This is a genomic window from Adonisia turfae CCMR0081, from assembly GCF_011009555.1.
Taxonomy (GTDB): Bacteria; Cyanobacteriota; Cyanobacteriia; order Phormidesmidales; family Phormidesmidaceae; genus Leptothoe; species Leptothoe turfae.
In genome coordinates, this window is record NZ_QXHD01000004.1 from 221,862 (window position 1) to 264,790 (window position 42,929).

General features: G+C 48.2%; 41 protein-coding genes, 1 tRNA gene and 1 pseudogene. 15 read left to right on the top strand and 28 right to left on the bottom strand.

The window, feature by feature from the left end; translation table 11 throughout:
- Positions 1-184: 184 nt before the first annotated feature.
- Entirely contained in the window at positions 185-1,018 is an 834-nt protein-coding gene (locus DXZ20_RS05190; RefSeq protein ID WP_163696848.1) for a cyanophycinase, read from the bottom strand.
- Positions 1,019-1,245: 227 nt separating this feature from the next.
- Between DXZ20_RS05190 and DXZ20_RS05195 the strand changes: the two genes are divergently transcribed.
- A complete protein-coding gene (locus tag DXZ20_RS05195) occupies positions 1,246-2,316 on the top strand; it encodes a DUF3616 domain-containing protein (protein ID WP_163696851.1) in 1,071 nt (356 codons plus the stop codon).
- 213 nt (positions 2,317-2,529) lie between these two features.
- Positions 2,530-2,883 carry a hypothetical protein gene (locus tag DXZ20_RS05200; protein ID WP_163662195.1) on the top strand — a complete coding sequence of 118 codons (354 nt, stop codon included), beginning with the start codon at positions 2,530-2,532 and terminating at the stop codon, positions 2,881-2,883.
- Between the two features lie 41 nt (positions 2,884-2,924).
- Here DXZ20_RS05200 and DXZ20_RS05205 read toward each other — a convergent pair whose 3' ends face one another.
- The 3 genes from DXZ20_RS05205 to clpS are packed head-to-tail and all read right to left on the bottom strand — an operon-like array spanning position 2,925 to position 4,773.
- A complete protein-coding gene (locus DXZ20_RS05205) occupies positions 2,925-4,085 on the bottom strand; it encodes a class I SAM-dependent methyltransferase (protein ID WP_163703409.1) in 1,161 nt (386 codons plus the stop codon).
- A gap of 59 nt (positions 4,086-4,144) precedes the next feature.
- Positions 4,145-4,441, bottom strand: a complete 297-nt coding sequence (locus tag DXZ20_RS05210) for a DUF2103 domain-containing protein (protein WP_163662197.1) — start codon at positions 4,439-4,441, stop codon at positions 4,145-4,147.
- A 2-nt stretch (positions 4,442-4,443) separates the two neighbouring features.
- Complete coding sequence (gene clpS / locus DXZ20_RS05215) at positions 4,444-4,773, bottom strand: ATP-dependent Clp protease adapter ClpS (protein WP_006516073.1); 330 nt, start codon at positions 4,771-4,773, stop codon at positions 4,444-4,446.
- 337 nt (positions 4,774-5,110) lie between these two features.
- Between clpS and DXZ20_RS05220 the strand changes: the two genes are divergently transcribed.
- The 3 genes from DXZ20_RS05220 (at position 5,111) to DXZ20_RS05230 (ending at position 9,434) form a co-directional block, all read left to right on the top strand.
- Positions 5,111-6,061 (top strand): 2-keto-4-pentenoate hydratase, encoded by a 951-nt coding sequence (locus DXZ20_RS05220; protein WP_163696853.1) that lies wholly within the window; start codon positions 5,111-5,113, stop codon positions 6,059-6,061.
- A gap of 320 nt (positions 6,062-6,381) precedes the next feature.
- Positions 6,382-7,194 carry a DUF928 domain-containing protein gene (locus DXZ20_RS05225; protein ID WP_163696854.1) on the top strand — a complete coding sequence of 271 codons (813 nt, stop codon included), beginning with the start codon at positions 6,382-6,384 and terminating at the stop codon, positions 7,192-7,194.
- Entirely contained in the window at positions 7,194-9,434 is a 2,241-nt protein-coding gene (locus DXZ20_RS05230; RefSeq protein ID WP_163696857.1) for a CHASE2 domain-containing protein, read from the top strand. The genes DXZ20_RS05225 and DXZ20_RS05230 overlap by 1 nt, the downstream gene beginning before the upstream one ends.
- 23 nt (positions 9,435-9,457) lie before the next feature.
- Here DXZ20_RS05230 and DXZ20_RS05235 read toward each other — a convergent pair whose 3' ends face one another.
- From DXZ20_RS05235 to DXZ20_RS05260, 6 genes are all read right to left on the bottom strand, one after another.
- Positions 9,458-9,913, bottom strand: a complete 456-nt coding sequence (locus tag DXZ20_RS05235; protein ID WP_163662201.1) for a peroxiredoxin — start codon at positions 9,911-9,913, stop codon at positions 9,458-9,460.
- A gap of 140 nt (positions 9,914-10,053) precedes the next feature.
- A complete protein-coding gene (locus DXZ20_RS05240; protein WP_250565637.1) occupies positions 10,054-11,250 on the bottom strand; it encodes an NAD(P)/FAD-dependent oxidoreductase in 1,197 nt (398 codons plus the stop codon).
- On the bottom strand, positions 11,205-11,951 hold the full coding sequence (locus DXZ20_RS05245; RefSeq protein ID WP_163662202.1) for a methyltransferase domain-containing protein: 747 nt from the start codon (positions 11,949-11,951) through the stop codon (positions 11,205-11,207). The genes DXZ20_RS05240 and DXZ20_RS05245 overlap by 46 nt, the downstream gene beginning before the upstream one ends.
- Entirely contained in the window at positions 11,948-13,051 is a 1,104-nt protein-coding gene (locus tag DXZ20_RS05250; protein ID WP_163696860.1) for a type III polyketide synthase, read from the bottom strand. Before DXZ20_RS05250 ends, DXZ20_RS05245 begins: the two co-directional genes overlap by 4 nt.
- Before the next feature lie 120 nt (positions 13,052-13,171).
- Positions 13,172-13,912 (bottom strand): class I SAM-dependent methyltransferase, encoded by a 741-nt coding sequence (locus tag DXZ20_RS05255; protein WP_163696862.1) that lies wholly within the window; start codon positions 13,910-13,912, stop codon positions 13,172-13,174.
- A gap of 381 nt (positions 13,913-14,293) precedes the next feature.
- A complete protein-coding gene (locus DXZ20_RS05260) occupies positions 14,294-16,426 on the bottom strand; it encodes a serine hydrolase domain-containing protein (protein ID WP_163696864.1) in 2,133 nt (710 codons plus the stop codon).
- 529 nt (positions 16,427-16,955) lie between these two features.
- Between DXZ20_RS05260 and DXZ20_RS05265 the strand changes: the two genes are divergently transcribed.
- Entirely contained in the window at positions 16,956-20,549 is a 3,594-nt protein-coding gene (locus tag DXZ20_RS05265) for an NB-ARC domain-containing protein (RefSeq protein ID WP_163696866.1), read from the top strand.
- 21 nt (positions 20,550-20,570) lie between these two features.
- Here the strand turns inward: DXZ20_RS05265 and DXZ20_RS38440 are convergent, their stop codons facing one another.
- Positions 20,571-21,455 (bottom strand): SRPBCC domain-containing protein, encoded by an 885-nt coding sequence (locus DXZ20_RS38440; protein ID WP_348918543.1) that lies wholly within the window; start codon positions 21,453-21,455, stop codon positions 20,571-20,573.
- Between the two features lie 227 nt (positions 21,456-21,682).
- Here DXZ20_RS38440 and DXZ20_RS05275 point away from each other — a divergent pair, with 227 nt between their 5' ends.
- Both DXZ20_RS05275 and DXZ20_RS05280 read left to right on the top strand, forming a co-directional pair.
- Positions 21,683-23,080: an NAD-dependent malic enzyme gene (locus DXZ20_RS05275; protein ID WP_163662209.1), complete on the top strand. Its 1,398-nt coding sequence runs from the start codon at positions 21,683-21,685 to the stop codon at positions 23,078-23,080.
- 236 nt (positions 23,081-23,316) lie between these two features.
- Positions 23,317-23,610 carry a YiaA/YiaB family inner membrane protein gene (locus tag DXZ20_RS05280; RefSeq protein ID WP_163662211.1) on the top strand — a complete coding sequence of 98 codons (294 nt, stop codon included), beginning with the start codon at positions 23,317-23,319 and terminating at the stop codon, positions 23,608-23,610.
- Positions 23,611-23,615: 5 nt separating this feature from the next.
- On the opposite strand, the gene DXZ20_RS05285 is transcribed toward DXZ20_RS05280, so the two are convergent.
- The 3 genes from DXZ20_RS05285 to petN are packed head-to-tail and all read right to left on the bottom strand — an operon-like array spanning position 23,616 to position 25,302.
- Entirely contained in the window at positions 23,616-24,956 is a 1,341-nt protein-coding gene (locus DXZ20_RS05285) for a 16S rRNA (cytosine(967)-C(5))-methyltransferase (protein WP_163696867.1), read from the bottom strand.
- Position 24,957: 1 nt separating this feature from the next.
- Entirely contained in the window at positions 24,958-25,194 is a 237-nt protein-coding gene (locus tag DXZ20_RS05290) for a hypothetical protein (RefSeq protein ID WP_163661770.1), read from the bottom strand.
- Positions 25,195-25,212: 18 nt separating this feature from the next.
- Positions 25,213-25,302 (bottom strand): cytochrome b6-f complex subunit PetN, encoded by a 90-nt coding sequence (petN, locus tag DXZ20_RS38685; RefSeq protein WP_006516091.1) that lies wholly within the window; start codon positions 25,300-25,302, stop codon positions 25,213-25,215.
- 125 nt (positions 25,303-25,427) lie between these two features.
- Between petN and DXZ20_RS05300 the strand changes: the two genes are divergently transcribed.
- The gene (locus DXZ20_RS05300; protein WP_163662215.1) at positions 25,428-25,844 is read left to right on the top strand and encodes a hypothetical protein; all 417 of its coding nucleotides are present in this window, start codon (positions 25,428-25,430) and stop codon (positions 25,842-25,844) included.
- Between the two features lie 66 nt (positions 25,845-25,910).
- Here DXZ20_RS05300 and DXZ20_RS05305 read toward each other — a convergent pair whose 3' ends face one another.
- The 6 genes from DXZ20_RS05305 to DXZ20_RS05330 all read right to left on the bottom strand — a co-directional run bounded on the left by DXZ20_RS05305 (position 25,911) and on the right by DXZ20_RS05330 (position 31,607).
- Positions 25,911-28,805: a carboxypeptidase-like regulatory domain-containing protein gene (locus tag DXZ20_RS05305; protein ID WP_163696869.1), complete on the bottom strand. Its 2,895-nt coding sequence runs from the start codon at positions 28,803-28,805 to the stop codon at positions 25,911-25,913.
- Between the two features lie 6 nt (positions 28,806-28,811).
- Positions 28,812-29,237: a hypothetical protein gene (locus tag DXZ20_RS05310; protein ID WP_163662219.1), complete on the bottom strand. Its 426-nt coding sequence runs from the start codon at positions 29,235-29,237 to the stop codon at positions 28,812-28,814.
- Positions 29,238-29,425: 188 nt separating this feature from the next.
- Positions 29,426-30,214 (bottom strand): fimbrial biogenesis chaperone, encoded by a 789-nt coding sequence (locus DXZ20_RS05315; protein WP_163662221.1) that lies wholly within the window; start codon positions 30,212-30,214, stop codon positions 29,426-29,428.
- Between the two features lie 236 nt (positions 30,215-30,450).
- Positions 30,451-30,924 (bottom strand): hypothetical protein, encoded by a 474-nt coding sequence (locus tag DXZ20_RS05320; RefSeq protein ID WP_163662222.1) that lies wholly within the window; start codon positions 30,922-30,924, stop codon positions 30,451-30,453.
- A 3-nt stretch (positions 30,925-30,927) separates the two neighbouring features.
- Positions 30,928-31,080, bottom strand: coding sequence for a hypothetical protein (locus tag DXZ20_RS05325; RefSeq protein WP_163662224.1), 153 nt, complete (start codon positions 31,078-31,080; stop codon positions 30,928-30,930).
- Between the two features lie 77 nt (positions 31,081-31,157).
- Complete coding sequence (locus DXZ20_RS05330; protein ID WP_163662226.1) at positions 31,158-31,607, bottom strand: hypothetical protein; 450 nt, start codon at positions 31,605-31,607, stop codon at positions 31,158-31,160.
- Positions 31,608-31,852: 245 nt separating this feature from the next.
- On the opposite strand from DXZ20_RS05330, the gene DXZ20_RS38165 reads away from it, so the two are divergent.
- Both DXZ20_RS38165 and clpP read left to right on the top strand, forming a co-directional pair.
- Positions 31,853-31,975, top strand: coding sequence for a hypothetical protein (locus DXZ20_RS38165; protein ID WP_284681663.1), 123 nt, complete (start codon positions 31,853-31,855; stop codon positions 31,973-31,975).
- 113 nt (positions 31,976-32,088) lie between these two features.
- Positions 32,089-32,694, top strand: a complete 606-nt coding sequence (clpP, locus tag DXZ20_RS05335) for an ATP-dependent Clp endopeptidase proteolytic subunit ClpP (RefSeq protein ID WP_006516099.1) — start codon at positions 32,089-32,091, stop codon at positions 32,692-32,694.
- A 9-nt stretch (positions 32,695-32,703) separates the two neighbouring features.
- Here the strand turns inward: clpP and DXZ20_RS05340 are convergent, their stop codons facing one another.
- Positions 32,704-33,402 (bottom strand): hypothetical protein, encoded by a 699-nt coding sequence (locus DXZ20_RS05340; RefSeq protein ID WP_163662230.1) that lies wholly within the window; start codon positions 33,400-33,402, stop codon positions 32,704-32,706.
- Positions 33,403-33,525: 123 nt separating this feature from the next.
- On the opposite strand from DXZ20_RS05340, the gene DXZ20_RS05345 reads away from it, so the two are divergent.
- A complete protein-coding gene (locus tag DXZ20_RS05345) occupies positions 33,526-34,290 on the top strand; it encodes a TerC family protein (RefSeq protein WP_006516101.1) in 765 nt (254 codons plus the stop codon).
- Positions 34,291-34,296: 6 nt separating this feature from the next.
- On the opposite strand, the gene DXZ20_RS05350 is transcribed toward DXZ20_RS05345, so the two are convergent.
- The 4 genes from DXZ20_RS05350 to DXZ20_RS05365 all read right to left on the bottom strand — a co-directional run bounded on the left by DXZ20_RS05350 (position 34,297) and on the right by DXZ20_RS05365 (position 38,605).
- Complete coding sequence (locus DXZ20_RS05350) at positions 34,297-34,686, bottom strand: hypothetical protein (RefSeq protein WP_163662232.1); 390 nt, start codon at positions 34,684-34,686, stop codon at positions 34,297-34,299.
- Positions 34,687-35,236: 550 nt separating this feature from the next.
- Positions 35,237-36,106 (bottom strand): carbohydrate ABC transporter permease, encoded by an 870-nt coding sequence (locus tag DXZ20_RS05355; protein WP_163696871.1) that lies wholly within the window; start codon positions 36,104-36,106, stop codon positions 35,237-35,239.
- Positions 36,103-37,191: a carbohydrate ABC transporter permease gene (locus tag DXZ20_RS05360; RefSeq protein WP_163662240.1), complete on the bottom strand. Its 1,089-nt coding sequence runs from the start codon at positions 37,189-37,191 to the stop codon at positions 36,103-36,105. The genes DXZ20_RS05355 and DXZ20_RS05360 overlap by 4 nt, the downstream gene beginning before the upstream one ends.
- A gap of 133 nt (positions 37,192-37,324) precedes the next feature.
- Positions 37,325-38,605 (bottom strand): ABC transporter substrate-binding protein, encoded by a 1,281-nt coding sequence (locus tag DXZ20_RS05365; protein ID WP_163696873.1) that lies wholly within the window; start codon positions 38,603-38,605, stop codon positions 37,325-37,327.
- 168 nt (positions 38,606-38,773) lie between these two features.
- Here DXZ20_RS05365 and DXZ20_RS05370 point away from each other — a divergent pair, with 168 nt between their 5' ends.
- On the top strand, positions 38,774-39,565 hold the full coding sequence (locus DXZ20_RS05370) for a M48 family metallopeptidase (protein ID WP_163696875.1): 792 nt from the start codon (positions 38,774-38,776) through the stop codon (positions 39,563-39,565).
- A gap of 84 nt (positions 39,566-39,649) precedes the next feature.
- A tRNA-Arg gene (locus DXZ20_RS05375) sits at positions 39,650-39,723 on the top strand.
- A gap of 379 nt (positions 39,724-40,102) precedes the next feature.
- On the opposite strand, the gene DXZ20_RS05380 is transcribed toward DXZ20_RS05375, so the two are convergent.
- The 3 genes from DXZ20_RS05380 to DXZ20_RS05390 form a co-directional block, all read right to left on the bottom strand.
- Positions 40,103-40,420, bottom strand: a complete 318-nt coding sequence (locus DXZ20_RS05380; RefSeq protein ID WP_163696877.1) for a DUF1830 domain-containing protein — start codon at positions 40,418-40,420, stop codon at positions 40,103-40,105.
- Between the two features lie 443 nt (positions 40,421-40,863).
- A complete protein-coding gene (locus DXZ20_RS05385) occupies positions 40,864-41,079 on the bottom strand; it encodes a hypothetical protein (protein WP_163662254.1) in 216 nt (71 codons plus the stop codon).
- A gap of 202 nt (positions 41,080-41,281) precedes the next feature.
- Positions 41,282-41,905 carry a TetR/AcrR family transcriptional regulator gene (locus DXZ20_RS05390; RefSeq protein ID WP_163696879.1) on the bottom strand — a complete coding sequence of 208 codons (624 nt, stop codon included), beginning with the start codon at positions 41,903-41,905 and terminating at the stop codon, positions 41,282-41,284.
- A 434-nt stretch (positions 41,906-42,339) separates the two neighbouring features.
- Between DXZ20_RS05390 and DXZ20_RS05395 the strand changes: the two are divergent.
- A pseudogene (locus DXZ20_RS05395) lies at positions 42,340-42,929 on the top strand (efflux RND transporter periplasmic adaptor subunit); the annotation flags it as partial.

A 42,929-nucleotide genomic window follows, 5' to 3' on the forward strand; every position in this document is an offset into this window, starting at 1 on the left:
AAGACATGCATTTTGTTATAAGTCCATGACATACTAAAAAACAAATAATGCAATTTATGCATTTCTCACATGCAATTTTCGGAAATAATAGATGAGATCGGAGATTATCTATTGATCTTTAAAGCTATTAAACGGGTTGCTAACACTCCATTTTGGCGTTAAGCAAACATGCTTCAGATAATCGCTAGAGCTTGGATACCATTTCAAGATTAGGTGTACAAACTGATCGGCACCTACAGTCGTATTGGTCGCCCTCACTTAAGATATGGACTCTTAAGTCATGGAGGCTCAACGGGGAATTGTCACCAGAGTCACGATAGTTTGTATGGGTTAGTTCCCTTGGATCAATGATGGTGACAGAGCCTTTGCCGATTACTTGAAAGGTGCCATCGCCTTTGAAAGCAGCACAGGTGTCTTCGTCAATGCCAATACCTAGTCGGTCAGGATTAGCTGCGATCGCACTCAACAACCGAGCCATGCGATTACGGTTATGAAAGTGCTGATCCACCAAAAGCTCAGGGATAATGCCCAAACCATCCATCAAATCCACCAGTGAGCGGTTGGGTGATTCCCCACTACTGCCCCCCGAGATCATCTTTTCACCCATCACTGCAGCACCCGCACTGGTTCCAGCCACGACTAACGTGCCAGTTTTAAGGCGCTTCTTAAGTGTCGTTATAAACTTACTACCCTGAATAAAGTTGAATAGGCGCACCTGATCACCACCGGACAAAAAGATACCGGCACAGCGATCTAGCAGCTCAAGCCAACGGTCTTCATCACACTCGCGGGGACGTCGAATATCAAGGACATGAACGTCTTTGACTCCTAGCTGAGTGAAAATGCGGCGGTAGCGATCGCCAACGACACTGGGCTCCTGAGAGGCACAGGGAACAATGCCAATTACGGCCTGAGTCCCGCCGGCACTATTAAAGAAGTTCGTCAATATCTTGCGTTCACCGACCTTATCTTCTGCCCCTCCAATTACCATGACGGGGTACTGGGTCGGAATTACCATAGCTTAACGAACAAGAAGAGATTTTTACTAACGCATAAATGCATTCCTAGATAGTAAATCATATTGTTGTAGAGTTAACACAATCAGATTTTTACTCCTCCACAAGATAGATTTAGCCCCTCTATTTAATGCCTTAGCGCTTGGCCTCAGAGGTGCAGTTGCAAATCTTCAAAAACTTAAGTTGACCACAGTATACTCAAACAGATCTTGAAGGAGCACAACCCTCTATGGCTGACAGCTTTTTGCTAAGTCGAGTTTTACTACAGTTTGGCGAGCAGGCGGAGAATGTCATTGCTGATTTATCAGCCGTCGCCATGACTCCCGATGGCAGCCTCTGGGTAGGGTCAGATGAATGTGTAGCCGTTGAACGACTACAGCGTTTAGAAAGCTGTGTCTATGGCGATCATCAAGTCTTTCAGATCGGGGACTTTGTAGAGTTATTTGATAACGAATCAGAAATTGATATTGAAGCGCTAGGTTATTCAGAAGGCTATCTTTGGGTGATCGGCTCCCACAGTAGCAAACGTAAAAATGCCAAGGGGAAAGACCCCCAAAAAGATATTCAGCGTCTGGCAAAAATCAAGCACGATATCAATCGATACCTGTTGGCCCGTATCCCTGTTATCAAAGGGAAGCTAGTTAAATCGTGTGAGCTATCTGACGGCACTGAACTCACTGCTGCAGCCTTACAAAAAACAAAAGAAAACAATATTTTAATTCAGGCCTTAAAAGAGGATGAACACATCGGTCCTTTCTTAGACATCGATTTACCCTCCAAAGACAACGGCTTAGACATTGAAGGCATGGCAGTTGCTGGCCATAGGGTATTTTTAGGTTTAAGAGGTCCTGTTTTAAGGGGCTGGGCAATCATTTTAGAGTTAGAACTACAGGAGAAGAAACCAGGTGTGCTTTCTTTCAAAAGTCTAGGGACAGACAAGCTCTATCACAAACACTTTTTAGATCTAGATGGCCTGGGGGTTCGGGATCTATATTTTCACGATGGTGATTTATTAATCTTGGCTGGCCCCACCATGACACTCTCTGGAGAACAACAAATCTTTCGCCTCAAAGATGTGTTAAACCATGGTGATGACTGCATCTGGCATAAAGATTCTGACAAATTAGAAGTTCTATTTGATATTCCCCTCACGATGGGTAGTGATTTTGCTGAAGGCATGACCTTGTTTCCCTGTTTGGGATATAAAGACAGCCTAATGGTGGTGTACGATCGACCGGCTGAAACGCGACGGGTGGGAACGGATGCTGTTTTTGCTGATGTTTTTCGATTACCCACTTAAGATTAACGCCCAAACCCTGAAACAGGCCGAGACATCTGTATAAGTTACTCCCATAAGACTTGGCTAGCAACCCTATACCTTTATTCTCTGGAGGAACTAATATCTCCATTAAGATGTCTCCTAAAAGGAGCAAACCGCCTTCCATCAGAAGAATCAGGGTGTATACAATACTTGGATTTTGTTGAGCTTCATTTTATACACCAGATTTAATACATGACATCTAATATCTCCGATATTCAAAAGACCATAGATAATAAATCAGATGCCTTGAACTTTCTACTCGTGGCTCTCATCGCCTCCAATAGTCGTTTCCAACGATACTATCCGTTATCACAGTTGTTTAACTATCAGCTAGGTTTGTTTCCTGATTTGCTAAACACGCTTAAGCGCCTGGTTAACCAAGGTTGGCTCAGACACACTTCAGAGCCTGAGAAACCAGCTATCTATCAGATCACACCGCTTGGCCAAGAAGAGCTCAGTCAAGTGGATATGGATTCAGTATTTCAACAGCTAGAAGAGGATGTAAAAAATACAAAACTTCTCTCTGCTTTGCAAAAAATGCTATAGCATTTTTTGTTCTCCCACGTCATACGCCATGGGAGATATACCTATTTATTTTGCAGGCGTTTCGCAATGTCCAAACACACTGCTAATGGCGCATTGGTCTTAATGGCTTGGGCATCAAGATGCGTGCGAGTAGCACAATAATTGTTACCAGTTGAGCGATCGCAAATTCCCCTAATCAATCGATCCCTAGCAGGAATATCCATCTGCCCTCGCCGACCAATCTCCGCCAGTGGATAGTAGTAGGGGGGCATCGCAGCTTCTTGTAGCATCACCGCCAACCATCGTTGAATCCGCTGGGGCCAATGCCATTGGGTGGCTAAGACGGCCATTTGGCCCACATAGTCCACATCATGCAGCGGTCCCAACCACATGGGGCCGCTGACCACAGGCGGTGCCCCACAGGCCCCACAGTTGAGTTGGCCTAACTGTCGCCAGTTGGCTGAACGAAACTGCCCACAGCTATGGCAATAGGCTAAAAACCCATAGTGTTCATCTTGCCAGGAGCCCGTGACAACTCGCACCATCACTCGGTGGATAAAACCGTTAAAAATAGAAAACACCGGCTCAATGTGAAAACCCCTAGAGGCCGCTTGCTGAGCCGCACAACCAATCAGCAGCCGCAGACCTTGCTCGTGCACCGCAGGATGGTTTCGAGCACAGGCTCCATAGATCTGCACACTTTTCGTCAGGGCATGGCCCCCGGTCGTACGGCCATCGGTACTGGTGAGATAGAGCAGTCCCCCCAGCTTAATTGCCCACAGTGCCGTATTGATAAATGGTGTGGGGCTACCAAAGCTGTCAATATCAATGAGGTCGTAATAGTCTTGCTTTTGCGCACAGCTAAAAAATAGCTGGTTGGCATCCTGGTGGGTGATGCAGTAAGCCTCAGGTGCCATGCCATGGCGCAGGTTTTTGCGCAGTACTGCTTTGAGTTCAGGGTTACCTTCGTTGGCCCAAACCCAGTCAGCCCCAGCTTCTAGATGGTAGCGTAGCGGGCGGACACCGCAGCCGGTCATGGCATCAATGACGCGCAATTGCCCCTGCTGTTGACGATAGATAGCGGCGGCCAGTACAGCTAAATCGCGTCCTATTTGGCTGGAGGAACGATAAAAGGCGTTTGCGATCGCAAATCGTGCTTTTCCTTCCTGTTGATAGTCAGTATTAGGGTGTTCGGTATGGGATAGGCAGTGCCCACCCTGCATTTTGGGGTTCACGATTGACGCCTGACGATTCACACCGCCCTTTAACTTACCATTACCGCTTAAATTACCGCCTCGATGGCTGCGGCTAACTGCTCAGCGCTTAGATCGGTAATCACAAATACTTCTTGAATCGACTTGCCTTTGCGGGCAATCAGCTTAAACCCACCGCGAATCGGGACCGATGACTTTAAGCGAAACTTTGGTGCATTGGAGCGACCGCAAGTAATCACAGCCGGAGTTAAGGTTTTAATTTGAGGATGGGTGGAAAGCTTTTGCAGGATAGGAATCAGCCCAGGGATGTGGGTGGAGTGGTTGAGGACAACCCGCCCATGGTTAGTGCTGTGGGTAGAGCCCATGCCTAAGCTTTCTCCAAAGGGGCCATGGTCAAGCCAGCTCGAATCAATTGACTGTGGTAAAGCTCCGCCTGCTCCAGCGGACCGACCCAAACAGTCGCTTGCCCTTCGTAGTGCACTTGATTCGTCAGCTTCCAAGCCTGATCTGGCGTCATGTGGGGAATATATTTTACTAACGTCTCCGCCACATGCTGAAACGTATTGAAATCATCATTAAGCACAATAACTTTGTAGTTAGGATACGGCTGCCGAGTGATTTGCTTTGCCTTTTCTTTTGTCACCGCAGGTGACGCAGAGGCCGCCTGAACGGTCGCATTCAAAACTACCGCCTTCATAAGTTATGACTTCTCTAAGACAACGGACATAACGGTCGAACCATCGCCTATGGGAGTGATCGTAGATGTCTTTATATACATTAACAAAATGCCTGTGAGGATTGGTAGACGCAATGGAGAGGGCATAGCAACCAATTGGAAAGCTACAGGGCAAGGGGCGTCAAGCCAGTTAGTTAGGCGTCACCCCTATGGGTACCATGGTGGCAAAAGCTTTGTATTGTAGGTAATCTTCAAGAAATAGCTGTCACAGCCGCTATCTTTGCAAGAAACTCTACTCAAACCCATCCAAAGCAACAAATCAACCTCACTTCTACGCAGTTCACTAAGGGCAAGAAATATGAAAAACTGGCGCTGGCTAAAGGGTATTGGCCTTGGTATTTTCATGGCTGGCGGTGCAACCGCAATCCATGCAGCAGAGCCCTTGCCTCAGACTCTACAGCCTCTGCGCTTGGCCCAAAGCTATACCGACTTAGTGGCAGTTTCACTATTTCAACATTACTCAGCTGGCTACCCAGCCCCGATTTTGACGGAAGGTTTATCATCGCGACAAATTGATTCGATACATCTCAGTTTTGTCCGGCGTCTAATCGGCGATGCCGGTGATGAAGGCTCTGTAGTCGGCTATAAGGTGGCGTTGACTAACACTAAAGCGCAGTCCCAGCTAGGGATTAGCCATCCTTTGTACGGTTTTTTGCTAGAAAATATGTTGCTTGAAGATGGTGCTACCCTCCCTCTGGAGTTTGGCAGCCGCCCCCAAGCAGAAGGGGATCTGATGGTGCGTGTGGGGAGTGCCGACATTAATCAGGCTGACACAGATTTAGAATTGCTGGCTGGGTTAGACGCTGTCATTCCATTTCTAGAGCTACCAGATTTGGTTTATGAAGAGGATGCCGTTGTCAATGCTGGAGCTCTAGTTGCTGTGAACGTAGGGGCTCGCTACGGTGTGATGGGAAACCCAGTTGAACTTGAATCGGGAGATAGCGGCCTGGATCAGCTGGCCAATATTCGAGTGGTGTTGAACAACGATCGGGGGCAATTTTTAGTTGATGGTGAGAGCTCGGCACTCTTAGGTCATCCGATTAATTCGGTGCGGTGGTTGCGGGACACACTACTCACCCAAGGTGTGGAATTAAGACCCGGAGATCTACTGTCTCTAGGCTCGGTTACTTCCCTGGTGTCCCTGGATGCTGGCACGGATATCATGGGTATCGAGGCTCGGTATTTTGGCCTTCGGGACAATGAGCGCTCAGTTGATCTTGAAGTATCGTTTGAAGTAGACGACGACTAACGGTTTCTGCGGTGTTTTAGGTGTCATAACGACGACATGGGTGCCTGGCGAATTTACAGGGTACCTTTGAGTTAGTGATCACTGTTTATGGGCTCTGCACTAAGCTCCTGAGCTACGTACAGACACCATTACAACAGTTTACTGAAGAGATTTTAGTTAGAGATTCTGTCATCTCCTTTGACAGACAGTTTCCCGACTGGTCTACGCAAAAGTTACCGAAACAAGTTCTGAAAACCCTGTAGCTAATCGTAAGAACAGTTAAATGGTTAAAAACACTGATTAATTTCCGCTTATTTAAGGTTGTCAGAAAAGAAGTCGTCATGTTTATTCGCTTGCGTTTTATTCAAGCTTTGCTGGCCACCCTCATGGTGGCTGCCGCCAGTCCCAGCTATGCCCTCAACTTTCCCCAGACTCGTGATCGGGGGGCCCCTGCCCGGGGTCCATCTCTGGCTACCCGGGGTCAAATTTGTCTCGATCCACAAAATCGTCCTTCTCTAACATCATTGCTACCTCACAATGCGATCGCAACCACATTTGGAGCCGACACCGATATCCCCATGGCTCTCTGGTTCTACATTCCAGAAACCGGTGCTGCCGCTGTAGAGCTAACAATTGTTAATGAACTAGGGGATGACGTTTATCAACAGACCCTTCAACTTCCTGACACTCCTGGCACCATTCAAATCGACTTACCTCGGTACCAGGCAGACGGAGTGACACCTAAATTTGAGTCCGGCTTCCTTTACTACTGGGATTTTGCCTTGATTTGTGACCCAGACGATCGTGGTGACGATGTGCTATTGGGCGGGGGTATTCAGCGTGTGGATGCGAGTCCAACTTTCTTGGCAGAACTGGACGCTGTGGCCAACGATCCTCTAGCTCAGGCCGAACTTTACGCAGCTGCAGGCGCATGGCAAGAGACCATTGCCTTAGCCGCCGCCATGCATCCCCAAAACCCCAATGCCTGGACTGAACTTCTCACATCAGTGGATCTTGCTGCCATAGCAGAGAAACCCATTTTGGGCCAGGATGAGCCGGTCATTGATGTACCCACACCTACGGCTATGCCGAATAGTGGTGACTCTGGTAACCTACAGCGACTGCTAGAAGGCATCAATCGCAGCGCTGACTAATGAACCTGAAAAAGCTCTGGTGGCAATGGCGAGGGGTGGCCATTGCCGCGCCGACTGTAACTTTACTTGTAGTTCTAATTAGAGCTGTCGGTATATTGCAGCCTTTAGAATGGCGTACATACGATCAGTATCTACAGTGGCGACCTGAGGAAACAGATCCGCGCATCGCCATTGTTGGCATCGACGAACAAGATATTCGGGAACAGGGGCAGGCCATTCTCTCCGATGCCGTTTATGCGGAGGTGATTACCAAACTGGCTCAACAAGAACCTAGAGCCATTGGGTTGGATATTATTCGGGATGTCCCGGTAGAGCCAGGTCATGCCGAGCTGGATCAGGTTTTTCGTAACACCCCTAATCTGGTCGGTATTCGCACAATCTTAGGAGACAACGCCGATCGAGATGTGATTGATGCGGCCCCAACCCTGGAAGCATTGGGGCAAATCGGCATCAATGACGGCATTGTTGACAACGACAACACCATTCGGCGCGGATTGTTGATGGTGACCACACCCGAGGGAGATCAGGCCCCGAGCTTTGCCCTATATCTGGCTTTGCTTTATTTAAATGCTGAAGGCATTGGGCCTGAACCCGTCGGTGACACAGAGTTTTGGCAGCTTAATGGCGCAGTCTTTCGCCCTTTAGAAAAGAATGATGGTGGCTATGTGCGAGCCGACGCAGGTGGGTATCAAACCCTAATTAACTATCGCGGTGGCAGCGAGCTGATTGAAACGGTTCCCCTGAGGGACGTGCTCAATAATGAGTTGCCCGACGATTGGGCAAAGGATCGGGTGATACTCATTGGTTCTGTTGCCGAAAGCCTTAAAGATCGATTCTTTGTACCCCACAGCAGCAAAATGCTGGCCCTGCCGAAAACCATGGCCGGTGTGGAAATCCATGCCAACCTGACCAGTCAAATTATTAGTGCCGCCTTAGAGGGTCGAGTTTTGATTCGCACCTGGCCAGAACCGTTGGAAATTCTCTGGATTTTTATATGGGCCGCTCTGGGGGCTACGGTAACCTGGGTGCAGCGGAATCCAGGCAAACGAACACTGCTAAGACAAATGGTTCTGCTGGTAGCCATTGTCTCTATTCTGATTCTTGGGGCCTATGCTCTGATGTTGGCAGGTTGGTGGGTACCGGTGATGCCACCGCTCATGGCATTAATTGGAGCAGCCTCTGGGGTAAACACTTATTTGGCCCGCAGTGCTAGTCAGATTCGCCGCACGTTTAGCCGGTATCTGAGCGACCAAATCGTTGCCAATCTGTTGGAAAACCCTGACAATCTCAAACTGGGGGGAGAAACCCGTAAGATCACAATTCTCACCTCCGACCTGCGGGGCTTTACAGCGTTATCGGAACAGCTACCCCCAGAACAAGTTGTCAAAATTTTGAATTTGTATTTGGGCTACATGTCGGAAGTTATCAATGATTACAAGGGCATCATTGATGAGTTTATGGGGGACGGCATCTTAGTGATCTTTGGAGCCCCCAATATTGTGGCCAATGATAACCATCCGGATCGGGCCGTAGCATGTGCGATCGCAATGCAACAAGCCATGGTTCAAGTCAATGCCGCTATGCGGGCCAAAGGATTTCCTGAACAGGAAATGGGCATCGGCATTAACACCGGTCACGTCGTAGTCGGCAATATTGGCTCTGAAAAGCGTACCAAATACAGCGTCATTGGTAGTGCCGTCAACCTCACCTTTCGCATTGAGTCCTACACCACAGGGGGCCAAATCTTTATTTCTGAAGACACCCACCAAGAAATTGACCAGATCAACAAACATCGTCTGGCCACCCAAAGCAAGGTTGAAGTCTATCCCAAAGGGATTAAGCGTCCCATCACCATTTACGATGTGACCGGCATTGGCGGTGACCTCTACAACCTATCCCTAACGACAGAAACATTTCACCTGGAGCCTCTGCGCGCACCCATTGCAGTCGAATACGTTGCCTTAGAAGGCAAACAAGTTGGCGCACAACATCACGTTGGTAAGCTCTACAAACTGTCTGCCAAAACTGCCCTATTGCACATTGAAGACACTGAACCCCTGAGCCTGCTGACCAATATCAAACTTATCCTACAGACGCCATCAGCCCCTACAGAAGTTCGAGAAACTGACATCTATGCCAAGGTGCAGCAGCAGGGTGCAACCAAGCAAGAATATGTCATCACCTTCACTGCTCGGTCACCGGCTATCATTGCATGGATGACCCAACAAATTGCCCAGTAGCAACATGCTCGACCAACAGTCTGCTAGCTGAGGCCTTTCAACACGGTCAGGGCTTCGTCAACATGCTTTTTAGGGTTGAACTGGGAATTGAACAGATGACGCACGGTCCCAGTTTTATCAATCACGTAGGTAACGCGCCCCGGTAGCAGCCCTAAAGTAGCCGGTACACCGTAAGCAGAACGGACCTTCGAGCCAGTGTCACTAACGAGGGTAAAGGGGAGACTGTACTTGCTAGCAAACTTTTGATGGGAGTCTGGTGAATCACTGCTAATGCCAATCACCTCCGCTCCCAGGTCTTGAAAATCTTGGAAACTATCGCGAAATGTACAGGACTCTGTAGTGCAGCCGGGGGTGTCATCTTTTGGATAAAAGTACAGCACCACAGCTTTTTGCCCTTGAAAACTAGATAGCGTTACCGACGCTCCTGCTTGGGACTGCAATGTAAAGTCTGGAGCCGCGTCACCCACTTTAATCGCCATCGTTTTCGTTCCTTGTGCTTGATATTGTTAACATTTATTTAGCATACTGCGTCGGTAGAAAAATCAATAGTCTACTCAGTCCCCCCATCTACTGTTATGTCAAACACTTAAAATTCGACAATAAAAACTCTCGCTGTTAGCTATCCTACGATTTGCATAGTCGGCTGTTCTTCACTGGTAGCCCCCCGAGTATTGCGAATCACCCATGCAGCCATGGTAGGAAACATCTGGCACAGGCCAACGCTGATGTGCGCTAGCTGAGGTTGAATAAAACCGGCATGGAGCATACGCCCTAACTGCAAACGGCTCTGAAACTCTCGCCGCCAAAGGGTTTGATATTGTTGTTTGAAGTGAACAGCTGTTAACTCTCTTTTTAAGAAAGTGTCCACCAGTGGGGTAGCTAATTCAGCCGTGCGTAACGCCATGGCCATGCCATCGCCACACAGGGGGGTAATCATGCCTGCCGTATCGCCGAGCATACAAATGTCGCCGTCAAAATTACCTTTGAGGGCAAAGGAGATCTGACGTAGACGATGTTTTTGAGCATGGCCATAGCTCAAATGGCTCAGTCGCTCATGTAAAACAGGGTTAGCGTGAAGCACATCAGGCAGGTTTGGATCGTCAGCATCTTGGAGAATTTTGCGATGGCCAATCCAACAAAGGTTAATTTGTCCTGTCTCGATGGCAGAGAGACCGCAGTACCCTCCAGGGAAGGCGTGGAGTTCAATGGTTCCAGGTAGGTCTAACCCGGTGCAGTGGGCTTTAAATGCAACCCAGGGGGATGGCCGATGGGTAAAGGGGCGATCTAGCTGGGTGTCTAAGGTCGAACGCTTACCATAGGCAGCCAGTACGGCCCGAGATTGAAAGGTACCTTGGGTGGTACGCACAGAAAAACCAGTGTCTAAGTTCCCTTCGATTTGACGGACCGTTGTGCGATCGCAACAGATTGCCCCCACAGCAGCAGCACGCCTAAACAATATTGAATCTAGCTGAAATCGACTTAATCCAAGGGCTGTGCCAGGTAAGTCCTGTGCAAAATTGGCCCCAGCTGCTGTGGTCACCAATGCCCGATGTATGGGATGCGCTCCAATCTGTTGCACCGCCTCTAAAACCCCAAGACGGGCAAAATTGGCAATCACTTCAACCGACAAAAATTCACCACAGAGCTTGTGGGCAGGATAGCGTTGCTGCTCTAATAGCAATACCTGCCAGCCAGCTTGAGCTAATTGAATAGCGGCACTACAGCCCGCCAGCCCCGCCCCAACAACAATAACGTCATAGATCATGCTCGCTAAACCTTGAGCGTCGTCAATAACCAACGGAACGGCCAATACCAACGGACTGTGAATGCTGGCAGTTCAGCCTTTTGAGCGATCACGTCTAATTCCTGGGCACGAAAGCCGCGCAACACCGAAATCGGGCCATCATTTTGCATCATCTCCGATGCCTGAAATAGTCGAGTCAATGTATAAATACCAAAGTAGGCCAGGGGATGACGATGCAAGTCATTGATCAGCACACCACCACGGGAAACCCGCTGCATCGCCTTGACAATCTTCGTTGCTCTTTCTTCAGCAAAGTGATGCAAAAACATTGCACCCATAGCAACATCAAATTCATCATCATCGTAAGGTAAATTCAAGGCATCTGCCACTTCAACTCGAATTCTGTTTTTTAAAGCATCCGGCAATCTTTTTGCCAAAGCTTGGTTAGCGTACTCAACAGTGACAGGATTTGCATCAATGGCAACAATTTCTAGATCAACAGCAGGATTCTGTTGATCAGCCCAGCGCACAATATACTCAGGAAAATCAGCAATGCCCGTGCCTAAATCCAAAATGCGAATAGGTGCAGCCGATGACTTGTTCGCCGCTTTAAGCCAGGGAGCAAGCACAGCCATGGTGGTACCATAACCGCCTAAAAATCGATTCACGAATCGCAGCTGTTCAAGGGCCGTTGTCAAACGACTGTCCGTAATGGAAAAATCATCCATTAACTCGTCTTCATCGGTACGGGTTTCAAAAGAAATCATTGTCATGCACCCACCTGTTGAAAGAGACACCCCTCAATAGTTAAACCAGGACCAAAGGCCATGGCAATCCCATTTTTCAAATTAGTCTGCTGTGACAGAATCTGTTTCAATACAAATAAGATGGTGCCAGAGCTCATGTTGCCGTATTGTCGTAATACCTCATAGGAAGACTGAAGAGTCCCTTCAGCCAGCTGTAGTAAATCATGTACCTGGTCAAGAATCAGTCGCCCACCCGGATGAACGGCCCAAAAGTCGATGGCTGATTCTGTCAGGTTATTTCGATCTAACAACGTTGTGAGATACGCCGGTAGATACCGAGCAATCGCCTGAGATACCTGAGGGGACAGAGTCATCAAAAATCCTGTGTTTCCTATGGTCCAACTCATCAGCTCTAGGGTGTCATTGGTTAATAGGCTATAGCCATCGACATAGGCCAGCTTACCAACCGCTTCAGTATCTGACTGCGCCGATATAATCGCTGCTGCTGCACCATCGCCAAAGAGGGCATTAATCACCACACTTTCTAGAGAATCGTCTGGCTGGAAATGCAAGGTGCACAGTTCAACACAAACCAATAGCACACGAGCATGGGGATCACTCTGACAGATAGCATGGGCTGTCTTCAGCCCATTAAATGCGGCATAGCAGCCCATAAATCCAATGATGGTGCGATCAACATCTGCCCGCAGGCCTAACTGCTGAATCAATTGCACATCCAGCCCTGGCGCTGAAAAGCCAGTACAACTGATGATGATCAGATGGGTTATTGACGTGGGATTTAACCTTGCCTGCTGAATAGCTTGGGAAGCTGCTGATTCGGCAATCTTTGGTGCATAGCTTTGGTAGAGCTGATTACGAACTGCAGTGCTTGGAAGTGGAGTAAGGTGCCAGTTATCTGGGTAAAAACTGAAATTAGGAGGTGCTGTTAAATAATCTTGAATACAGGTATAGCGGCAGTCGATGCCAGATTTCGCATAGATTTTTTTAAGGCGAGCACGTACCGGTGGTGAAAGGCCCTCTAGCTGGGACATAAACGTCAGCGAGTCAGCTTGGGACAGTCGAAAAGGCGGATTAGCCGTTGCAATCGATTCCAGAACGGTATGCATACAGTAAATCCCGCAACGTAAGAATGAAGATCAGAACGCCCCCTCACTCTAGCGAGCGTAAGAATTTTTTGCATAACGAATAAAGCGTTCTCAGAGCTTTCTTATCAATCACCTGTCAATTTAGTCGGATGCTGATGGTTTAAAGGCAATAAAGGCAGCATGAGCTTTAGGGAGTTGATAACGGCCATAGGAACGCATAGTTTGAACTTTAAAACCAATCCGTCGCAACTTATGGGCAATATCTGTTGACCGGTATAGTTGCAAACGATGAACTTCATCATCCCGTCGATAGTGCTCATCCACTTTTCGCAGGGTAATGATGCGGCGGGTCAAGATTGATTTCTCTGCATTTTCTTCTTTCTCCACCAGCACAAGCCAGTTGTTACCTTCGGTAAAATGTTGCTCGTCGTTTTTGTCTATCTGTCCAGGTTCTGCAATATCAAAGATAAAAACACCACCTGGTTCAAGGGCTTGATAGATACGCTTGAACAGTTGGACTAACAACTGCTCATTGTTATCTGGATCAAACAAGTAGTTGAGACATTCACCAATGGCAGTGACCACCTTGCATGTTGGAATCTCAATTTGGAATAGCGATGCAACTCGAAAATCTGCACTTGGAACTCGGGTTCTGGCTGAGGCAATCATTGCCTCAGAAATATCAACACCTAGGACTTGATATCTTGCCTTGATGAATTCTAGTGTTGATATGCCACTACCACAGCCTAAATCAACAATCAAACCATTTTGAATATTGTTTTGGCTCAAAGTAGTGAGGATACCGGTAGATGCATTGAGGGCATAGTCACTGTAGCCTGCATCATGGATATAGGAAAGGTCCTCTTTGTAGAAATCTGCCATTGCTTAACAAAAGTTCTGTCTGAGCTATCAATTCACTGGATAACGCTGTTTTTAATTATGCAACTCACAGTTGTCATTAGACCATTGTGCCGAGTCTAAAAAGCACTAAAGAGACATAAGGCAATCGTTAAAGCTACTGTTTGACGACCAGCTTTAACGGTGTCTGCTCATCCATCCACCGTTGATGGGTTTCAAGGCTCTCCTGAATCGTATCTGTGACCTGGCCCAAATCATTCACCAATGCTATGGACTGTCATAGTGACATCAACAGAACAGCTATGAATTCGCTAGATGACCGCTCAATACAAACCCCTACTTTAAAGACCATGAGCCAGGACAAACTTACTGCTGCCCTGGCTGATTAGATATGGATATAATCAGTTAATCCAGCTGCCAAGAGATCATACGAAGTTTCTTCTCTGTGTCTCGCACAGCCGTTAACAGAAACTCCTTGCCATCACGACGAATAGCAGATGATGCAATTCGACTGACCTGCCCCGCAATATCAGTGCCCACACGCGCGATTTGACCGTTGCTCTGCACTTGATAGGCGATCATGCGCAGAATACCTTCACTATCTTTGACCGAGGCAATGACCTTGCCCCCCGGTGCCGCCGTGAGGTCCACAATGCTGGCAAAGCCTGCTGTGGTCGAAGCCTTACGCTGAATCTGGCCGTTGGCCTGCACCTGCCAGGTGATCAGTTTCAGATTGGCATCTTCATTGCTAAAGGCAGTTACCACAATGTCGTTGCCCGCAAGCTGGGCTCTCACAATGTTCAGCTCTCCCTTGATAGAACCGGCCTCAGCATCACCTCGACGAGAGAACGTTTTGGCAGCTGAGTTAAAGGACCAGGCAATGAGCTTGAGTTTGCGATCGCTCCCGGTTGTAGCACTCACCACCCCAGCAAAATCGGCACGGGTTGTGGCCACCGCAATATCCTGGACTGGACCAGCATCAATGTCACCTCGACGGATAATATTCAAGGAGGGAGTCACTTCCCAGGCCACCAGTTTTAAGTCATTCTTCATGCCTCGGGTTAGCGTAATCACCCCTTTGCCATCGGGAAAAGGCGTTAAGGCAATTCTCTTAACGGGGCCAGCAACGGCATCATCTCGACGTGTCACCTGACCGCTACTCGAAATCTCCCAGGCAATCAGCTTCAGGTTATCATTCGCATCTCGAAAAGCAGTGACTGCATCTGCACTACTGTAGTCCGGGTGCACCAGATTCACCTGGCTAGCCGCTCCAGCTGTAACAACTTCACCACGGGTCAGTGTCCCCAAATCGTTCACCCGATACGGGATCAGTTGTAATTTACCTTCCGAGTTTGAGAAGACTGCGATCGATCCATCCAGGCTGGCCTCCTTAAAGTCACCGCCCATATCAGTATCCTGTCGCAGAAACTGCGTGATGTCGTAATGCGCTGGAACGTTAGCTGCAGGCACCGCCAGCACAATTTGATCAACCAGCTTCCTGAGGGGGGTAATCTCCTTCATATTGATATTGGTGGCTACAGCAACATGGATACGGCTCAGATCAACGCCGTTCAATGAGGTATAACCGTCCGGGAACATGGCAACGTATGCCGTACCGCTATCGTGAATTAGACCACCATGGGCAAGTTTGCCACGGTCATTGCTATTCCAGGCCATTTTTTCCAGCTCTGGCCCAGTATACGTATTCTCCAAATCAGCCGTAATATACGTCAGATCCTGAGCCGATGCGCGGAAGCCACCTGCTGCCAACCCTGTTCCCGAATTCTTGGGTTTAATAGGAACCGGTGTCCCTTGATCGTTATAAACATGGCTGCGAGCCTGACGGTTACCAAGTTTGGTGCTTTCGGGCAGTACCGCCTCGTGGAGGCCGAGCGATCGCAAGTACGTGTTCACAGCATAGTCGCGATAGGACTTGCCAGAAAGTGCTTCAATGACCAACGTCCATATTCCCAGGCTGTGGTTAGCATACTCAGAATTTGTACCGGGCTGAAAGATCAATTGCTGGGTTCTGAGAAAGTGCTTATGAATGTGTTCATAGGTCACCAATGCTTTATCTTTGATGTTGAACATAGCGGCTGCACCATTGAGGCTACCGCTGCCGTAAAAACCAGCTGCATGATCCAACAGGTGTTGCAGGGTGATTTGGTAGTACCAGTTTTTGTTCGGAGTAGGACTGAGTGCAATGTCTTCCGCAAAGCGATTCTTAAATAAACCACTCGGGCCATACAGCTTTTGTTGCTGAGGATTAATGCCCTTTGCTCGCATCAGCTGCCAGCCAGCAGGTCCTGTTACAACGGCCTTGGTCACACTACCAATACGGCTGCTCATAAAGGGCTCCATGGTCTGTTTTGTTTCGGCGTTAGCCCAGCCATAGCCTTTAGCTACAATTAGCCGACCGTTTTTTGTGACGGCCACAGTCATGCCAGGCAGTTTTTCTGCTTGCATTAACTCTTTGATAAATTCATCTACTTTAGGTTCAAGGCTGGTCCAAGCGTATCCTGAAGCTGGAAGTTCCATAGTATTCTCCTTTTTTTAAAATCTAGACGGCTCTCGACAAAGAGACTCTTTGAACATGAACAACAAACCACCAGAAGCGTTCTGGAGATTGTTGTTATGCTGCTAGCCATTTACAAACAAGGCGATTATTTTCCACAACCCATGTTGCTTTTAGGCGCACTTTGGGTGCAATTTGTCCCGTAGCACCAGATTTACAATTGTTTTTTTGGGTAGTTGAAAACATGACACAGACTCCAATCAGTTTGTCTATGCCTATCTAAACCAAACACCAACTGAGATCTTGACCGAGTTCTTAGGACTTTTGACCGACTTTTTTCCAAATTTGGAAAGTGACGTGCCACATTTGGAACGTCGACATCTCGCAACTTTTATTTATTTATGCTTCAGCCGAGCTCATGCTCCGTTTGGCTTCATGGTACTTACGTTATTAATAATATGAATGCACATTATGCAATTGATAGATGAGTACTGTCAGTAAAATACTTTCAGCTAGTTGATATAGTCATAAGCATGTGGAGCCCTATTGGTTATGTCTCGCTCTCTAAAGGTCCATAGTCAGTCGACTCAAACCGTTAAAAGCTCACTAAAACGGTGTGGTTTTCGCAGTCAGCGCTCCCTAGCTGAGGACCTGGGAATGGCTCTATCGACCGTCAGTCGGTTTCTTAATGGCAAGCCCGTTGACTTTGCGACGTTTGTGGAAATTTGCGATCGCTTAAGCCTAGAGTGGCGAACAATCACCGACATCGCTGATGATACTACATCCGAGACCGACTTAGAAACATCATCAGCCCTGCCATCTGAAGCTGCTCTATTGTCTTCTGACATTATCCCACCAGAACAACCTCCTGCATCTGAGCCCACCACAGATACACCACAGCAGGATTGGGAAGAAGCCATCGACACCACTTTTTTCCATGGACGCAATGACGAACTAGCCAAATTAAAGAACGCTATTCTCACAGATAAATGCCGTCTGGTAGCGATTTTAGGTTTAGGCGGCATTGGTAAAACCAGTCTGGCCGCAAAACTAGCACAGACCGTTTCCTCAGATTTTGATGTTGTTATCTGGCGCTCTGTACGCAATGCCCCTTCCCTTAAACACCTACTTAAGGAGATGGTGCCTTTCGTATCACAGCAACAGGATATGGCACCCACTACAGAACGACTCTTCCATTGGCTACGGAGTCGACGCTGTTTGATTATTTTAGATAATGTAGAAACATTGCTAGAAAGTGGGCAATCAGGTCAATACCGTACTGGGTATGAAGACTATGGCGATCTGCTACGTCGATTTGGAGAAACCACTCACCGTAGCTGCTTAATGATCACTAGCCGAGAAAAGCCCAGCGAAATTGGCGTTTTAGAGAGTAATCAGCTATTAACCCGCTCATTTCAGCTAGGTGGATCAGCAGAAGCAGCGCAAGCCATTGTCGAAGCAAAAGGGTTGCTGGGTACCCCCGAAACAATCCAACAGTTTTGTCAACGCTATGGAAATAATCCCCTCGCCATTAAAATTGTAGGCACCTCAATTCAGTCAATCTTTGATGGGGATATTGATCTCTTTTTACGGGAAAATGCCCCTGTCTTTAATGATTTCCGTAGACTGCTCAACCAACAATTTGAGCGACTGTCTCCGCTTGAACAAAGCATTTTGTACTGGCTGGCCATCAATCGAGAATGGACAACAACATCTGAACTATTGGATGATATCTGGCCTGTAATTTCACGGGCAGATGTGTTTGATGCCTTAGAATCTCTGAGCTGGCGGTCACTGATCGAAGTAAAAGGAGGTCAATATACTCAGCAACCGGTCATTATGGAGCATGTTACTGAGCGGTTGATTCAAACTATTTATGAAGAGCTAACGATTCTGAGCCAGCCGGAAAATCTGACGCTCGCAACGGCATCTCCACATCTCTTTCATACCCATGCCTTATTGAAAACAACGAATAGAGATTATGTGCGTGACAGCCAGCGACGGATGATTCTTGCCCCCATCACCAAACGGTTGCAAGCACTACTGATCCAGCCACACATGGTAAGTCAATATATGATATCTATTTTGACGAATCTCAGACAGGTGGTCGCAGGCTATGGTGTTGGCAACTTTATTAACCTGTGCCGACAACTTGATGTCGATTTAACAGGCTACGATTTTTCTAATTTAGCTATTTGGCAAGCAAATCTAAAAGAAATTAGTTTGCGAGAAACCAGCTTTGCTCAAGCAAATTTTCAGAATTGTCAATTTAACCATGATTTCGGTGCCGTTATCGCTCTGGCAGTCAATCCAGATAATACCCTGCTAGCAATTGGTGATTTGCAAGGACATATTCTCATTTGGGACCTGGAAACATATAACCATTTAGAAACCATTAACGGTCACCCGGAAGGTGTCTTTTCGGTCGAGTTCTCTCCCGATGGGAAATACTTACTCAGTGGTAGCGGTGATGCCACACTTAAACTTTGGCAGACAACTAACTATCAGTGTATCCAAACCTTTCAAGGACATCATCAAACGGTGATGTCCGTTGCCTTTTCACCAGATGGCACGCAAATTGCAAGCGCTGGTATTGATAAGCGCATTAAACTGTGGGATATCACGAGTGGGCGATGTGTGAGAACCTTGAAAGGACACAACGGTGCCATTAGGGCAATCGTGTTTGCAAAGACAAAGCCAATCTTAGCAAGTGCGAGTTTTGACAATACTGTTAAGCTTTGGAATTGGGAAACAGGTCAATGCATTAACACTCTGGTAGGTCATACTCAAGGTGTCTGGAGCGTAGACTTTGGTCCGGATGACCATTTGCTAGTCAGTAGCAGTAATGACCATAGTGTTCGCGTATGGGATGCTGCCACAGGAGACTGTCTCAAGGTGTTGTCAGGGCATCAACATGCTGTTTGGTGCGTGAAAGTTAGCCCTGATGGAAACAATTTTGTCAGCGGTGATTACAGCGGTTTAATTAAGCTTTGGGATCTGAAATCTTACACATGCGAACGGTCTCTTCAAGGACATAATAGTTGGGTGTGGTCGCTTGCATTTTCTAGAGATAGCACCTTCCTTTATAGCGGAGGCCAAGACCGTACTATCCGCATATGGGAATATCAGTATGGATGTTGTATCAAAACTCTCTCGGGATACACCAATACAGTATGGGCCCTTGACTTTTCCCCAGATGGCAAAACATTAGCTAGTGGCAGTCACGATGGCAAGATTCGCCTTTGGGATATAACCCAGCAGCAATGTCGATCTACCCTTCTGCATCAAAGTTCGGTTTTTAACCTTAGCTTTAGCTCAGATGGTAACTACCTTGCCAGTGTTGGGGGAGAGCAACCTGTTGTTAAAGTTTGGCGTTTAGATAAAGAAAGCTGTTCCCAGCATTTAACTGGCCATACCGGTCTTATACGGTCAGTTAAATTCCATCCAAATAGTAACTTTTTATGCAGTACTGGCAGCGATCAGACTTGCAAACTGTGGAATATAGCCAGTAATGAAGACAATAACAACTATGTGAGAACATTTCTAGGACACAAGGAGACTATTTGGTCGGTGGCGTTCTCTCATAATGGCAGATATATGGCAACAGGCAGCTTTGACTGTTCTGTTAGACTGTGGAACCCTGAAACAGGTGATTGTTTGCAGACATTAGATCATTCTGATCATGTGCATTCAGTTGTATTCAGTTCTGATGACCGTTTATTAGCTAGCACTAGTTCTGATACGACGGTCAGGATTTGGAATGTTCAAACTGGTGAGTGTCTCAAAACGTTGACAGGCTTTGCTAATGCTGTTTTGACAGGCTTATTTCTATTAGATAGTTCTCAGTATGTGAGTGGCGAATTTAATGGCAATCTCAAAATTTGGGATGTGGAAAGCGGCCAATGTCAGCACACCATACAGGCCCATAACCATATTCTTTGGGCTCTAGCCTTGAGCCCGAATGGTCAGATACTTGCCAGTGGTGGAGAAGGAGACACCATTAAACTATGGGACACCCAATCATGGCAGTGTATTGGCACTCTACAGTTGCCTGGCCCCTATGAAGGGATGAATCTAACCAACGCCACAGGGTTATCAACAGCAGAAAAAACAGCACTCTATGCGTTGGGTGCTGTTTCTGCATAGGTCGTCACAGCATCCAAACGATTACCAACCATCATCGCGGTAGTCTTGATCGTCACGATAGTCACGGTCTGGGTAGTTGCGATCGCTCCTCCGCTCATCAGACCCTCGACCACGATAGCCCCGGTCATCATAGCCTTGGCCACGATCCCCCTGATTGTCATAGCCCTGACCGCGATATTGCCGATCATCATAGCCACGCTGGGGATAATCACGGCCTGAGCCCTGATCCGAATAGCCTCGCTCTGGATAACCCTGGTCTGGATAACCGCCTCTACCACCCTGGTTACCGTAGCGTTGGTCATCATAGCCGCCACGACCGTAGCCACGATCGTCATAGCCCCTGTCCTGGTAGCCCCTGCCCTCCTGGTTGCCATAGCCCACATCATCATAGCCACGACCATAACCACGATCACCATAGGGATCGCGATAGTTTCTGCCATAGGGGTTGCCATAGGGATCTCGCTGAGGCTTGCCGCCACTTTCCACATAGCGCTTCAGCTGGTAAGCCATGCGTCGCAGTCCATCCCGCTCATCCTCTCGAATAAACGGTAGAAAGATGCCCGATAGGGGACCGACAAAAATATCACGATGCAAATAGCGCGTCCGCCCAGGGGTTACTTCTTGCATTTCAAAGGAATGCTCTGTTTTTAACCCTGGAATTTTCGAAACCCACCTTAGACAGTTACCTGGTCGTAAGGTGGTTACCACGGGCTGAAATTCCGTATCAGCATCGCCTTCAATGCGCTGCATCGCCAGAAATACTTCGCGACCTAGCATAAAGTTTGAGCGCGGATCACAATCGTAGAGAAACGTATTCCAATAACGCCAGTCTTCCTTACGAACCAAGGCATCCCAGACTGCAGCAGCGGTGGCATTAATTTCAATTTCAGCGTAGAGACTTGGCATAGTGCGAAGGCAATGGGGAGTGGGCAATGGGGAGTGGGCAATGGGGAGATTTTGTAGGAGCATTCCATGACACTCTCCTACAGAAAGGCACAGAGCGCCGTAGGAAAAGAAATTATTTTGTGACCGCCTTTTTATATGGTTGGTTTCAGGGGTCGCGAGATGGGACCATCAAGGCTTAACATTTTTTTACTACATACCCGCTCCCTATCATCCGAGGTTTTTAGAAAATGGTCAGCTTGACACCGAACCCTAGCTATAGTTTAACCATCCGCATGCATGTGCCCAACCAAGCAGGCATGTTGGCTAAGGTGACCCAGGCAATCGCCGATGCTGGCGGAAGCCTGGGTGACATTGATGTGGTGGAACGATGTCGAGAAAACGTTACCCGCGATGTCAGTGTGGATGCTGCTAGTGCTGAACATGCCGAGGAAATTGTCAATGCAATATATGCCCTAGAGCAGATCGAAGTGGTAAAGGTGCACGATCGCACCTTTAAGCTGCACGAAGGCGGCAAAATCCACATGGAATGCAAGGCCCCTGTGCGCAGTCAAGAAGATTTAGCCATGGCCTATACCCCCGGTGTAGGACGGGTGTGTTCTGAAATTGCGCGGCATCCGGAACGGGTGTATGACCTGACCATTAAATCCAATACAGTGGCAATTGTCACCGATGGCAGTGCCGTCTTAGGACTGGGCAATTTGGGACCCGAGGGTGCTTTGCCAGTGATGGAAGGGAAAGCGATGCTGTTTAAGGAGTTTGCAGGTTTAGATGGCTTTCCCATTTGCCTCAATACCCAGGACACCGATGAAATTGTGGAGACAGTGAAACGAATTGCGCCAGTATTTGGTGGCGTCAATTTAGAAGATATCAGTGCCCCCCGTTGTTTTGAAATTGAAGCCCGTCTTCAGAAGGAACTGGATATTCCTATTTTTCATGACGACCAGCATGGGACAGCCATTGTCAGTCTGGCCGCTTTGGTAAATGCTCTCAAGGTCGTGGGCAAAGAACCACAAATGGCAGAAATTAAACTTGTCATCAATGGTGCAGGTGCCGCAGGCCTGGCCATGGCACGGCTATTCAAGAAAGCAGGAGTTAATCACATTACGGTGTGTGATTCAAAGGGAATTATCAGTCGCGATCGCACCGATCTCAACAGCCGCAAACAAGAATTTGTCGTGGACCAAGGCGGCACCCTCGCCGATGCCATGGTAGGCGCAGATGTATTTATGGGGGTAAGCGCTCCTGGTGTCGTCACCGTAGACATGGTGAAATCCATGGCCAAAGATCCCATCGTTTTTGCCATGGCCAATCCGGTACCCGAAATTCAGCCTGAATTATTAGACGGCATCGTGGCTGTCATGGCTACGGGACGTAGCGATTACCCTAACCAGATTAATAATGTGCTGGCATTTCCTGGCCTGCTGCGGGGGGCCATTGACTGTCGTGCTGAAGCGATTACCACCAGCATGTTTTTGCATGCAGCCCATGCGATCTCAACGCTGATTCCCGACAACGAGCTACGTCCTGACCACATTGTCCCCTCAGTGTTTGATCATCGGGTAGCGACTGCAGTCGCAGCTGCCGTGCAACAAGCCGCTCGCGATGCTGGAGTAGCCAGAAACTAGACCTAGCAAACTTTGGCAAGCAAAAAGTTGTTGCACAGTCAGTTGCAGCCGGATGTCATTTAAACAAGAAATGACATCCGGCTATATCCATCAGAAATGCGATCAACTTCGGAGAACTTCGATGATGTTGGCAACAGTTGAGATCTCTTGACGTCATTGAGTACGTCTCATGGCACCTTCATCTTTCCTTTGGAGAAACTAGCACTATGGCAAACGTTTTTTCCGAAGAGAAACCAATGACGACAACTAAAAAGTTCAATACTCCCAACAGTCATACCACTGCCTGGATTGCTCAAACCTGGTTATCCTTTGTTGTTTCAATCTCAGCCACTGCTATCGGCATCATCTATTTACCAGCTGATGTCTGGTTAAAAGGGTACTTGGGTATGGGTTTACTCTTCTCTGTTGGTTCTACAGTCAGTTTATCTAAAACAATTCGCGATCAGGAAGAAGCCAAGCGTATGCTCAGTCGCATTGATGAAGCAAAATTAGAGCGGTTGTTGGCAGACTATGATCCGTTCAAACAATAATGCCCTTACACGATTCGTCGCATTCTCACCATGAAGAAACCGTCCATATCCTGTTTGTGGGGCCATACCATGGCCCACCCCTGGTTTGTAACAAAGGGTGCTACAGGAGAATCGTCTTCAGGGGGATCAATCTGCCAATCAGGGTGATCGGAGAGAAAGGCCTGAATCAAGTTTTGATTTTCATCGGGATGGAGAGTACAGGTGGAATAAACCAGCACACCATCTGGCTTCACCCAATCCACTGCGGCCTCAAGTAATTCTCGTTGTAGGGTGGTGAGACCGGCAATGGAGTTGGGCGTCTGCCGCCAGCGGGCATCGGCGTGGCGATGCAGTGTTCCCAAACCAGAACAGGGCACATCTAACAATACTCGGTCGGCAATTCCCTTAAACTCGGGATGCTCGCGACTATCTCCCATCACCGTTTCGATGCTGTTGAGCTGAAGTCGCTTGGCATTCTGACGGATCTTATTAAGGCGAGAAGAGGTGCGATCGCAACCTAACACCCGTCCCCGATCCTCCATCATTTCTGCCAGATGCGTCGTTTTTCCCCCCGGTGCTCCACAGGCATCAATCACCGTTTCACCAGGCTGGGGATCCACCAAGTAGCTAACTAGCTGGGCGCTGCTATCCTGCACCATCCACCAACCTGCTTCATAGCCTGGCAGCTGGCGCACATTTCCCATGGGACCCACAATCCTGAGGGCATCTGGAATGCCGCCATGGGGTACCACCGTTAGCCCGTGATCTGTCAGTGCAGTGGATACCTGATCAACCGTTGTACGCAATCGATTCACCCGCAGGTCAATCTTAGGGGCTTGATTGAACCATTCACAAAGCCTGGCCACATCTGCAGCAGGCACTAGCTGCTGCCAGGCTTGGATAATCCAATCGGGATAACTATGCAAAACACCGAGGGCTGCGATCTCATCGGTGGGCAACTGTAGCGGATCACCCTTCGCTTCTTGCAGGCGGATATATTGCCGCAACATGCCATTCACCACACCGCTGAGTTTGCCGAGACGCTGCTGTTTGGCCAGCTGAACTGTTGTATCTACAACAGCATGATTGGGCACATGATCCAGATAACGTAGCTGATAGAATCCAACGTGCAGAATACGACGTAAATCGGCAGGCTGCTGATCAGCTCGCCGCTTACCCAGTTGATCAATCAGCGCATCCAGGGTGCGTTGGCGGCGTACGGTGCCATAGATTAATTCTGTCGCCAAACGTCTATCGGCGGGCATCAACGCAAATTTGCCGATATTGCGCTCCAGGGCAACATCGGCAAATGCACCTTTGTCTATGTCTCTGAGTACTGTGAAGGCTAGCTGTCGCGCCGATATCAAACTATTTCTTACCCTTACGCTTATTACGTGCAGGAGTACGACTATCGGATGCCTCTTGAGAGCGCTTACGCTTGTTGCGCACAGGTACGCGATTATCCAACGCTTCCTGAGAGCGCTTGCGTTTATCTTGCCACTCTATGGCAGTTAAATAAATTACACCGCCAGTCACAAACAGCAAAAGTAGCGCTGCCAAACTAGCTAGAACACCGTACGCTTGAGCTTCTAATGCACCTGTCATCGAAATATAGCTAATCCCTTAGAAACCGTTGCGACCCCAAATTACCATCGAGATGGAGAAGCTGAAGAAAGCAAGTAATCCAACCCAACCGAGTGTCAAAATATCCATATCGCCTAACTTGCGTTGTTGACTAAACTAAAAGCGCCGCTCAATCGGCTATTTCTATCATACGGTAGATCAATGCCCGATTTTTGGGTGATGGCAAAATTGACGCAGAACAGACAGCTAATGCTATGGACCAAGAACGTGTTGAATCAATCAAAGCTGGAGGTTTGGCTGCGCTAACAGGTACTGGTGTGAGTGCTATGTTGATCGCGTTACACCCTCATCTGCTTAGTGCCAGCGCTTTGACTACCGGCATACTACGGGTTGCTGTAGCCACCGTCTGTGCATTTCTATTTGGGGTCACTTACCGCTACATCGTCCGTAACGACTCCAACCCTCACCTGCGAAGTGGTGCCGTGGGTGCCTTTGCCCTCACCCGCAGCCTGGGGCAACTAGAAAGCATCACGCCTCCAGACCTTGCTTTATCGGGTGCCTTACCCCTGGCAGTACCCATTGTCGAAAGCTTTGGTCTATTTATGTGTATCCGTTTAGTTTTGGACTGGGGTCTGAAGCAACAATGGTTTCAACCGTTCGAGTCTGATTGACTACTGGCCATAGTTTGCTGTACTGGAATACGTAAAATGTTATTCCACCAAACTCATAAATCAGGATTAGCGAGTTAGCGAGCCGATATCAAGTCTAGGGCGCTGAGTTTCAATGGCATCAGGCCTCACTTTAAAGTTGATTTCCTGAAAAGGCTCAGTACTGTCATTGAAATTGAGGATCGTATCGGCAACAGACCGCTCACCAATTTCAAAACGATAGTCTCCTTGGGGCATACCTTCCAGATAAAAGACACCAGCACCATTGGTGACAGACAGGTGACGAGAATCGGAGCTGGTATGGATTGCCTGAACGTTCTGTCCTGCCATGGCATTACCATCGGCGTCTAATACCACCCCTGAAATACTAAAAGACAGTCCCAGGGGAATCGAGAGGTGCGTGTACTCACCAGGGGCAATATCGGCAGCAAACGCCCGAGAAACGGCCTGACGATCAAGTGGAAATCCAGCCGGGTCTAAATCGATGCGATAGACCCCTGGCGCTAGGACGACTGTGGCATAGTTTTTCTGACGATGGGGCTGATAGCGATCTAAAGATTCGTGGTTGATGGTAATCAGCAGGTCTAGATCTTCTAGATATGTGGATTCTCCTGGATCCTGTTGGCCATTGTTGTTGTCATCCAGAAAAGGTTGAATCATCAACCCCCCCTGAGTTCGCAACCAGTCCTGACGTCGGTTGCCAAAATTTAAACCCTGCTGAAGATTGAGACGGGGGGATAGCTCCAGGCGAAAGGTGCTCTGGTCGGAAAAAGCGGATACCTCTTGATAGCGGGCACGCAGGTCTAACCCAGGCAGAATACCGGTGGCAAAATTGGCGAAGGGGCCACTACCGGCTGTGCCGATACCATAGCCCAGTTCGATATCCCATAGGGAACGACCGTCAATGTTGCGATCGCTCGATTGATATCGCCAACTAGCCATTGCCAGTTGACTAAAATCATTCAGGTTGCGGGTCTCATAGCCAATATTTAAGGAATGCCCCAGACTATTGGCAGGGTTTCCCGATAAATTGTAAATGAGCTGGGACTGGGTGGTAATTTCATCGCCACGATGACGCAGCCCCAGGGAACCGTAGCGGGCATTGGTATGCCAGCGGAGATTGCCATTAGTATCAACATTGGCCAGGCCAAATAGATAAAATTTGCCCCGAGTTAGATTGACTCGGGTCCCTACAGCCAGGGCATCGTCCCTGGTATTCCCTGAGGCTGTCAGGGCGATGCTGGGTAATAGCTGCCAATCGGCTCGCAGGCGTTGGGAAAAGCGATCGCTGTTAAAATCAATAGCCAGGTCATCCGTTGGTTGCCAGCGCATGTCAGCATTGACATCGACATCACTATCTCCAGGCGTTAGCATCACCGACATCGCCGCCTTAAGGGGAATATTACTGGGACTGTAAAAGACTTCACTAAGCAATGTCAGGGAACTATCCTGGATAACACCAGCCCCGAGGGTAAGGGATTCACTCACACCAGTCCGATAGCCAATACCACCTCGAAAATTATGGAAATCGCCCCAAAATTGGGGTTCCTCCTGGTTATTCCTCTGTCGATTAAATCCAGCCGATAGCACTAGGGCCGATGCCCCCATCGGTAACTGCCCTGGCAAACTTGAAAAGGTGGCATCATATTCATCCGGGCTGGCTGCCAGCTGGCCATCGGGAAAGAGCAATACCCGATAACGGCCAAAGCCTGTGGTAGCTACATCGGTAAACCGATATAGACCAGAGGAATCCACCAGAACTTCATCGATAACTTGGTTGTTACGGGCCAGCTGTACCAAGGTACCAGGCTCGGCTTCACCACTAACCGTACGATCCAGGTTAGTGGCCTGGAGACGCCGACGTGGGTTAAAACCACCACTGCCGCGCTGGGCAGGGGGTTCAAATCCCCAGCGTTGCACCAGGGTCGCCCCCCAATAGTCACCACCTTGACTTTGCCAAAAAGTGGGCTGGGACCCCAGGGTATAGTCGCTATGGTCACCATAGTGCAAGTACTGTAGTTCATTTAGATACCAGCTCGATTGGTCATCTAGACTGGGTTGATCGATTTCGGCATACCACGCCCCCCCAAAGGCTGTTCCCACCGCATTGAATCGTCCCCGCCAGTTAGTGGAACCGGACCGATCACCACTAGCGGTACGTCCCGACAGGGTGGTTTGTTGGCCAATGCCACTGAGGCTAAACCGATTTGAGTTCAACTCAGGTAGTCCATCGGTGACAATAGGGGCGACAACGGTTTGTTGCTGTTGCGACCGTTGCTCCGGTGGGGCAAACCGAATCACATAATCGGCCATGTCAAAGGTGGCGGAGATGCCCAAATAGGCCTCTATCTCAGCAATGGAGAGCACCCGCCCCAGGTTTGGATCGATGGTAAATTCATTGGGATGAATACGGGTAACCGCAGCTGGCGATCGCAACTCCAGCTCGCCATCATCCCAAACAGTGACCTGCACATTGAGCACCTGCACCACATCATCAAAGGACAGTTGCCACTGTTCAAAGTCAATGGGGCGCTCACCATTTTCATTCCCCTTAACCAAGGTAGTGGGCAAAACATTGCGATTCCCCAGGCTCACCCCCACTGGAAATACAACAAAGTCAGGTGTAGAAGTATTAGGATCAAGGGTAGGAGCATTATTCTCCCCAGGCTCAACATCATCTTCAATATCCACCACAGCTGCATCTGAACCTTTTTCAGCAATAGACTCAGCAGGAACTAGTGCATTAGGCTGGAGAGAATCTGTAGTTTCAGAAACTGGCTCAGAAGAAAAGAGTTCTCTGGGGTGAGGAGAGTCTTTATTTAGGTCAGATAATTCCTCTGACTCCCCATAGGCTCTCCCCCCTGGCAGGGGTAAACTCTCAGCCAGAGCGACAGTGGTCAACAACAACAGCCACCAAAGGGTGACAAACAGGTGTAGACTGCATCGCCAACTTACCAGGGCCATGGTTGTTTACAAAGGAGTCACGGTGAGTCGCACAGTATAGGTATAACGCCCTGGTGGATAGGCTTGGGGACGTTCCACCCGCATCCGGACACCAAGATCAACGCTGCCGGTTTCCCTGATTAGTAGTGGGTGACCATGGACCACTTCGTTGCCATTATGGCTCACATAGCCAGTATGCTGGGTGCCCACTGGATCAGTAAATCCAGCAGGTGTGGGGGGTGTGGCCATAATGGCAAATGGCTCGCTCACCTGAAGATTCAAAATAGCCGGATCGATGGCTTCTAATGTGGTTTGGCCAGCATCAACAATGTCTAAGGGGGATAGATCGACTAGGTGGCTATTGATGATTTGAGCGTGTGCCGGGGCTGAACCAAAAGCCACCAGTCCCCCCACCAAAACTGATGGCAGCATACGCAACAACACAGTGTCCATAATGGTGTGAATAGTGATGTGAATGGTACGAACGAGAGAATTTAAACCAGAGAATGTGAACCAGATAAAACCGCGTCCGAATTTAATCAACCCGATTAAACATGAACACTTTCGTAGGGGCAATCCTTATCATTGCCCTGCGATATCGGGGGCAGGTGTCCAGGATTTCGTAAATACAATTTGTGTTGTCAGGAAACGTTGAGTGAGACAGAAAACGGTTGAGTTAATTCTGTTTCACCATCGCGCCAGCTCAGTTCCCCCGTAATTTCATAGGTCCCTGGGGTGAGAGGGCGATCAGGGATAAGATGCAGATTGCGATCTCCACCCGCCATCACACTAGTCGAAATCGTTTCGCCGCTAGTCACTGTCTCACCAACCCGCTGAATCGTCCACTGGGCCTTAGGTCGAGCGGAACCTGAGCCACTGTTGGCCACCAGTAATTCGACGTACTGTTGCTCCACATCCCACTGGGCACCGGTGACAGCCAGACTAGCAGTTACTTTTCCTTGACGCACATAAATAGTTGCCCCCACACGGGTAACAATACCGACGTTACTGCCCACCTGACGTGTTGCATCCAAGGGTTCAGTAAAAATCACGGCCCGATATTCTCCCTCCGGTAGATTGGGGGGAAATATGCTAATTAACCTAACCCTACGCTCACTTTGGGCTGGAATCACCAATTCACGTGGCGAAAACTGCAAGTAGGGGGTGAGATCCTCTGGTGAATTTTCCAGCAGCATAAACCCATTATCCCGTTCATAGGTAAAAGGCTCAGCATAAACCCGCACCCGCATAGCTTCACCCCCATTATTGTTAACGCGCAATACCCCCTGGGCTCGGCCTCGTTGGGCCTCTGTTTCGATGACCAACGGTGACAGCCCCATTTGGGCAAAGGCTACAGGACTCGTAACTAAGCAAGCTAGGCCAACCGCCCAACCGCACCAGCGACTGGCCCCATGAAACGGTAATGACATTCTGGGTCGTGACATTCTAGGATAAGTTCTAGAGAACAAGACTTAGCAACATAGCCCTAAGATGCCCAGGCAAGTTTATGTGTCATCGTTGCAGGTCAGTTTTGATTTGACTCAGCATCATGCAGGGATTTCTCGCTAATGCCATTTTTAATAACCCAAAAACAGCGTCTCCACCTATCCGAGAAAACACTGTTTTTTGCACCTTGTCCTATGTTGTTATTTAGGATTTTAAGTTTCTAGTTGGGCGTAGCTGTAACCGTGACACTAAACCCATAGTTACCGCTAGGGATGGGAGATTGGTTATCGTAAGCCATGCCAACATTTAGTTGGGTCAGCCCTGGGGAAATAAATACAGTGTCACCTCCCAGGGGAGTACCGACTGGAGCCATAAAGCTCTCCTGAAAACCAGTGATACTCAAGGCTGGCCCAGCAGTCTGCATTGGAGGAGCTGCTGTCACTACGGCGGGGCCATTGCAGTCAGCTGTGATCTGGGCTGGAGTGCCATAACCCTCATCAGCGAAGAACCGATAGCCCATGGAACCCCCACCATCCGCTTCAATCTGACCGCTGCTGACCAGGCTTAAAAGACACTGCTCATAAACCACCCCATCAAAAGGCACATCTAGACTATCATCGGCAAAGGCTTTGGGGGTCCAACAGACCATGGCCCCAAGCATCAAAACAGAACAGGCGACAAAATAACGTTTCATAATTCAGGCAATAGTTTGATGATCAATCAATGCGTCTACCAAATCCAAATTCAGTAACCCCGATTCACCATGGACACCCTCCTTAGAGGTGCGCCTTGGTAGGGGCTGTGCCTTGGTAGGGGCACCTTGCGCCAGCCCTGGGATACCAGACGCCATCAACCAGGATTTGATATTGAATATATAGGGAATAGCTCTAATTGTTCTGGTGTTGAGCTACCCCTAAAAACTGTCGTTTAGTTAGGCGTTGCCGTTAGCAGCACATTGAAAAGGTAATTACCATTTTCAATAGGGGTATTGCCACTGTCGGCATGCATTTCTATCCCAAAACTTTCACCACCAGCGGCCACACTAATATTCTGGCTAGGACCACCATTAGTGGGAATTAAATCAGCAATCGCGAAGGGGAATGGGGTAGTTCCCTCAACTTGGTTCACACTGGTCACCATAACATTGGCGGGAGAGCTACAGTTGGCAGTCACCTGGGCAGACTCTCCTACTAGCATATAGCCACTAGAAGAATCACGCTCTAATGAGCCCGGGCTATCCACAGTAAATTCGCAAATGTTGGTGATGGTGCCCTCAAATGGTACTTCAAAGTCTTCGGCAGAAGCTTTGGGGGCCAGTACTGCGACTGTACCTGCTGCGATCGCAAGCGCCAGGAAGGCAGAACAGCGAATCATCATATAAGCTTGAGCTCCAAATCAATTTTCTCTTTTGTAAGCCAAACACCCAATCCCAAATCTTTTCTGCATTAGCGTTTGTACTTGCTTCCACCATATGGGTTAGTTAGGTTAAGTTCCCTGGGCAAGATTACGGGATTAACGATTTGCTATGGGTAAACCTGTCCGTAGTCTTTACGGAATCAATTACCCCAAAGCTATGTCAAAACACTGGTTAGGGGCGCTAACCTACATTCAGGTTAAAACCCTTGGTTTTTCCCACAGACAAACTAGTACCCGATGGCAGACATTTGGCAGCGATTTCATCCCCCCATCCACCCATCGACTCATCCACATTGGATAGTGGGCAAACTTACGCCACAGAGTACTAGTGTCCTAACTAGAGACAAGGTCTAGTTTAAATCGGGTTATCCGCACTCCCCCATTGCCCCAACTAAGTCTGTACAATCGATAAAGCAAGAAAAGAACCCATACTTAGGCCCTTATGATTCCTACCGTTATTGAGCAGTCGGGTCGCGGTGAACGCGCCTTTGATATTTACTCCCGCCTTCTACGGGAGCGCATTGTATTTTTGGGGCAACAGGTGACAGCTGAGTCATCCAACCTGATTGTGGCGCAGATGCTCTTTCTAGAGGCCGAAGACCCAGAGAGAGATATCTATCTGTATATCAATTCTCCTGGTGGTTCCGTATATGACGGTCTGGGCATCTTTGACACCATGAACCACATCAAGCCCGATGTCTCCACCATCTGTGTGGGTCTGGCGGCTAGTATGGGAGCATTTTTGCTAAGTGCGGGTACCAAGGGTAAGCGCATGAGCCTGCCAAACTCACGCATCATGATTCACCAGCCTCTGGGTGGCGCTCAAGGTCAGGCGACTGATATTGAAATTCAAGCCAAGGAAATTCTTTACATTAAGAAAACATTGAATGATGCCCTGGCAGCTCACACTGGTCAGCCCATTGAACGCATTACAGAAGACACTGAGCGCGACTTCTTTATGTCCCCCAGTGAAGCGGTTGAATACGGTTTGATCGATCAGGTGATTGATCGTCATGCCATTGGCAGCCGTCCAACTGTAGTTGAGTAGGGCTCAAAACTACCTCATACTTGGAGTTGCCTGAGATTCTAGATACAGCAAAAACGTCAGAATTTCTTCGTCCGTTAACTGCTGACGGGAGCGTTTATTAAAGGTTTTCTCTAGATAGCTTCGCCCTTGTACATTACTCCAGCCAAGACGAGCCATTTCTACATCGGTCTGGGCAATGATGTCCGACAGATCTACAGGGTTGGTATCGTCAAAATTTTCGATTGCTGTGGCGGCCAGGGATGATGCTGGAACCTCAGAAGGAGCTGGAGCTTCATCCGGTGTGATGCTGTCAATGGGCCGACCTATGTCTTCCGAGTCTTCAATCTCAGGTTCGACAGGTTCGACAGATAGATGGGTTAATTCTGGTTTCTCAGATGGGGCGGTTTCACTAACGGGAATGGAGGTATCTGTAGCTTGTTGTGCGGAGACACTCGGCTCAGGGACCAATTGCTGAGGTTTGACAAGACCGTTTTTGTGCTCCTGGGAAGTCCCTTGAGCAAAGCCCAGCATCGCCAGGGCACGGGCTTTTGCCTGATCATCTGCCTCGGCCAGGCTAGCATCTGCGGCTAAGGCTGTAACAATTACTGTTTCGCCAATTGTCACGGTGGCTTTCACTAGATATTGCTCGGCGTGGGTTGTAAGCAGTTCAGTCGTTAGGCTGCCATCGGTATACTGGTGACGAAATTGGGCAAAAAGTGAGGAAATCACGGGCGGGAAATCCGTTGACTAGGATGTCGGTGAATAGTATCCGATCTATTCTAAACAAGGGTGTACCTATGCCCGACTGCCAAGGACATGTTTACTGCAATGACCGCAAACTGTAAGGGCTAAATGTTAGATCAGTTACTTGAATGGTCGCCTAATTTAGGTCTGGACACATTACTTCTATTACCGGTGCTGATCGCTCTGGAGGCTGTGTTATCAGCAGATAATGCGATCGCACTTGCTGCCATTGCCCAGGGCTTGGAGTCCGAGGAACAACAAAAGCGCGCACTCAACCTGGGACTGCTCGTCGCCTTTGTGCTGCGCATGACTCTTATTTTGACGGCCAGTTGGGTCCTAAAGTTCTGGCAGTTTGAAGTCGCGGGTGCAGCCTATTTATTATGGCTGGTGTATCAGCACTTTAGCGGTGATACCGATGATGAGCAGCACCACGGCCCTAAGTTTGCATCCCTGTGGCAGGCGATTCCCATCATTGCCTTTACGGACTTAGCATTTTCCCTAGACAGCGTCACAACAGCCATTGCCCTGTCCGATGAAGTAGCCATTATTCTTCTCGGTGGTACCATCGGTATCATTGCCCTGCGGTTTATGGCAGGGCTATTTATCCGCTGGCTCGATGAGTATGTTTATCTAGAAGATGCAGGCTTTGTCACCGTTGCCTTTGTGGGCCTACGGTTACTCGTCAGGGTTATCAACGAAAGCTGGGTACCGCCAGACTGGGCCATGTTAGCCCTGATTGCCGCTGTCTTTGCTTGGGGTTTTTCTAAACGGGTGGAACCCGCAGTGGATGATGAGGTCGCACTTAAGGTACCTGTGATTACCGCCATAGAAACATCTGAAGACGAAGAAGATAAGGTCCTTAGCAAAGACTAATCAAACCTAGCCAAACCAATAGGAGGGCATGCAAGTTTGGGTCATATCTTGCACACTCAAGGATGGCTCGATGGTTTCGGTTTCTTCTGTGCTATTCAATAAAAGGTCAAGCTGCTCTTGCAAAATGTACTCAATACCCCAATAGATATAGCTTTCTAGTCGTAGTTCTAGATCTACAAGCTGATGGAGATATTGGGGTAAGCACTGCCATTCTTGCGGATTATTGAGCTTTGGCATTGCCTTCTTGAGCTGACATTCAACATAATCCAGTAGTAATTGTTTAATCGCCCCATTACCTAAAGCTGTTTGATATGGATAAGCCGGGTATGCGGCTACGACGCTATCAACCTTATCTGATAGAAGCTGAGATACTGAGCTGGTAGTGCATTGCATCATTAAAATCTCTCTAAAAATCGTGTTCTAACTATTGGCATAAGTCGCTAAAACAGCCAGTGCAAAATCAAGCTGAAACGTGAGGATGTAAGCCCTATTGCTTGAGAGATTTTGAAATTTTGTACGTCGCAGGCCATACGTTGACGCGTACCACCACTGCAGCGTACTTGCGACTCCCTGTCCTAACCCCTATTCCTAAGCTCGACGAACTAGTCAACAATGACTGGTCGTACCTCTTATGCCTACCAATACAGAGTAGGGAGAAAATCTAAAGATTTTGTGAGCATCTGGTCATCATTGTGAGCAGACCCTCAAGTATGCTCACTTTATTTTTAGATTGATTTAGCCACCAGTCGCGTACGGAAACCTGGGGTTCGGTCTTGAGGTATCTAAAGTTGCCTACATATAGCCCATTGGAGAACACGCCATGAGGTATTGCCTCTGCTGCAATCATTCGCTGCTGCGCCATATTCGGCAGAATAGTCTGTACTGGTATTGCCCCAGCTGTCGTCAGGCGATGCCAGAGGCAACTGTTGGTGTTCATACTCAACGGTTATCCCTTCACCGAACCCGCCAACAATCCACGCACAAAATAACGCTGTAGGGCAAAAAAGACCGCCAGCGGCACCACCATAGAAATAAAGGCTCCAGCGGTGAGTAAATGCCAGTCTTGTCCCCGGTCTCCCACCAGGTTGCGTAACACCAGGGTGACTGGGGCAACGTCTTGGTTGCCACCCAGATACACCAGGGCTACCAGCAGGTCATTCCACACCCAGAGGAATTGGAAAACGGCGAAGGATGCGATCGCAGGCATCGACAACGGCACAATCAACCGCATAAAAATCTTCAGGTGAGACGCACCATCCACAGCAGCGGCCTCAATTAAGTCTCGGGGTAGTGAGCCAATATAGTTACGCAGCAGATAGATACCCAGGGGTAAACCATAGCCGGTGTGGGCTAACCAAACCGCTAGAAAACTGCCTGCTAAGCCCAGATCGTTATAAGCTCGCAGCACCGGAATCAGTGTCATCTGCAACGGCACCACCAGCAGACCCACAATGGCCACAAACAACGCCTGCCTTCCAGGGAACTGCATCCAGGCTAGGGCATAGGCGGCAAATGTGGCAATGGAAATGGGAATCACCGTAGCCGGGATGGAAATCACCAGACTATTGAGAAATGCCTGCCCCATGCCCTGGCTGGTGAGTACATCGATATAGTTACCAATGTGAAACTGGGCGAGGTCAAAGGGATGGCTCAAGACCGTCCACCAGCCATTTTGCAGCAGGGCATCTCTGCGACGGAAAGAGCTGATCAGGAGACCGGCAGTGGGTAGCGTCCAGAGAAATGCGATCGCAATCACCGCTGTGTGCAATGGCAATCTCTCCCACCAGGTAGGAGCTGACGTACGAGCAATTTTCATCGGTTAGCCTCCTGCTGGGTAAAGCGACGAATATTGGTGACCATCACCGGAATGACCGCTAGCAACAGTACAGTGGCAATGGCACTACCACGACCAAAATTCCTAAAGTTAAACATTTCCTTGATCATGCGGCTGGCAATCACATCGGTATCCAGGTTGCCACCGGTCATCACATAGACAATGTCAAATACCTTGAGCACCGCAACCACCACCGTTGTCGTCACCACCGTAATGGTCGGCATAATCATCGGAATGATAATGCGTCGAAAAATCTGAAACTCATTGGCTCCATCAATGCGGGCAGCTTCAATCACATCTTTAGGAATGCCCTTGACCGCCGCTGACAACAACACCATGCAAAACCCCGTTTGCAGCCAAATCATAATGACAATCAGCGCCAGGGTATTCAGCGGCAACAATGTGGGTAACCAAGGAATGACAGGCACTGAAAGCGTTTCCCACAAAGGCTCTAGAAGACCATCTCGTTCAATCAGCCAACCCAGGGGCTTCCATCCCACTACCTGGCGTACCGCATTAAGCACCCCAATCTGATCGGTCCCCGCTGGCTTAAAGGCATAGACAAATCGCCAAATGACACTGGCCCCCACAAAGGAGATCGCCATGGGTAAAAAGATTAGCGACTTAGCCGCCGACTCATATTTCACCCGATCCACAAGGACCGCAATAATCAGACCCAGCCCTACGCTCAATCCTGACACCAGCACTAACCACAGCAGGTTATTACGAAAGGCAATCACCATATCTGGATTGGTGAGAGCAAAGGCATAGTTTTTCAGCCCCACAAACTTGACTGAACGGCTGTCAAAAAAGCTGATATAAAGCGTTCGCAGTGTCGGTAATACCAAATAGGCCGTCAACATCAGCACCGCTGGTCCCATATAAACCCAGGGGAGAAGGCGATCTTTCCAGGGTCGAGAAAAGCGCTCTACCAGCAGATTGAGTCCGTAGAAAATAGCAAAGGTGCCAATAGAACCAAGTGCGATCGCAATCAACGCCGTCAGAATTCTGAGTAGGTTGGGTTGAGTTCCCGCGAAACCCAACAAGCTCAAGGTCATCAAATCCATTGGTTCACCTTTTGCAAAACACAATAATGCATATGTTGTTGATATCGAGAAGATATCGTTTAAAGCATTACATTCAGGAAATGTTGGGTTTCATGCCTCAACCCAATCCACGGTAATTTTGATTGGAGGCAGATTATTCTGGCCAGCTGGCTTCAATCGTATCCAACACGTCTTCCACCGGTTCACCAGCCACATATTCCACGACACCAGCCCAAAAGGTACCAGTACCGACAGCGCCTGGCATCATATCCGAGCCATCAAACCGAATCGTCTCAGCATTGCCTAGAAATTCCGCCTGCTTTTTACTCAGTGCATCAGGGTAGGCATCCAGGCTTACCTGTTTGTGGGGCGACAAGAACCCCCCCAAACCGGCCCAAATCTCATGGGGTGTCGGCGTTGCCAAATATGCCATCAACGCCTGAGCTTCAGGAGTGTTGTTAAACATGCCAAACACATCTCCAGCCACCAAGACAGGTGTACCGTAGGCCGGGTCAATCCCTGGTAGCAAAAAGATATCCACATCCTCTTCCAAATTCACATCCTCAGGGAAAAAGCTGGCAATAAAGTTAGCCTGACGATGCAAATAGCAGGTCGGCGTATCACCAAACAGTCCCTGGGGCGCATCTCCAAAAGGCGTACTAATCGCTCCAACCGAGCCACCTACTACATAGCTCTCATTTAAGACAATGTCACCAAACTGTTCAAAGGCCACTTGTACCGCATCATCATTAAACGGAATCTCATGGTTAATCCACTGGTCGTACATCTCAGGACCAGCCGTCCGTAACATAATATCCTCAACCCAGTCAGTGCCTGGCCAGCCAGTGGCTTCACCGCTCTCCAACCCCAAACACCAGGGATTAGCACCAGCAGCAACAATTTGATCGCTAAGGGCCAACATTTCATCCCACGTCGTCGGCACGGTAAACCCTTGGGCTTCAAATGCTTTTGGGTTATACCACACCAGACTTTTTACCGAAGCTCGGTACCAAATACCATAAAGACTCTCGTCAAAAGTAGCCAAGGATAGCCAAGTTTCAGGATAGGCTTCAGCCAATGTCGCCTCATCCATAAACTCCGTGATAGGAACCATTTGCCCTGCCTCAGCAAAGCTAGCCATCAACCCCGGCTGAGGAAACATAGCAATATCCGGCGCATCACCGGACTCCACACGCACAGGCAACAACGTTGCAAACGAATCAGTGCCCTCATAGATCACTTCAATGCCCGTTTCCTCTTCAAAGGGCTTGAGGGCTGCTTCTAATTTTTCCTGCTGTTCTCCGACAATCACACCCAGGATAGTCACCGTATTGTCAGCACTCTCGGATGATGCCCCATCACCTCCGCCACCACAGGCACTCAGCGTTAATAGTGCCGCTATTGATAACCCTAATCGCGTTTTTAATTGGGCCATGTTTAAGGAATCCGATTATTAAACAGCAATTTTCTTTGTTCACATAGTATCAAGGTGAATGGGCAATGGGATCCCGTAGGAACTGCCCTGGTGGCAGCCCTTCATCTTGGCAAAGCATAAAGAAGCCATAGTTCCATGGAACCCTTCGGTTAAACTGATGAGACACAAATGGACTTTGTCACCGTTGCCATGGTGCAGTTAGAGCTGTTTCCACCCTCCGATCCATCAACTGATTTTGACTACACCGTTCGCAAAAGCAAGCGAGCCAAGCACGTGTCTATCAAAATCGAGGTAGATGGCCGTGTGGAAATAGTCGTACCGCCTCGATATAACTGCAAAAATCTACCGGATCTTATTGCCAAACGTCGTGACTGGATTCTGAAAAATCGAGCTCGATTACTAAACGAGCACCAAGATACAGCAACTGATTGGCAGACAACTCAGCCAGATAAACTGGAGTTGCGGTGGCAAGCACCCCTAGCCCAAAGCGCCCCCAGTGAAACATGGCAGGTGAGCTACGAGGCGGATAATGGCCCGACTTTATGTATTCCGTTGCCAGGTCATGGGCTGAAAGTGCGCGGCAATGTTGACCATGTACCTACGTGTAATCAGGTGCTGTGTGAGTGGCTAGGCCATAAGGCCCATCGGGAGCTAGTGCCGTGGCTACGCCAACTCAGCTTTGATTTGGATTTACCGTTTAAGCGCCCTTCAGTTAGAGGGCAGAAAACTCGCTGGGCTAGCTGCTCTAGCAGCAAAAACATTAGCCTCAATTACAAGCTGTTGTTTTTACCTAAAGAGGTGGTGCACTACGTACTAGTACATGAGCTATGTCATACAGTACACATGAACCATTCACAGGCATTTTGGCGGCTTGTGGATGATAAGATGCCTGGGTTTGAGCCCTATCGAAAGATCCTGAAGAATGGGTGGAAATACATACCACGCTGGGTAGAAAACTGAGCGCTATTCAGCCAACTTGCGGATTTTACTGACGGCATCCTTACGGACAAGATTGTAAGGTGTATCTTTATATAGGTTAGCTTTGGGGCTGTAGCTCAGCTGGATAGAGCAACCGCCTCCTAAGCGGTAGGTCGCGCGTTCGAATCGCGCCAGTCCCGTACTTAAATCATCAAACCGTCCAGCAAAGTCTGGACCAATCGTCAATACCAGATATACCCATAAATACACCACCCAGAACGCTATCCAGCGATCTAGAAAGTTAGCTGGAATTGATGCAGTGATAGGAGAGAATATTTGAAAGGGGATATTTAGCCTACACAGAGTATAAAGATTCTGGAGTTGAATGGTTAGGAGAGATACCTGCACATTGGACAACGACAAAAATTAGGCGTTGCTGAATGCAGGTATGATTTTAGACCGGGACTGGAACATCCCAAAAATTCAAAATGAATCACAGATGGGTAAGTTCCACCAATAACGTAATGAAAAAAAGGTTAATCAGCGCAATTGTGAATAGCAGGGACCATTCACAATATTTCATAGTACTTGGGTAACGGCTGGCGTTGAACTCGCCTCAAATTGTTGGGGAAGCTCTAATTGCTCTGCATGGCGAATAAGACTACAGGAAATTCGATCAGTCAATATGGTCGTCACCATCTCGCATGAATGGATTTCTAATAGTGCTTCTGGAAATGCATGGAATACTAGCTGCTGCCCCGAAAATACCACACGCTCAAAATACCAATTGGGAATATTGGTAATTCGAACGATTTGTAATCTGTCTGTGGGATTTAAATAACAGCAAGCAATATATCCAGAAACATTGTCAGGCAAGGGATCTATCGTGTTATTCATGATTTGATTTATAGTCGAATGAAAATGAGTTTATTAAGGAAGGTTCTAAATAACTGACTGCCAAGCCAGCAACAATGCCACTAGTACGCTTAGACTTAAATCATTTCTAATGACAAACATCCGTAGCTCAGGACTGATTGCAACAATACTGTGGCGCTCAATCTCCGAGTAGGCCAAATTTTGCCTGTCTAGAATTCTTTTAAGGGCCAATTATTTGTTTTATTCGTTAACCTTAACCTAAGTTAGCAAGTTATTTCGTATTACTTTGTGCTTTAACGTTGTTTCTAGATTTTTAATGGGGTTACGGACAACTTTCCCCAAATTTTTGGATTCCCAGAGTTGGGGCTTTCTACTTCTATCGTCCCAGAATCATCGGGTAAGAGGCGAAAATAACTGATCTATCTTTGACGTAATGACCAGCCCATTATGGACCAATCACTAGCCTACATACATTGCTCCAGATAAATCGCTTGAATCAAAGGTTGACGATCAGTTAAATACTGCCGAATTTCTACATGCTCTTGGGGCGAAAGCCGGACTCGATTATCGATTCTATGGAGTATCAACCGCATCTGCTCACAGCTGAAATTTCCTTCCCTATGGACGACCGGTGTTTCGTCAATGACAGACCAGACTAACCTCATTAGACCGACATCCATAGGACCCTCCCATGAGTATTTTTACTCACTGGATATTATATCGCGCATTTTATTTTTTCTTAAGAATTGAAAAAAATTACTTGATGGTAGCCCTATTCAAAGGAATAGCAATGCCTTTAAGGTCATTTAAGTCCGTTTGACTACCAGGGAGGAGTAGAAATTAATTGGCTCTATTCTGGCACTATTGTTGCCTGTATCGTCCCTAAACAGACATTCCGGGGGTCAAGAATCGCACCAAATACTGCACTGCACAATCAACGTCTTCTGGTTGACTACTTTTCAATAATGAATCTGGTTTCCCTGCCTCATTTTGCACTCGGATCATTGTTGCAATTACGAGATCCAACTTCCAGTTCAATTCTCGCTGCGAGCAGTCAGGAATTATTTGCTGCAGAATTTTGAGAAATGCCAGGCGGCTCTCCATAAATTCCCCACTAGCAATACTTTGCAGCGGTTCTGGCTCACTCCAACAACGCCCCATAAACTGAGCCCGCACTGTTCGAAATGACTCATTTTGAACAATCTTTTGAAAACATGGTTTTAGAAATGCCGTCAGGATTTCTTCAATCGATGGCAAAGTCTCTTTTTTCTGAAGTTCGTTGAGAATAGCCAACTGCTCAACAACAATTGGCTTGGCAATACGAGAAAAGATTGCTCGAAACAGCTCTTCTTTTGAACCAAAGTGATAGTTAACCGCCGCCAAATTCGCATTGGCTTGATTGGCAATGGCCCGCACAGTAGTCCCTGCATACCCCCGCTCGGCAATTAACTGTTCGGCTACATTCAGAAGTTGCTCTTTGGTATCAGCGGATGCTGCACTCGCCATTGAAGTTATCTATGCTCCTAAACTAAACAAATACTTAAATCAGTTGGGTATGTCAGCCATCATAAGCGACTACCAGGACATAACATCCAGGATTCGCCTCAGCAAAGGATGAACTGAAAAAAATCATTTTTTATTTGCCAATTATTCAAACGTACGTTTTAATTATATCAAACATACGTTTGAATGAAGTCTACAGTCTTACCTGCGTTTTTGCTTCTGGCAGAATGCAACAATTCACCCTGGGCTTAAGTCTCAGGGCTAACTGAATCAAAACCCACTAAAGGGGTTGAAGATCCATAAAAGCGATAGTTAGGGCTTCGTCGTCTACATTGCCCCTTGAGTAGACAGCCTCAAATTAGCGCTGGATTTCGATAGCACTTATTATCAACCACTGTTCAAACATACGTTTGCTTTTTTGATGGACTGATAGCGCCATGACCTTTAAATCACCAGGATTAAACTCGGCATTATCCACAGTCTTTGGTATTTCTCGCCAACGTCTGGCTTTAATTTGCCTGGGCACCATAGGATTCCTTATGATCGGTATCCCCAGAATAAAAGAGCGTATTGCTAGCTCAGCTGAGGTGCCCTCCGAACAAGCAGAAAGAGTTTTGCCCGTAGAAACTCTAACGGTAACTCCAGTAAGTAGCTATTTAGTGTCGCGCACCTACACAGGGGAAATTGCATCGCTACGGGCCAGTGAACTGGGGTTTGAACGTAGCGGGCAACTGGTGGAAGTCCTGGTAGTCGAGGGAGAAGTTGTAGACACTGGCGCTCCCCTTGCTCGCTTAGATATTCGTAATCTAAAAACTCAACGCCAACAACTGCTGGCAGAAAAAGCCCGAGCCAATGCCCAATTAATGGAACTGCAAACAGGGGCTCGGTCAGAAGACATTGCTGCCGCTGCCGCTGCTGTTAGGGACTTAGAAGAACAGTTACGGTTACAGCAAGTGCAGCGTACACGGCGTGACTCTCTCTACACCCAAGGGGCCATTTCTCGCGAAGAACTAGATGAGTTCTCCTT

Excerpts from the sequence above, each read along its gene's own strand:
- DXZ20_RS05190 (WP_163696848.1), bottom strand. The coding sequence starts at position 1,018 with ATGGTAATTCCGACCCAGTACCCCGTCATGGTAATTGGAGGGGCAGAA.
- DXZ20_RS05195 (WP_163696851.1), top strand. The coding sequence starts at position 1,246 with ATGGCTGACAGCTTTTTGCTAAGTCGAGTTTTACTACAGTTTGGCGAG.
- DXZ20_RS05200 (WP_163662195.1), top strand. The coding sequence starts at position 2,530 with ATGACATCTAATATCTCCGATATTCAAAAGACCATAGATAATAAATCA.
- DXZ20_RS05205 (WP_163703409.1), bottom strand. The coding sequence starts at position 4,085 with ATGCAGGGTGGGCACTGCCTATCCCATACCGAACACCCTAATACTGAC.
- DXZ20_RS05210 (WP_163662197.1), bottom strand. The coding sequence starts at position 4,441 with ATGGGCTCTACCCACAGCACTAACCATGGGCGGGTTGTCCTCAACCAC.
- clpS (WP_006516073.1), bottom strand. The coding sequence starts at position 4,773 with ATGAAGGCGGTAGTTTTGAATGCGACCGTTCAGGCGGCCTCTGCGTCA.
- DXZ20_RS05220 (WP_163696853.1), top strand. The coding sequence starts at position 5,111 with ATGAAAAACTGGCGCTGGCTAAAGGGTATTGGCCTTGGTATTTTCATG.
- DXZ20_RS05225 (WP_163696854.1), top strand. The coding sequence starts at position 6,382 with ATGTTTATTCGCTTGCGTTTTATTCAAGCTTTGCTGGCCACCCTCATG.
- DXZ20_RS05230 (WP_163696857.1), top strand. The coding sequence starts at position 7,194 with ATGAACCTGAAAAAGCTCTGGTGGCAATGGCGAGGGGTGGCCATTGCC.
- DXZ20_RS05235 (WP_163662201.1), bottom strand. The coding sequence starts at position 9,913 with ATGGCGATTAAAGTGGGTGACGCGGCTCCAGACTTTACATTGCAGTCC.
- DXZ20_RS05245 (WP_163662202.1), bottom strand. The coding sequence starts at position 11,951 with ATGACAATGATTTCTTTTGAAACCCGTACCGATGAAGACGAGTTAATG.
- DXZ20_RS05250 (WP_163696860.1), bottom strand. The coding sequence starts at position 13,051 with ATGCATACCGTTCTGGAATCGATTGCAACGGCTAATCCGCCTTTTCGA.
- DXZ20_RS05255 (WP_163696862.1), bottom strand. The coding sequence starts at position 13,912 with ATGGCAGATTTCTACAAAGAGGACCTTTCCTATATCCATGATGCAGGC.
- DXZ20_RS05260 (WP_163696864.1), bottom strand. The coding sequence starts at position 16,426 with ATGGAACTTCCAGCTTCAGGATACGCTTGGACCAGCCTTGAACCTAAA.
- DXZ20_RS05265 (WP_163696866.1), top strand. The coding sequence starts at position 16,956 with ATGTCTCGCTCTCTAAAGGTCCATAGTCAGTCGACTCAAACCGTTAAA.
- DXZ20_RS38440 (WP_348918543.1), bottom strand. The coding sequence starts at position 21,455 with ATGCCAAGTCTCTACGCTGAAATTGAAATTAATGCCACCGCTGCTGCA.
- DXZ20_RS05275 (WP_163662209.1), top strand. The coding sequence starts at position 21,683 with ATGGTCAGCTTGACACCGAACCCTAGCTATAGTTTAACCATCCGCATG.
- DXZ20_RS05280 (WP_163662211.1), top strand. The coding sequence starts at position 23,317 with ATGACGACAACTAAAAAGTTCAATACTCCCAACAGTCATACCACTGCC.
- DXZ20_RS05290 (WP_163661770.1), bottom strand. The coding sequence starts at position 25,194 with ATGACAGGTGCATTAGAAGCTCAAGCGTACGGTGTTCTAGCTAGTTTG.
- petN (WP_006516091.1), bottom strand. The coding sequence starts at position 25,302 with ATGGATATTTTGACACTCGGTTGGGTTGGATTACTTGCTTTCTTCAGC.
- DXZ20_RS05300 (WP_163662215.1), top strand. The coding sequence starts at position 25,428 with ATGGACCAAGAACGTGTTGAATCAATCAAAGCTGGAGGTTTGGCTGCG.
- DXZ20_RS05305 (WP_163696869.1), bottom strand. The coding sequence starts at position 28,805 with ATGGCCCTGGTAAGTTGGCGATGCAGTCTACACCTGTTTGTCACCCTT.
- DXZ20_RS05310 (WP_163662219.1), bottom strand. The coding sequence starts at position 29,237 with ATGGACACTGTGTTGTTGCGTATGCTGCCATCAGTTTTGGTGGGGGGA.
- DXZ20_RS05315 (WP_163662221.1), bottom strand. The coding sequence starts at position 30,214 with ATGTCATTACCGTTTCATGGGGCCAGTCGCTGGTGCGGTTGGGCGGTT.
- DXZ20_RS05320 (WP_163662222.1), bottom strand. The coding sequence starts at position 30,924 with ATGAAACGTTATTTTGTCGCCTGTTCTGTTTTGATGCTTGGGGCCATG.
- DXZ20_RS05325 (WP_163662224.1), bottom strand. The coding sequence starts at position 31,080 with ATGGCGTCTGGTATCCCAGGGCTGGCGCAAGGTGCCCCTACCAAGGCA.
- DXZ20_RS05330 (WP_163662226.1), bottom strand. The coding sequence starts at position 31,607 with ATGATGATTCGCTGTTCTGCCTTCCTGGCGCTTGCGATCGCAGCAGGT.
- clpP (WP_006516099.1), top strand. The coding sequence starts at position 32,089 with ATGATTCCTACCGTTATTGAGCAGTCGGGTCGCGGTGAACGCGCCTTT.
- DXZ20_RS05345 (WP_006516101.1), top strand. The coding sequence starts at position 33,526 with ATGTTAGATCAGTTACTTGAATGGTCGCCTAATTTAGGTCTGGACACA.
- DXZ20_RS05350 (WP_163662232.1), bottom strand. The coding sequence starts at position 34,686 with ATGATGCAATGCACTACCAGCTCAGTATCTCAGCTTCTATCAGATAAG.
- DXZ20_RS05355 (WP_163696871.1), bottom strand. The coding sequence starts at position 36,106 with ATGAAAATTGCTCGTACGTCAGCTCCTACCTGGTGGGAGAGATTGCCA.
- DXZ20_RS05360 (WP_163662240.1), bottom strand. The coding sequence starts at position 37,191 with ATGGATTTGATGACCTTGAGCTTGTTGGGTTTCGCGGGAACTCAACCC.
- DXZ20_RS05365 (WP_163696873.1), bottom strand. The coding sequence starts at position 38,605 with ATGGCCCAATTAAAAACGCGATTAGGGTTATCAATAGCGGCACTATTA.
- DXZ20_RS05370 (WP_163696875.1), top strand. The coding sequence starts at position 38,774 with ATGGACTTTGTCACCGTTGCCATGGTGCAGTTAGAGCTGTTTCCACCC.
- DXZ20_RS05380 (WP_163696877.1), bottom strand. The coding sequence starts at position 40,420 with ATGAATAACACGATAGATCCCTTGCCTGACAATGTTTCTGGATATATT.
- DXZ20_RS05385 (WP_163662254.1), bottom strand. The coding sequence starts at position 41,079 with ATGGATGTCGGTCTAATGAGGTTAGTCTGGTCTGTCATTGACGAAACA.
- DXZ20_RS05390 (WP_163696879.1), bottom strand. The coding sequence starts at position 41,905 with ATGGCGAGTGCAGCATCCGCTGATACCAAAGAGCAACTTCTGAATGTA.